The organism is Streptomyces sp. NPDC079020 (assembly GCF_044542225.1).
In the GTDB taxonomy this organism is placed as follows: Bacteria; Actinomycetota; Actinomycetes; order Streptomycetales; family Streptomycetaceae; genus Streptomyces.
The window spans coordinates 275,780-333,450 of the sequence record NZ_JBITUB010000009.1; the positions used below are offsets into that span (position 1 = coordinate 275,780).

The 57,671-nt window shown below is 69.6% G+C and carries 47 protein-coding genes and 3 pseudogenes (2 of these 50 running past the window's edge); 12 read left to right on the top strand and 38 right to left on the bottom strand.

Going from position 1 to position 57,671, the window contains the following annotated elements:
* The 3 genes from ACIGJO_RS21035 to ACIGJO_RS21045 form a co-directional block, all read left to right on the top strand.
* Window positions 1-1,994: the 3' portion of a thiamine pyrophosphate-dependent enzyme gene (locus ACIGJO_RS21035; RefSeq protein WP_399960151.1), read on the top strand. It extends 211 nt beyond the left edge of the window; 1,994 of the gene's 2,205 nt are visible here — the last part of the coding sequence; its start codon lies off the left edge, out of view; its stop codon occupies window positions 1,992-1,994.
* 37 nt (window positions 1,995-2,031) lie between these two features.
* Window positions 2,032-3,438: a 2-oxo acid dehydrogenase subunit E2 gene (locus ACIGJO_RS21040; protein ID WP_399960153.1), complete on the top strand. Its 1,407-nt coding sequence runs from the start codon at window positions 2,032-2,034 to the stop codon at window positions 3,436-3,438.
* Window positions 3,439-3,548: 110 nt separating this feature from the next.
* Window positions 3,549-4,880 (top strand): MFS transporter, encoded by a 1,332-nt coding sequence (locus ACIGJO_RS21045; protein WP_399960155.1) that lies wholly within the window; start codon window positions 3,549-3,551, stop codon window positions 4,878-4,880.
* Between the two features lie 155 nt (window positions 4,881-5,035).
* On the opposite strand, the gene ACIGJO_RS21050 is transcribed toward ACIGJO_RS21045, so the two are convergent.
* Together ACIGJO_RS21050 and ACIGJO_RS21055 are read right to left on the bottom strand one after the other, a co-directional pair.
* On the bottom strand, window positions 5,036-5,974 hold the full coding sequence (locus ACIGJO_RS21050; protein ID WP_399960157.1) for a MerR family transcriptional regulator: 939 nt from the start codon (window positions 5,972-5,974) through the stop codon (window positions 5,036-5,038).
* Between the two features lie 55 nt (window positions 5,975-6,029).
* On the bottom strand, window positions 6,030-6,503 hold the full coding sequence (locus tag ACIGJO_RS21055) for a hypothetical protein (RefSeq protein ID WP_399960159.1): 474 nt from the start codon (window positions 6,501-6,503) through the stop codon (window positions 6,030-6,032).
* Between the two features lie 317 nt (window positions 6,504-6,820).
* Here ACIGJO_RS21055 and ACIGJO_RS21060 point away from each other — a divergent pair, with 317 nt between their 5' ends.
* Window positions 6,821-7,585, top strand: coding sequence for an ATP-grasp domain-containing protein (locus ACIGJO_RS21060; protein WP_399960161.1), 765 nt, complete (start codon window positions 6,821-6,823; stop codon window positions 7,583-7,585).
* 555 nt (window positions 7,586-8,140) lie between these two features.
* Here ACIGJO_RS21060 and ACIGJO_RS21065 read toward each other — a convergent pair.
* From ACIGJO_RS21065 to ACIGJO_RS21110, 10 genes are all read right to left on the bottom strand, one after another.
* Window positions 8,141-8,680 (bottom strand): 2OG-Fe(II) oxygenase, encoded by a 540-nt coding sequence (locus ACIGJO_RS21065; RefSeq protein WP_399960163.1) that lies wholly within the window; start codon window positions 8,678-8,680, stop codon window positions 8,141-8,143.
* A complete protein-coding gene (locus ACIGJO_RS21070) occupies window positions 8,668-9,174 on the bottom strand; it encodes a hypothetical protein (RefSeq protein WP_399960165.1) in 507 nt (168 codons plus the stop codon). The genes ACIGJO_RS21065 and ACIGJO_RS21070 overlap by 13 nt, the downstream gene beginning before the upstream one ends.
* Before the next feature lie 151 nt (window positions 9,175-9,325).
* Window positions 9,326-10,213 (bottom strand): GNAT family N-acetyltransferase, encoded by an 888-nt coding sequence (locus ACIGJO_RS21075; protein WP_399960167.1) that lies wholly within the window; start codon window positions 10,211-10,213, stop codon window positions 9,326-9,328.
* Window positions 10,210-11,433 (bottom strand): arginase family protein, encoded by a 1,224-nt coding sequence (locus ACIGJO_RS21080; RefSeq protein WP_399960170.1) that lies wholly within the window; start codon window positions 11,431-11,433, stop codon window positions 10,210-10,212. Before ACIGJO_RS21080 ends, ACIGJO_RS21075 begins: the two co-directional genes overlap by 4 nt.
* A complete protein-coding gene (locus tag ACIGJO_RS21085; protein WP_399960172.1) occupies window positions 11,430-13,202 on the bottom strand; it encodes an ABC transporter ATP-binding protein in 1,773 nt (590 codons plus the stop codon). The genes ACIGJO_RS21080 and ACIGJO_RS21085 overlap by 4 nt, the downstream gene beginning before the upstream one ends.
* On the bottom strand, window positions 13,195-14,799 hold the full coding sequence (locus tag ACIGJO_RS21090; RefSeq protein ID WP_399960174.1) for an ABC transporter transmembrane domain-containing protein: 1,605 nt from the start codon (window positions 14,797-14,799) through the stop codon (window positions 13,195-13,197). The genes ACIGJO_RS21085 and ACIGJO_RS21090 overlap by 8 nt, the downstream gene beginning before the upstream one ends.
* Window positions 14,796-16,268 (bottom strand): hypothetical protein, encoded by a 1,473-nt coding sequence (locus ACIGJO_RS21095; protein WP_399960176.1) that lies wholly within the window; start codon window positions 16,266-16,268, stop codon window positions 14,796-14,798. Before ACIGJO_RS21095 ends, ACIGJO_RS21090 begins: the two co-directional genes overlap by 4 nt.
* Window positions 16,268-17,449 (bottom strand): diaminopimelate decarboxylase family protein, encoded by a 1,182-nt coding sequence (locus ACIGJO_RS21100; protein WP_399960178.1) that lies wholly within the window; start codon window positions 17,447-17,449, stop codon window positions 16,268-16,270. Before ACIGJO_RS21100 ends, ACIGJO_RS21095 begins: the two co-directional genes overlap by 1 nt.
* Window positions 17,450-17,516: 67 nt before the next feature.
* A complete protein-coding gene (locus ACIGJO_RS21105; RefSeq protein WP_266926585.1) occupies window positions 17,517-17,687 on the bottom strand; it encodes a hypothetical protein in 171 nt (56 codons plus the stop codon).
* Window positions 17,688-17,726: 39 nt separating this feature from the next.
* Complete coding sequence (locus tag ACIGJO_RS21110; RefSeq protein ID WP_399960181.1) at window positions 17,727-18,884, bottom strand: aKG-HExxH-type peptide beta-hydroxylase; 1,158 nt, start codon at window positions 18,882-18,884, stop codon at window positions 17,727-17,729.
* A gap of 640 nt (window positions 18,885-19,524) precedes the next feature.
* Between ACIGJO_RS21110 and ACIGJO_RS21115 the strand changes: the two genes are divergently transcribed.
* Complete coding sequence (locus ACIGJO_RS21115; protein ID WP_399960183.1) at window positions 19,525-19,677, top strand: helix-turn-helix domain-containing protein; 153 nt, start codon at window positions 19,525-19,527, stop codon at window positions 19,675-19,677.
* A gap of 29 nt (window positions 19,678-19,706) precedes the next feature.
* Window positions 19,707-20,027 (top strand): annotated as a pseudogene (locus tag ACIGJO_RS21120) (ankyrin repeat domain-containing protein); the annotation flags it as partial.
* Here ACIGJO_RS21120 and ACIGJO_RS21125 read toward each other — a convergent pair.
* A pseudogene (locus tag ACIGJO_RS21125) lies at window positions 20,020-20,590 on the bottom strand (aldehyde dehydrogenase family protein); the annotation flags it as partial. The pseudogenes ACIGJO_RS21120 and ACIGJO_RS21125 sit on opposite strands and share 8 nt — an antisense overlap.
* Between ACIGJO_RS21125 and ACIGJO_RS21130 the strand changes: the two are divergent.
* Together ACIGJO_RS21130 and ACIGJO_RS21135 are read left to right on the top strand one after the other, a co-directional pair.
* Entirely contained in the window at window positions 20,540-20,962 is a 423-nt protein-coding gene (locus ACIGJO_RS21130) for a hypothetical protein (RefSeq protein ID WP_399960185.1), read from the top strand. The pseudogene ACIGJO_RS21125 and the gene ACIGJO_RS21130 overlap by 51 nt on opposite strands.
* 36 nt (window positions 20,963-20,998) lie before the next feature.
* A complete protein-coding gene (locus ACIGJO_RS21135) occupies window positions 20,999-21,343 on the top strand; it encodes a hypothetical protein (protein WP_399960278.1) in 345 nt (114 codons plus the stop codon).
* 27 nt (window positions 21,344-21,370) lie between these two features.
* On the opposite strand, the gene ACIGJO_RS21140 is transcribed toward ACIGJO_RS21135, so the two are convergent.
* A complete protein-coding gene (locus tag ACIGJO_RS21140) occupies window positions 21,371-22,933 on the bottom strand; it encodes an ABC transporter ATP-binding protein (protein ID WP_399960187.1) in 1,563 nt (520 codons plus the stop codon).
* A complete protein-coding gene (locus ACIGJO_RS21145; protein ID WP_399960190.1) occupies window positions 22,930-24,549 on the bottom strand; it encodes an ATP-binding cassette domain-containing protein in 1,620 nt (539 codons plus the stop codon). The genes ACIGJO_RS21140 and ACIGJO_RS21145 overlap by 4 nt, the downstream gene beginning before the upstream one ends.
* Before the next feature lie 182 nt (window positions 24,550-24,731).
* Here ACIGJO_RS21145 and ACIGJO_RS21150 point away from each other — a divergent pair, with 182 nt between their 5' ends.
* Genes ACIGJO_RS21150 through ACIGJO_RS21165 form a run of 4 tightly spaced genes read left to right on the top strand, consistent with a single transcriptional unit; the run spans window position 24,732 to window position 27,860 of the window.
* Window positions 24,732-25,067, top strand: coding sequence for a hypothetical protein (locus tag ACIGJO_RS21150; RefSeq protein WP_399960192.1), 336 nt, complete (start codon window positions 24,732-24,734; stop codon window positions 25,065-25,067).
* A complete protein-coding gene (locus tag ACIGJO_RS21155; RefSeq protein ID WP_399960194.1) occupies window positions 25,064-25,756 on the top strand; it encodes an ABC transporter substrate-binding protein in 693 nt (230 codons plus the stop codon). Before ACIGJO_RS21150 ends, ACIGJO_RS21155 begins: the two co-directional genes overlap by 4 nt.
* Window positions 25,753-26,775 (top strand): FecCD family ABC transporter permease, encoded by a 1,023-nt coding sequence (locus tag ACIGJO_RS21160; protein WP_399960196.1) that lies wholly within the window; start codon window positions 25,753-25,755, stop codon window positions 26,773-26,775. The genes ACIGJO_RS21155 and ACIGJO_RS21160 overlap by 4 nt, the downstream gene beginning before the upstream one ends.
* Window positions 26,772-27,860 carry a FecCD family ABC transporter permease gene (locus ACIGJO_RS21165; protein WP_399960198.1) on the top strand — a complete coding sequence of 363 codons (1,089 nt, stop codon included), beginning with the start codon at window positions 26,772-26,774 and terminating at the stop codon, window positions 27,858-27,860. The genes ACIGJO_RS21160 and ACIGJO_RS21165 overlap by 4 nt, the downstream gene beginning before the upstream one ends.
* 224 nt (window positions 27,861-28,084) lie before the next feature.
* Here the strand turns inward: ACIGJO_RS21165 and ACIGJO_RS21170 are convergent, their stop codons facing one another.
* The 23 genes and pseudogenes from ACIGJO_RS21170 to ACIGJO_RS21280 all read right to left on the bottom strand — a co-directional run.
* Window positions 28,085-30,016 carry a hypothetical protein gene (locus ACIGJO_RS21170; protein ID WP_399960200.1) on the bottom strand — a complete coding sequence of 644 codons (1,932 nt, stop codon included), beginning with the start codon at window positions 30,014-30,016 and terminating at the stop codon, window positions 28,085-28,087.
* Window positions 30,013-33,825 (bottom strand): DUF5682 family protein, encoded by a 3,813-nt coding sequence (locus ACIGJO_RS21175; protein WP_399960202.1) that lies wholly within the window; start codon window positions 33,823-33,825, stop codon window positions 30,013-30,015. Before ACIGJO_RS21175 ends, ACIGJO_RS21170 begins: the two co-directional genes overlap by 4 nt.
* Before the next feature lie 3 nt (window positions 33,826-33,828).
* Window positions 33,829-35,046 carry an AAA family ATPase gene (locus tag ACIGJO_RS21180; protein ID WP_399960204.1) on the bottom strand — a complete coding sequence of 406 codons (1,218 nt, stop codon included), beginning with the start codon at window positions 35,044-35,046 and terminating at the stop codon, window positions 33,829-33,831.
* Window positions 35,043-40,217 carry a hypothetical protein gene (locus tag ACIGJO_RS21185; RefSeq protein ID WP_399960206.1) on the bottom strand — a complete coding sequence of 1,725 codons (5,175 nt, stop codon included), beginning with the start codon at window positions 40,215-40,217 and terminating at the stop codon, window positions 35,043-35,045. The genes ACIGJO_RS21180 and ACIGJO_RS21185 overlap by 4 nt, the downstream gene beginning before the upstream one ends.
* Window positions 40,214-41,074 carry a DUF4132 domain-containing protein gene (locus ACIGJO_RS21190; RefSeq protein ID WP_399960208.1) on the bottom strand — a complete coding sequence of 287 codons (861 nt, stop codon included), beginning with the start codon at window positions 41,072-41,074 and terminating at the stop codon, window positions 40,214-40,216. Before ACIGJO_RS21190 ends, ACIGJO_RS21185 begins: the two co-directional genes overlap by 4 nt.
* 447 nt (window positions 41,075-41,521) lie before the next feature.
* On the bottom strand, window positions 41,522-41,809 hold the full coding sequence (locus ACIGJO_RS21195; protein WP_399960280.1) for a transposase: 288 nt from the start codon (window positions 41,807-41,809) through the stop codon (window positions 41,522-41,524).
* A 668-nt stretch (window positions 41,810-42,477) separates the two neighbouring features.
* Complete coding sequence (locus ACIGJO_RS21200; RefSeq protein ID WP_399960210.1) at window positions 42,478-43,302, bottom strand: hypothetical protein; 825 nt, start codon at window positions 43,300-43,302, stop codon at window positions 42,478-42,480.
* 282 nt (window positions 43,303-43,584) lie between these two features.
* Entirely contained in the window at window positions 43,585-43,926 is a 342-nt protein-coding gene (locus ACIGJO_RS21205; protein WP_399960212.1) for a hypothetical protein, read from the bottom strand.
* Complete coding sequence (locus tag ACIGJO_RS21210; RefSeq protein ID WP_399960214.1) at window positions 43,896-44,729, bottom strand: acyl-CoA dehydrogenase family protein; 834 nt, start codon at window positions 44,727-44,729, stop codon at window positions 43,896-43,898. Before ACIGJO_RS21210 ends, ACIGJO_RS21205 begins: the two co-directional genes overlap by 31 nt.
* A 40-nt stretch (window positions 44,730-44,769) precedes the next feature.
* Window positions 44,770-45,243 carry a WbqC family protein gene (locus ACIGJO_RS21215; RefSeq protein WP_399960216.1) on the bottom strand — a complete coding sequence of 158 codons (474 nt, stop codon included), beginning with the start codon at window positions 45,241-45,243 and terminating at the stop codon, window positions 44,770-44,772.
* Entirely contained in the window at window positions 45,240-46,349 is a 1,110-nt protein-coding gene (locus ACIGJO_RS21220; protein ID WP_399960219.1) for a glycosyltransferase family 2 protein, read from the bottom strand. Before ACIGJO_RS21220 ends, ACIGJO_RS21215 begins: the two co-directional genes overlap by 4 nt.
* Window positions 46,346-46,618: a DegT/DnrJ/EryC1/StrS family aminotransferase gene (locus tag ACIGJO_RS21225; protein WP_399960221.1), complete on the bottom strand. Its 273-nt coding sequence runs from the start codon at window positions 46,616-46,618 to the stop codon at window positions 46,346-46,348. The genes ACIGJO_RS21220 and ACIGJO_RS21225 overlap by 4 nt, the downstream gene beginning before the upstream one ends.
* Before the next feature lie 32 nt (window positions 46,619-46,650).
* Window positions 46,651-46,872, bottom strand: a complete 222-nt coding sequence (locus ACIGJO_RS21230; protein WP_399960224.1) for a DegT/DnrJ/EryC1/StrS family aminotransferase — start codon at window positions 46,870-46,872, stop codon at window positions 46,651-46,653.
* On the bottom strand, window positions 46,823-47,305 hold the full coding sequence (locus ACIGJO_RS21235; RefSeq protein ID WP_399960225.1) for a DegT/DnrJ/EryC1/StrS family aminotransferase: 483 nt from the start codon (window positions 47,303-47,305) through the stop codon (window positions 46,823-46,825). Before ACIGJO_RS21235 ends, ACIGJO_RS21230 begins: the two co-directional genes overlap by 50 nt.
* 74 nt (window positions 47,306-47,379) lie before the next feature.
* Window positions 47,380-48,534 carry a glycosyltransferase family 2 protein gene (locus tag ACIGJO_RS21240; RefSeq protein WP_399960226.1) on the bottom strand — a complete coding sequence of 385 codons (1,155 nt, stop codon included), beginning with the start codon at window positions 48,532-48,534 and terminating at the stop codon, window positions 47,380-47,382.
* A complete protein-coding gene (locus ACIGJO_RS21245) occupies window positions 48,531-49,304 on the bottom strand; it encodes a phytanoyl-CoA dioxygenase family protein (RefSeq protein WP_399960228.1) in 774 nt (257 codons plus the stop codon). Before ACIGJO_RS21245 ends, ACIGJO_RS21240 begins: the two co-directional genes overlap by 4 nt.
* A gap of 313 nt (window positions 49,305-49,617) precedes the next feature.
* Window positions 49,618-51,420, bottom strand: a complete 1,803-nt coding sequence (locus tag ACIGJO_RS21250; RefSeq protein ID WP_399960230.1) for an ABC transporter ATP-binding protein — start codon at window positions 51,418-51,420, stop codon at window positions 49,618-49,620.
* Window positions 51,417-53,858 carry an ATP-binding cassette domain-containing protein gene (locus ACIGJO_RS21255; RefSeq protein WP_399960232.1) on the bottom strand — a complete coding sequence of 814 codons (2,442 nt, stop codon included), beginning with the start codon at window positions 53,856-53,858 and terminating at the stop codon, window positions 51,417-51,419. The genes ACIGJO_RS21250 and ACIGJO_RS21255 overlap by 4 nt, the downstream gene beginning before the upstream one ends.
* A gap of 39 nt (window positions 53,859-53,897) precedes the next feature.
* Window positions 53,898-54,719, bottom strand: a complete 822-nt coding sequence (locus tag ACIGJO_RS21260; RefSeq protein WP_399960282.1) for a phytanoyl-CoA dioxygenase family protein — start codon at window positions 54,717-54,719, stop codon at window positions 53,898-53,900.
* 3 nt (window positions 54,720-54,722) lie between these two features.
* Window positions 54,723-54,933: pseudogene (locus ACIGJO_RS21265) on the bottom strand (hypothetical protein); the annotation flags it as partial.
* A 192-nt stretch (window positions 54,934-55,125) separates the two neighbouring features.
* A complete protein-coding gene (locus tag ACIGJO_RS21270; protein WP_399960234.1) occupies window positions 55,126-55,509 on the bottom strand; it encodes a hypothetical protein in 384 nt (127 codons plus the stop codon).
* A gap of 268 nt (window positions 55,510-55,777) precedes the next feature.
* Window positions 55,778-56,734 (bottom strand): phosphotransferase family protein, encoded by a 957-nt coding sequence (locus tag ACIGJO_RS21275; RefSeq protein WP_399960236.1) that lies wholly within the window; start codon window positions 56,732-56,734, stop codon window positions 55,778-55,780.
* 200 nt (window positions 56,735-56,934) lie between these two features.
* Window positions 56,935-57,671, bottom strand: partial view of an ISL3 family transposase gene (locus ACIGJO_RS21280; RefSeq protein ID WP_399960238.1) — the 3' portion only. 442 nt of this gene lie beyond the right edge of the window; only the last 737 of its 1,179 coding nucleotides appear in the window; its start codon lies beyond the right edge, outside the window; it ends in the stop codon at window positions 56,935-56,937.

The following is a 57,671-nucleotide window of genomic DNA, read 5'->3' on the forward strand; positions in this document are numbered from 1 at the left end:
CCGTCGGCTCCGTGCTCCCGCTGACCGGTGCCGACTTCGTCGGCGGCTCGCACCGCGGACACCACCAGTTCCTGGCCAAGGCGCTGGGGTATGTCGCGCCCGGCGGCATCGACCTGCGCCGGCCCGTCGACGACGGGGTGCGCACCGTCCTGTCGCGCAGCCTGGCCGAGATCTGCGGCCTGGCCAAGGGGTTCTGCCGGGGCCGGGGCGGATCCATGCATCTGCAGTGGCGCGAGGCCGGGGCCATGGGTACCAACGCGATCGTCGGCGGCGGCGTACCGCAGGCGGCCGGGTTCGCCTGGTCGGCGCGGCAGGCCGGCACCGATGCCGTCTCGGTCAGCTACTTCGGCGACGGCGCGGTCAACATCGGCTCCGTACTGGAGACGATGAACCTCGCCGCGGCCTGGAAGCTGCCGGTCTGCTTCTTCATCGAGAACAACAAGTACGCCGTCTCCACCCACGTGGACGAGGCGACGGCCGAACCCCGGCTCTCGGCGCGCGGCCTGGGCTTCAACATCCCCAGCTGGCGCGTGGACGGCATGGATCCGCTCTCCGTGTACCTCGCCATGAGCGAAGCCGTGGACCACATGCGCGCCGGCCATGGTCCGACCATCGTCGAGGCCGAGGTCTACCGCTACTTCCACCAGAACGGCCCGTTCCCCGGCAGCGCCTTCGGCTACCGCACCAAGGACGAGGAGAAGGAGTGGCGGGCCCGCGACCCGCTGGCCCTCGTCTCCCGGCGGCTCGTCGAGAGCGGCATCCTGAGCGCCGGCGAGATCGAGGAGTGCACCGCCCTCGCCAAGTCCGTCATGGCCGCCATCGGCGACGAACTGCTGGAACCCGACCCCGAGGGCAAGCCGGGCACCCGCCGTATCAGGCCCGCCGAATGGCCCGACCCGTCCTTCCGCGATGTCGGCGTGCGGGGCGACCTCAGCGAGTTCGACGGCGTGCGCTTCGCCGACACCTCCCCCGGCGCCGGGCCGGACGCCTTCCAGGGGCGGCTGGAGCAGCGGAAGTTCATCGACGTGGTGGCCGAGGTGATGAGCCGCCGCATGGCGCGGGACTCATCGGTCGTCGTCATGGGCGAGGACGTGCACCGCCTCAAGGGCGGTACCAACGGTGCGACCAAGGGGCTGGCCGAAGCCCACGCCGACCGGGTCCTGGGCACGCCCATCAGTGAGAACGCCTTCGCCGGGCTGGCCGGTGGCATCGCGCTCGACGGCCGGTTCAAGCCGGTGGTGGAGTTCATGTACGCCGACTTCATGTGGGTCGCGGCCGACCAGATCTTCAACCAGATCGGCAAGGCGCGGCACATGTTCGGAGGCGACGGTCAGGGATCCGGCGTCCCGCTCGTCCTGCGCAGCAAGGTCGCCATGGGCACCGGCTACGGCTCCCAGCACTCGATGGACCCGGCGGGAATCCTCGCCACGGCCCCCGGCTGGCGCATCGTCGCCCCGTCGACGCCCTTCGACTACGTGGGCCTGATGAACAGCGCGCTGACCTGCAAGGACCCGGTTGTCGTCCTGGAACACACCGACCTGTACAACGCGGTCGGCCCGGGGCCGGTCGACGACTTCGACTACTGCCTGCCCGTGGGCAGGGCCGCCGTGCGCCGCACCGGATCGCGGATCACCGTCGTCTCCTACCTCGCGATGACCGGCTACGTCCTGGACGCCGTCGAGCAGCTGGGGCTGGATGCCGAGGTCATCGATCTGCGCTGGCTGGACCGCGCCAGTCTCGACTGGGACACCCTCGGCGAGAGCATCCGCAAGACCAACAACGTGCTCATCGCCGAGCAGGGCCCCGTCGGCACCTCCTACGGCGGCTGGCTGGCCGACGAGATCCAGCGCCGCTACTTCGACTGGCTCGACCAGCCGGTCCAGCGCGTCCAGGCCGGTGAGTCCTCGCCGAGCATCAGCAAGGTGCTGGAGCGGGCGGCCATCGCACGGACCGAAGAGGTCGTGGCCGCGCTCCAGCGGGTCACCGGGAACTGACCCTCCCCGTACGGCAGAACACCCAGGAGGGTTGATCATGGCAGAACTGTTCCGAATGCCCGCTGTGGCCGCCGACGCGGCAACGGCGGTGCTGTCCGCCTGGCAGGTGGCGGAGGGCGCCTCGTTCACGAAGGACGACGCGCTGGTCTCCATCGAGACGGACAAGGCAGAGGTCGATGTCGCCGCCGAACGTGACGGCGTGCTGCTCAAGACGCTCCACGAGGCCGGTACGGAGGTCGAGGTCGGGGACCCGATAGCCGTACTCGGCGCCGCCGGGGAGCAGCCCGCTGACCTCGGCGCGCTGCTGGCGGAGCTGGGCGTCAGCGTTACGGGGCCCGGCGAGGCCCGGCAGGCGGTACGCAGGGACGTGCCGGAGAACGCGGCCACAGAACGCCAGGTGCCCCCGGCGCCCCAGGTGCCCCAGTCATCCCCCGAGCCCCAGGTGTCCCCGGTGGCGTCCGCGGTCCCCTCCGCCTTGCCGTCGGGCGGCGGGCCGGATCGCGGCGGGCGCGTCTTCAGCAGTCCGCTGGCCCGCAGACTGGCCCGGGAGGCCGGCCTGGACATCGCGCTGCTCACCGGCACGGGTCCCGGCGGCCGCGTCGTCCGGCGGGATGTCGAGGCCGCGGTCGCCGCTCGTCAGGCACCAGCGGCGGTGGAGCCCCCGGCCCCCCGGCCGGACGCACCCGCGCCGCAGCCTCCCGCCGCACCCGACAGCACCGATGCCTCCGGTGGCACCGATGCCTCTGGCGGCTCCGGTGGCTCCGGTGACCACGAGGACATCCCCCACAGCCGCATGCGCCGGGCCATCGCCAGGCGTCTGACCGAGAGCAAGCAGCACACCCCGCACTTCTACCTGCGGGCGACCTGCGCCGTGGACGAGCTGCTGGCCCTGCGGCAGCGGCTCAACGCCGTCAGCCCCGTCAAGGTCTCGGTCAACGATCTGCTGATCAAGGCCGTCGCCACGGCGCACGTCCAGGTGCCCGAGATGAACGCGATCTGGCGGCCCGAGGCCGTCCGCAGGTTCGGCACCGTCGATGTCTCGGTCGCCATCGCCACCGGCAAGGGCCTCGTGACCCCGGTGCTCCGCGGCATCGAGAACCTGTCGGTGTCGGCGATCGCCACGCGGACCCGCGCCTACGCGGAGCAGGCGCGCTCCGGGTCGCTCCGTCCCGCCGATCTCGAAGGCGGCTCGATCACCGTCTCGAACCTCGGCATGTACGGGGTAGAGCAGTTCGCCGCCATCATCAACCCGCCGCAGGCCGCGATCCTGGCCATCGGTGCCGCACGCGACGAGGCGGTGGTCCGCGACGGTGCGGTCACCGCGGCCAAGGTCCTCGGCGTGGTCCTGTCCGTGGACCACCGCCCGGTGGACGGAGCGGTGGCCGCACGCTGGCTCGCGGTATTCACCGAGGCCGTGGAGAACCCGGTCCGGCTCGTCGTCTGAACCCACTCCGGCCGGGCGGCCCGCGGCGTCACCGCCGTCCGCCGCCCGGCCCCGACCCCTCGGCCGCAGCCCGCGTCCGACGGCTGCCAGAGCACTCCATGAGGACACCGATGTCTTTGATCCGCGGTTCCCGCACCCCGCGTGCGGTCACACCACCCGCAACCCCGCGCGATGCGCTCGGCGAGCTGGACCACCGCAATATGCGGCGGCTGATGCCGCTGCTGCTGGCGGCCTACATCATGTCGTTCCTGGACCGGACCAACATCGGTCTGGCCAAGGAACGCCTGGAGGTCGACCTCGGCATCTCCGCCGCGGCCTACGGGCTTGGCGCGGGGCTGTTCTTCCTCACCTACGCGCTCTCGGAGATCCCCAGCAACCTGATCATGTACCGGGTCGGGGCCCGCTGGTGGATCACCCGGATCATGCTGACCTGGGGCATCATCTCCGCCTGTATGGCCTTCGTGCAGGGCGAGAAGTCCTTCTACGCCATGCGGCTGCTGCTCGGCGCGGCCGAGGCCGGGCTGCTCCCCGGCATCCTGCTCTACTTCACGTACTGGTTCCGCTCCGAGACCCGCGGCAAGGCCATCGGACTGCTCCTCCTCGGCGCCTCCATCGCCAGCGTCATCGGCAACCCGCTGGGCGGGCTGCTGATGGAGATGGACGGGATGGGCGGCTGGCACGGATGGCAGTGGATGTTCGTCATCGAGGGGATCCCCTGCGTGTTCCTGGCGTTCGTCATCTTCCGGCTGCTGCCCGACGGTCCGTCCCAGGCATCGTGGCTGAGCGCCGAGGAGGCCCGGATGGTGCAGGACGCGGTCACCCGGGAGCAGGCCGAGGGCGCCGCAGCGGCCGGCAACACCTCCGGCTCCCTGCTGACGGTCCTGCGCGACCGGCAGATGCTGCTGGCCATCTTCGCCAACTGGACGCACCAGGTCGCCCTGTACTCCGTCGTCTACTTCCTGCCCGGCATCATCGGCACCTGGGGCGATCTCTCACCGTTCACCATCGGCCTGCTGACCGGACTTCCCTGGATCACCGCGGCCGTGGGCGCCGTACTGGTCCCGTCCCGTGCGACCACGCCCCGGCACTCCCGCAACTTCGTGGTGACCGGTCTGCTGATGATGTTCACCGGTCTGATCGTCGCCGCGGTCGCCGGTCCCGTGATCGCCCTGCTCGGCTTCTGCTTCACCGGCCTGGCGTTCTTCGTCGTCCAGCCCCTGCTGTTCAACTTCCCCGCCACCCGGCTCGCCGGCAAGACCCTCGCGGGCGGACTGGCACTGCTCAACACCATCGGCATCACCGGCGGATTCGTCGGCCCTTACATCATGGGGTACGCCGAGGACGCCACCGGCAACCGCCTGTCCGGCCTGTGGGTGTCCGTCGCCCTGCTGGCCCTCGGCGCACTGGCGGCCACCCGGCTGCGTTTCTCCCCCAAGTCCTGAGCGCCGCTCCGGCGTACGGGCCAAGGACCACGCACCACGCACCACGCACCACGGCGATCCTGAGGTGCGGCACCGTCGCGAGGGTGTCCAATTCGGTTACCACCTACCGAAATAGGACACCCTCGTGCCATGTCCACAGGCCTCCACCTCGGTGACTAGGCGGCGCGGTCATTCCGCAGGGCCTGGATGAGCCAGGGATACACCGGGATCAGGTGCGGCACCACTTCCCAGCCGTTGATGATCCAGACCAGCCGCCAGTACCGGTCCGCCCCGGGATCGTGCGCTTCCTCGAACTGCTGGGCCATCCAGTTCCGGAACTCCGTGTCGGGCGTGCGCGCGAACACCTCGGCGAAGCGGTGCACAAGGCCGTCGACGACGGACGCGCCGCTCTCGCCGAGCGGGTCGATGCCCGATTCCATGGTCTCGGCCACCGTCCGGCGGGTGAACGCCATCAGTTCCTCGCCGGCCTTCCTCTCGATGTCGAGCGTGCGCCCACCGGCCCGGAACGCGGCCGTCCGGCGCAGCCGGGCCCGGAAGTCCTCGTCGCCGACGAGTTCGGCGAGTTCCACCCAGGCGGCGACCTGGTCGCTGGAGGGATCGTCGGGGAGTTCGGGAAGGGCGGCGCGCATCATGGCCGCCGGGGCCGGGTCGGCGTCCGCGGTGGGGAAGGTGGCGTCGATGAACGTGTCGATCAGGTGTCGGCGTTCTTCGCCCGACAGTTGTGCGAGCCGGTGCATGAGCTGGGTCTCCTCGGGATCGGCCCCGCGCCCGGCCACGACTCGCAGTACGGTCCGGCGCAGTTGCAGTACCCGGATCTGGGTGTCCAGGGCGTCGGCCCGCGCCGCGGCGACTTCCGCCACCGACAGCTCGCGGTCCAGCACCCGCCGGACCGTGGCCAGGTCCACGCCCAGCTCCCGGAGTGTGCGCAGGAGTTCCAGGCGGTGCAGTGCGTCGAGGTCGTAGAGCCGGTAGCCGGCGGGGCTTCGGGTGGTCGGCGCCACCACCCCCGAATCGGAGTAGAACCGGATGGTCCGCACCGACAGGCCGGTCCGTCGGGAAAGCTCCCCGATCGAGCAGAGGGTCGTGATGTCCATGTCCCCCACCCTGCTGTCTCCAGTCACTGGAGACTCAAGGCTAAGGGCTGTCCCGTCAGCTCAAGTGATGCTGTGTCCAATCGGAGACGCCGCTCAGCCGGGCGGCGGCTTTGGCGGGGTCACCGGTTCGGGTGGGCTGACACACCTCGAAGTCGTGGCCGGTCAGGCCGCTCTCGTCTTCGACGATGTGAGCGATGCGATAGGCCAGCTCCATCACTTCCGACGCCGCCGGACCCGAGTGGCGGTAGGCGACCTCGATGTGGGCCGTGTCGCCGCAGTAGTCGAGCTGTACGCGTCCTGGCGGACCCACGGTCTCAAGGGTGAGGCTGTACAGGTATTCCTCGGACTCCACACGGCCGATGTCCCGCGGAGCTCTTCTCAGGATCCGGTCCCACTCGGTCCGTTGCGCGTCGGTGAGCCGGAGCAGCGGCAGGTCGGCATCGGGATCGAAGCCGGCGTTGAGGCGGTCAAGCGTTTCCTGAAGCGTCAGGCCCGGTCGTACCCGCACGAGCATGATGTCGTAGGTCACCGGATGAATCTATGCAACCTTCCGCCACTCGGCGACAGCATTGATCCTGCCTCCGGAGCAGACCCGCTCATGGTGATCCAAAACGAAACGGCCTGGTAAGGCTTCGATACGTCGGGGGCATCGCCCGGCGGCAGGCACCTGCCCGGGATGAGGCAGGGGATGCGGAACGGCTCCGGGGTGAGTCGGCGGAGTTCATGAGCGATGTGCCAGGTTCGTTGCCGCGGCGGGAACAGCGGCGGTGGGCGATCGTTGTCCGCGGAGGCTGATGCTGAACAGGCGGCGAAGTCGCCGCTGTTCGTGGGCCATAATCCGTTTGCGTGACTCTCCTTCTGCCACCCCGCCTTACCGCCTCCGCCCAGGCTCTGCGAGACGCCGCTCGCCATTGCGGACTGCCGACCGTGCAACTGCCCACGTTCGCCGTACCGGCCGAATTGCGCGCCGATCATCTGCATGCCGGGCCCAGCTTCGCGGACGTCGTGGCACCCGCTCTGAACATCTCCCTGCTGCAGGCACCTGAGGACTGGCTGGCTCGTCTGCCCCGGATGTTCACCGGGCGCGAGATCGCCTTGGCGCCGATCCGCGAGGCCTACAGCCTGTGCCGGCCCGCTTTCATCAAGTCTCCCAACGACAAGGGGATACCGGCACTGATCTACAGCGACGGGTCACGGCTGCCCGGCCCGGACGCGGTGGATCCGCAGACACCGGTGCTGATCAGCGACGTGGTGGAGTTCGCCGCTGAGTACCGGCTGTATCTGCTCAATGGAGAGGTTCACACCGGCAGTCAGTACGCGCTGCGGGGGAGGCTGAGCCTCGGGCCACTGAACAAGGAAGCGGCCGCCTTCGGAGCGGAGTTGCTCGCCGAGTGCGGCGACACGTTGCCCTCCGCCATCGTCGTGGATGTGGGAACGGTGAACGGGACCTGGTCGGTGATCGAAGCCAACGCCGCCTGGGCGAGCGGCATGTACAGAGCCGACCCGCAGCGGGCCTTGGATGTCGTCCTCCAAGCCGCTGGGCCGGCCGACGCCGTCACGCCACGCGATCAGCGGTTCCTCCGCGTGCCCGGCCTCCTCGCCGAGGAATGAGATCGCGCGTCGGCCGGCACACTCCAGCGGGCGGCGACGTCCAGCGGAGTACTGAGCCCATTTGCACGTTCAGTTCTCCTTGTCTGTGCCCTTCCAGATGTAGGCCGGCCTCACGACCGAGGCCGGCCTCACGACCGCGCACTCCGCAAGCACCGGGTCCTGCCCGTCATCTCCCGCAAGAGAGCCCCGACATCAGCCGCTCACCTTCGCGGTGCCGGACGACGCCCTCGCACTGATCCCCGGCGTTCACCGGCGCGGCACCCGGACCCCGGACCGCGCCGACACCGCCGGGGACAAGTCGCCGTCCACGGTCCACGGTCGGGCAAGGCTGTCCCGCAGTCGCTGATGGCGCGACGACGGCCACGGCATTTCGCGGCGTGGCCGGAACGCCCGCATACATCCAGTATTGCGGGCGTCCCTCCGCCTTGCGATGCACCGCATCCGACGCCGCGCGCTGATCCGCCAGGGATTACGGGACAGCCTTGACCCACACCTTCACGAACGGCCGACTCGTCACGCCGGTATCGCCCATCAGCGCACATCAGCAAGATCGCGCTACGAGCTCTTACGGGGTGGCCGCGGGGGAATTGTCACCAAGGTATACCGAGGTCCATCCTGGACCGGATCAACCCAATGCCATGCTGCCGCGTCGTGCAGGACCAAGGTGCCGGCCTGGTCATCGATGAAGTTCATCCGCCCATCGCTGCTCTGGGCGACGAGCCCGTCCTTTGTGGAAGTGGTGAGCATGTACAGGCCCTGCTGAACCTTGTCCCGATGCGGCAGGACGTAGTCACCTCGATCGTAACGGTTGATCTGAACGTAGAATCGACTGAGATCGGAGTCGGCGTCAGCGATCCCCCGGATGACCGCTTCCAGCAGATCGGCCGGCATGTGGTTGGCCTGCAATACGTGGTAGCGATCATCGTCCTCGTACTCCGAGTCCCGGTACGGGTCGAACGGATCACGATCCGGCGTCCGCGCCGCCACCGCAGCACTCGACGGGTAGTCCTCGAAGAGATCTCGATGCAACTCCGCAATGCTGACGATCTCAGAACTGTTGCGCACCAGGTTGCGAACGAGTTTCAGCTCTTCCATCGCTGCTCTCCTCCGATGGCTAGGGTGTACCGCATCTCTCCTCGCACCGGACTGGTCCAGCACCAAGAATCCTGCGCGAGGTAAAGCCCACTGCCGGCACGGTCGAAGTGCCGAGAAAACTTTTCTCCCGACCCGTAGGTGATCGCGTCGACCTCCGAGTCCTGAAGTGCACACAGGACCGTCCAGCTGTCGGGACCGGAATTACTTGGCAGCTCCTCGTGAAACTTGTGCGGTGGCGAACAGGAGCCTCGGCCATACCTACGGACCACGATCCGGGTGGGCGGCCCAGGAAGCAGTGCTTCATCAAGAGCGGACATTATTCGATTCCGAATGTCGCCAGATATTTCGGTGAAATCGAGGGTATCGAACCCGCCATCTGCCACGCCCGAAAGAATATCGCCCCCACCGCCCCCCTTCAGCTCCACCCCGCCACCATTGCCGTCAAGGAGCGAAAGAATCTTCGCATCATTTTCTTTGAATGCTTGAATAATCATTCGGGCGACCTTCCTGGATTCGGTGATTCCATGGGCGGGGAAACTCCGGTTCCCGCAACACGGACCTGCCTTCACTGAGAGACACCGCAACCGGTCACCCCACCTGCAGCACTCCAGCGGACACCACTTCCCCTTTCACACCCCGCCGTCATCAACTCGCCATCACCAACAGCGAGTTGCGGGTCCACGTGTATTCTGCGGCGAATCCCAGGCCGACGAGCTCACTCAGTACGGCATCGGAGGCACCCATGCTTACGGTTGTGAAATGACCCTCGGCGCGCCGCAGCAGGTCCACGACCATCTGTCGGAGCAAACGGGCGTCCGACGGCTCCGTGCAGAGGGTCTCTATCCACAGGTCCTCTGCGTCGTCCGGCCAGACCATGGTAAGAGCCGCTCCGAGGGCCGGGCCGCCACCGGGGCCGAACGCAATGAGGCAGTGATCTCTCCGCAGGTACGGGTGGCGAAGTGCGGAATGCATGGAGATTTCACCGCCGCGCGCAAGGGGTTCCGTCTTCGAAATACGCTTGGACAGGTCCTCGACAAGAAGGGCGTCCTCCGCGCGTATCGTGCGGATCTCGAAGGGGCGCAGCACTGCGACATCACGCTGGACAGCCTTTGCCGAGACCTGCGTAAAGTGCGAGGAGCTGAACCTTCGAGATTCCAGTAGCGAACTCAGTCCGCCCTCTTCCGCGACGGCATCAATCACAATTTCCAGCATGCTTGAGTGACTTCTCGCTGCGGCTTGCTGGATTGCCCAGTCGACGAGTTGCCCGCCAAAGCCTTGACGTCGCCACGGAGGCAGGACCTCGCCGAAACATTCGACGAGCTCGAAGCCGTTTCCCCTGTCGTGCAGGTTGGCCACATAGCCGACGAACTCGCCATCGACCCGAATAAATGCGGCAGAGGAATCTCCCATCGCCCGGGTCACCCGCGACATTCGCATATGGTCGATGCCGTCGACACCGTCACTGCTGTTCCGCTTCAGCGCTTCAGTAAAATCCGGCAGGATCTCCGGTGTGAGTATCTGAACGCTTGTCACAGCGGCTCCTTCCGCGCGGCGGCTATATGGTGCAAGGTCCGCAGGAGAAGCGCGGACGTGGTGACGCCAGGCGCTTCGTCGGCTCCAGGCAGATACTCCACGAAGTCAACGCCGACGACGGGCAGGGCGTCGCAGAGTGCGCTGACGATCGTCTCGGCCTGACGATAGGTGTAGCCGCCCGGCAGTACGGTCCCGGTGGAGGGCATCACTGATGGGTCGAGCACATCCACATCAAATGTCAGATGCCAGACCAGGTCACTGGGCAGTTGACGGACCATGTCGGCCGGATCCGCCGCTACCGCGGTCAGGCCAGGCCACCGCCGCACTTTTTCTGACTCCTGCGGGATATTCTGGGTGAGCTGGCGGATACCGAACTGAGCCACGCATTCCACGGCTGGATTTCCTACGACCCAGTCGAGGAAATTTCCGTGGTGCATTCCGACACGTCGGCCCGTGCGGATCTTTCCGAAGTCGTGGTGTGCATCGAAATGGAGCAACCCGAGTCTCTGATGATGGCGGGTCAGGCCGTCCACCACCCGGAGTGTTATGGAGTGGTCTCCGCCCAGCACGACAGGCACCTTCTTGCTGTGTGCCGTCAATGCGACGATCTCCTCAAGGCCCTCCAGCAGGTCCTCTCCCAGCCCTCCCGGCGCCGCCGACACATCCCCGATGTCCGCTATGCCGACCCCGGCGAGCAGTCGGCTGTCCGTCTCGACGTCGTACACTCCGCGTCGGCCGGCTTCGGCTCGATACACGGTGGTGCTCACGCGGCGCAGTACTTCAGGACCGAAGCGAGCCCCAGGACGATAAGTGACTCCGTGGTCATAGGGCGCCCCGATGACCACGAAATCATCGGTCCCGTTCATCGCGTCGTCGATCTTCACCACGGGCGTGCCGAAGAGGCCGGAGCCACGTCCGGAAGGCGTCGGGTGCAGGACCTCGCGCTCGCAGAGAGCGCCCGCTTCCACCAGCGTGGCGACAGCCTTGTTGACCACTTCCATGCTTCCCGGTGCAGATCGCTCCATACGATCCGCAACGGATGACGCTGTGGCAGGAACGGCAAACTGCATGAGGATGTGCAGCGATGTCCGGCCCAGGGCGATCCTTCGGCCATCCTGCGGCCAGATCAGATCAGCGCCACCCTGAGGGGTGTCCTGCCGGGTCGCACCCGGCGCGATCATGAGGACCGTTCCGGCGTGCCGCCTGCTTGCCGCGGTCATCTCGGCTGCTCCGGTGAGAGGGACGCCGAGCGCCAGGAATTCCACAAACGTGTGTAAGCGCCCTCCGAGGAGAGGAGGTCCGCATGACTTCCCTGCTCGACGATCTTGCCGCCCTCCATGACAACGACCTGGTCGCTGTTCTGTGCAGCCCACAGGTCGTGGGCGATCTGGATGACGGTGGTGTCCTGCAGGACGGTGGGAAGGAGTGTCGCGAACCGCTTCGACTCCTCCTCGGACAGACCAGCGGTGGCCTCGTCCAGAATGAGGACCCTCGGCTTCATCAGGACCAGCCGAGCCAGGGAGAGCTGGCGTGCCTGAGCGGGAGTGAGGGTATGTGCGTCTGCTCCCAATGTGGTCCGCAGGACATCGCTCATGGACTTGACCCAGCCGTCGGCTCCCACAGCCTCCAGCGCGTGCCAGATGGCGGCCTCGGAAGCGTCGGCCCGAACCAGGGTCAGGTTGTCGGCGACCGTGCCCCCGAAGACGTGGTCCTCCTGCGTCATCAGGACGATGTCCAGGCGGCTGTCGTCGGAACGACCGGGGTCCGCCACGCGGATGCTCCCGGACGCGGGGGTGAGGATGCCGGCCAGGAGTAGGGCCAGCGTGGTCTTGCCCGCCCCCGATGCGCCCACCACACAGACCCGTTCACCGGTGTGCACCGTGAGGTCGATGTCGTGCAGCACGCTCGTGCCGTCGACGTAGCCGAAGGAGAGCCGCTGAACACTCAACGCTTCCTGCTGCCTCAGTGGAGCGTGCTCCTTCGGGACAGCGCGCTGAGCGGCAACAGGGTCCGTGGCAACGCCAAGGATCCGGGCGAGCGCCGCCCTGGCCGGCTGTGCCTCACCGAACCAGTAGATGAGGTCGTCCAGCGGGGACAGGATCGCCCGCATGTACAGCGCGATAGCCGCGACTTGCCCCACGTCGGCGCTGCCGTCACGTACCAGCCATGCACCCCAGCCCACCACGACAAGCAGTGGGAGATGGTATCCGACCTGGATCACGGGGAAGGCGCGCTGTTCGAGCCGGATCGGCTCGCTCGCCGTCTCGACCGCTCGCGCGACAGCGCGTGAGGCGGAAGTCTTCCGGACCGCCTCCAGCCCCAGCGTCTCGACGACCTCGTGGCCACGTACGGACTCAGTGACCTGACTCGATACCGCCGCACGCGCCTCGAGCTCGTCGCCGTACGCCTTCTCCGCACGGCGGACGTACCACCGGGTCGCGAGAATGATGGGGGGAAATCCGACGAGGCATCCCAGGGCGAGCAGAGGGTTGATGACAAAGGCGCAGCCAAGGGTCATGGCCGTCGTCACCGAGCCCACGATGGTCTCCGGGAGACCGGTGCGCGTCACTTCCTGCAACGCGTCCATGTCGGAGGTGGACCGGGACAGGATCTCGCCCGCGTCCGCTCTTTCCACATGGCGCAGCGGCATGGCGAGCAGGCCGGTCAGGAACTGCATGCGGAGAATGGAGAAGACGCGCTCACCCAGAATGAATGACCACTTCGCCGCGGTGAATTCCAGCACTGCTCCGACGAGCAGCGCCACCGCGATCACAGAGGCCGACTGGAGAAGTGAGAGCTGTTGGTGGGACGAGACTCTGTCGATGATCTCGCCGAGCACCAGAGGGGGAATGAGCCCGCAGGCTGTTGCCGCCGCGTGGACGGCAACGATCGCGGTCAGCCGTCCCCTGAATCGGGTGAGCAGATCGCGGACCCTGCGTCCGACGCTGTGGGCGTCGGCTACCGGCAGGGTGTGGGTGAGGTCAGACACAGGTTCCCTCCTGGGTACGGAGCACCTGGTCGGCCACGGCACGGAATGCCCCGCTGCGGGATATCACCAGGGTGGTGCGTCCTTGGCGATGCTCGGCGATACGTCGGGCGACTTCGACCTCGGTCACCGCGTCGAGAGCTGTTGTCGGCTCGACGAGCACGAGTATCGAGGGCTCGCCGAGGAGCGAACGTGCCAGCACCAGCCGCTGCCGTTGTCCGCCTGACACACTGCGCCCGTCGGCGTCGATGTGCGTGTGCAGTCCTTCGGGGAGCCGGTCGATCACATCGGTGGCGCCGGCTGCCCACAGCGCCGCCTGGAGGGCTTCGTCATCATGTCGGCCGGTGGGGTCCAGGACCTGGAGGGCGCTACCGGAGAGCATCGTTGTGCGCGAACCGTGGTATCGCACGGTATCCCGCAGCGCATTGAGGTCGTAGTCCCGCAGAGGACGTCCACCGAGGAGAACCGGTACGTCCGCGTCCTGCGCCAACCCGGCGAGCCGGCGGCCCAGTTCCTCCGTATCGGCATCGGGTACCAGCACGCTCAGCTTGCCGGCGGGCACGCGCACCCCCGTCACCTGGTCGAGGAGGTCCGCATCCGTCGGAATGGGGCTGAGCCGGCCGGGCCAGTCGTCTTCCGGGATGTCGAGAATCTCCACGATGTTCTTTGCGGCGACCCGCGCGCTGCTGCGCAGACCGCTGTAGCCGGCCGCGGTGGAGACGGGCAGAACCAGATAGGCCGAAGCAGCGTAGAAGGTGACCAGGTCGGTGGCCGCGATGGCGCCGGACGCCGCGAGGTGACCTCCGAGTGCCACAACACCGGTGAGAAGGATGCCGGGCAGCAGATTGCCCGAGACAAACAGAAGCGCCTCGGTCTGAGCGACCCTCACCCCGGCCCGCTCGGTGTCCAGCGACGCCTTCTCGAACCGTGACCGCATGACGTTCTGCGCGCCGAGGCCGCGCAGGATGCGCAGCCCCAGGGCGATGTCCGAGCTCAGCTCGGCCACTTTGCCCAGCAGTTCGCGATGCCTTTCCTGTCGTTCCTCAAGAGGCTCCGCGATCTTTGTCGTGAGCCACATGAAGGTCGGCACGCCCACGAGGATGAGCAGGGTCACCCAGGGGGAGATCCACAGCAAGTACGCGGAGACGACAGCCATGCCGATGATCGAGGCAACGAGCTTGATCCGCGCGATGGGGAAGCTGGTCACTCGCTCGACGTCGTAGGAAACGACCGTGGCGACCTGTGCCTGGTGTGCGGATGCCGCCACTTCGCGTGGGGCTCGCGCCGCTTTCTCAGCGATCGAGGTACGCACCTGTGCCGCGTTGCGCACCTTGATCCGTGAAGCGATGACATTCCGGGTGACGTTGGTGATGATTCCGACGGCGAGAACTGCGCCCAGTCCCATCACCGTTGCGGCCAGCTGTCCCGGACCCGCGTCCAGTGCGGCGCTCAGTGATGCTCCGACGAGCAGAGGTACGGTCGCTTCCGCTGCCGCCCCCGCGAGTGCTAGCGCCGTGAAGAATGCGAGGGGCCTGCGCTCTCTGCGGCTGAGTTCGCGGACAAGATTGCTGAGCGGATTCTGAGAGATTTTGCTGCTCATTTCCATTTTACCGCGTCCATATTGTAAGTTTCACGCAACTTGGCTATCGATGGGTAGGAGGCGATTTCGCTGAGAATTTCACAGAAGTGGTCCAGGGACGGACCGCCAAGTGCGCCCGCGGCAACCTTGAACAGAGCATTTCCTTCGGTCTTGCGCGGCACGATGAGATCGAATCTCGTGGTTCTAAATCCAAAGCTGTTTCCGTAAACAATGTTGAGACGGCGCTGCTCGATCTCTTTCCGAACTACAGCCAGCAGCACGGCATGGTTGTCCAGGGTATTCTCACGCAGCTCACACACGATGAAGGGAGCGTTGGCACGGCTGGACCCTTCGGACAGCGAGGGATGTGCGAAGGACCGGAACAGGCCGTCCGTACAGGTGGCCAAGCGTTCTGCCAGCCATGCGTTGTTGAGGAACAGGCGGCCGCTGTGTATCTGCGTCCACCGCTCATCGAGCAGGAAAGGTGCGTCGAGCGCGGCAACGGCAGCGGCTGACGGACAGGCCCCGGTGATACCTCTTGCCGCCTTGACCGTTTCCTCGACATGCTGCACGGTCAGGGCAGGATTCATAGCCTGATCGTGCTGGAAGATATCCACCACGCCAAGGTTCGATATCTCCATGCCTTGCTGATCGAGTTTCAGACCGGAGCGCACTTCCACCACCAGCGGGGCACCGGCCGGAGATACCAGCGCATCGAGGAATGCGGCAGTCGGCCAGGCCGGCGAGGCAAGCGTGGTGTCGAGGATGATGATGGGCGCACGTGCGGGTCCACGGCGCCATCCGTTCACCAATTGGCTCACATTGAGGGCATCAAGTGACCAGTTGTACCGAATCGGCTCGATCAGAAGAACGTCGGCAGCCTCCGGGCCGGACCACGCCATGGGGAGATCGTGAGGAGCGAGCTTACGCGTCCGCACGGTTGCACCGGAAAGGTATTGCAGAAGCCCACCGGTCTCGAAGTAGTCACCCCAGAAATCTATATGCATCGGACGCTTTTCCGATGGGCTCAGCATATAGGTGAGACTCTGGATCAGATTTGTTATCGCGGCCATTCCACTGCTGAACGCGACCGTTCTGCGGTGCCATCCGCTGGGTGGCACACGGCCGCTGTCGGCCAGCTTCCGTTCGAGTGCGTCAACGGGAAGGCTTCGCTCGTAGCCGAGCTGGAGCCTTTCTCCGCCCGGGAGCGTGCGATGCGTTGCGAGATCCGGCGACCGCTCGAACTGCTCTTCCATTCGGTGCCCACGCCGAAGGAGCAGCGTTCGCGCACGGGCAGCTTCCTGGACCAGGTGCCGTTCGGCCGAAAGATCATCTTGGTTCTTGAGGTCGATTTGGGTGACTGACTTTGCAAGTGAGGCCCATTGAGCAGAGTCGTCACCCCCCTGATCTGCAGCCAGGCCGGCCATTTCGGCAAGCAGATCACGTTCCAGGGAGAGTTTCCCCGAGCCGGTTCCCGCAACAGCGATCATCAGACTCTCTCGATCTGTCCTGACTGGAGGATGTATTCCTGCGGCAGGGGCAACCGGTTGAAGTTTCGCGAATTTGTCATGGTGTAGGCACCAGACGTTGTGATCACGATTCGCTCACCTGGATTCATCTCGGGCAGGGGAAGGGGATGCCTGTGGCCGAGCGAATCTGCACCGAAGAAATCGTGCTCGTACAAGGTGTCACCGGCAAGCAGCGTGGGACGCAACGACTCGTCCTCGCGGCGCGGGGACAATGGAATGAACTGAGGCTTGTGCCACGGCGAGAAATTCCATGCCGAAGAATCCACGGTCAGCACGTCGGCCTGGAAGAAGGGATGCCCGTACTCAGCAGACCGGACCGTCGTCACGAGGTAACCATGGAACGAGAGAATTGCCGCACCGGGCTCGACCAGAATGCGGATATTCCGACCCGTCTTCCGCGTAAAATTCTCCAGGTCGACGGCCACTGAATCCCAGGCCCGCTGAGCCTGCTCGCGATCTGAGTAGAGCGCGAAGAAGCCGCCGCCGAGATCGATCTCTTCAATGCTCTTATACGCTTCGGCGACAGCGAGCAGGTATCGCACTTTATAAATGACGTGCTGCGGGGACATCTGACCTGTATGCGTGTGCAATCGAGTCAGGCGGCACCCCGTGCGGTCAAGGACTTCCTGGATGCGAGGGTCGTTCGCAAGTACGCCGAACCGGCTGCCGGAGCCGAACGTGGCGATATTGTGCAACGACTTGGGAAGAGGAACTCTCAATCGCAGACCAACAGACTTCCCCGGCCGACTGGTGCAGATCTCATTGAACTGCTCCATGGAAGTTGCATCGACCATTACCTGGTGCTTGTCGAGCAGAGGGAGCTGCTCGGGCGAAAATGACGGACCGGTGGCGGTGATGCGTCGAAAACCGGCTCCTACTGCCAGTTCCAGCTCCCCCACGGAGGCGACGTCCGCTCCCAGGCCCAGGCCGGCAAGGAACGACAGGACACGCGGGGTGTGGCATGCCTTGAGCGCCAGGTTCACCTCGGCGCCCTCTACGCGAGCCAGATCTTCCTTGAGGATCTCGACCGACCGCTGCAGATTATCGAAATCGTATACCAGAGCAGGAGAGGGCAATTCCCCCAAATGCTCGAGCAGCCCCTCGCTCGGCGGGGTGACAAGTGGCGCTGGCGCGGAAAGCATCTACTGTCCTCCAAAAGGGTAAAGAATGGGCCCGGTCACGATGGATACGTGACCGGGCCCGTTCTCATTAGTTGCCGGCTGCGCGTGTACCCATCGCGCCCACCAGGTCAATGCGAATCTCGCGGGCATCGATCTGGATGACATCGGTGGAGCCCTGAGCGCTTTCCTCTGCAACGTCCACATCGAACGATGCGAAGAGGTCCGACAGGTTCGACTCGAGCTCAGTGATGTTGCTCATGACTTACCCTTCCCTTTTCTCCCCCGCGGCTCGGGGAGTTCAGTTGTCTGCCGCAGTCTTGGGTTTGGCGAACGCGTCCGCATGCGAGCTCAGAATCGTTCCGTCAGGGAGACGGAACTTTCCGATTTCACAGAGTGCGTGGCTCAGCCATTCAACGAACCGGTACCCGTCGGGTCCCCATTCGTCACGGATCGGGCCGGTGCTGAATTCTCGGTCGAAGTGCGCAGCACGGGCCCAGGAAAGAACGAGGTTGTCAGCTGCCAGCGCAGCATCGCTGTCGCTGTTCGACGTCGCCAGCATCCCTAGGTAGAGAAGGGACTGGTGAGCGTACACATGAAAAGCGGCGAAGGAACGGTCTGCACTGAAGCGACGAATTCGATCGCTGCCGAAGGACCATGGGACAGCGATTGTGGCGCTCTCCGAATCAATATAATCCGGGCGGAGCAGTGAGCGGATCACGCTGATGTCACTGAGCTTCTGATGCAGACATTCATGGATCAGGAGCTCGGCGGCCACCTCATCCCGATCGAATGTCTGCTCAGCAACAAAGATAAAGAGGGGCGCCGAAATAGTGTAACCACTATAGGGCTGCGCTGCCTGATAGAGAACGACATGGTGTACGGAGCTGAAGAGTTCACGTGCCAACCGGGGCAGACTTCGTTGCGCCAGTGCGATGGCTCGGGTGCGGGCTGCTGCGATGCGGTCCGTAACCGGCCGCAGTGTGATCTCGACATTTTTACCATTGATTATTGCGGTGTCACTGAATCGCTTCAGAAAGAGGCGACCGAGCCAGTGTTCCGTACCACCGTGCGGAAAAGCGGGCTCGCTGAACCGGCCGCTTGAGTACGTATCGCGTGCAACCCAAGGATCGGCAATGGCACGAGTGCGCAGCGCGAGGTGCTCAGTCAGGACTCCGCGCGCCTGATCGGGCTCTCCAGCCATGAGATGATGCAGAGCCTCGTCAATAGCGAAACGTCGTAGGCTTTCCAGTTGAGGAAACGATTCTTCACTCAATGAGTCAGGGTCGAACCCACAGGCCTGTTCGCACGCCCAGGCCGCTCCCCGATAATAGGCGACTACGGTATCAGAGATGTTGGCCGCATCTCCGAAAATTCCCGTAGTGAGGTATTCCTCGGTCGATGCGGTCAGCTCTGCAGCCCTTTCACACAAAGCGACCTGCACGGTTTTACTACTCATACGGAAACCTCCAGCAAGCCGCGATCACGCAAGACCTGCAACCGATCTTTCACTATCTGCCGGGCTCGGTCGGATGTGTTCGCGTTACCGAGAGCAGCGACCTTTGCGATGATGTCGGCTTCCGTGCGGTTTTCGCAGAGCTCCAGCACGTACCAAGTGAGTCGATCGAGTACCGTAATTCGCACTGGGCTCACGAAGAAGACGAATGCCGCAGACAAGTCGGAGAAGGGCTCTACCCTCCACCCTTCTGTGCGAGTCAGTATCATTTCCCCCCCGGGTTCCTCTTGCTGACGCGTTCTCTCGAGGCAAGATCAGATCGAAGACAATCATCGATTGATGGATGCGTCAACGGTTTTGAGTCAGCGCGCCCGATGGCATATCGGACGTTTCGTGTCTGACCGTGCGAGATTCCCCCGAGAGGCCAAGGCCGGCGAAAAGAGGAACAGATGATTCCTGTGCGAGGACTTCGGCTATGGCCCGTACTGAACTTGATCGGGTGATGTCGGGCTGTTCGCCGGACGGCGTGCGGGTGGCTTCGGTAGTCCTGGTGAGGTGAGATATCCGCAGGGTGGTGGCTTGACCGACGATGAGAGGGCCGCACGGGAGCAGGTCCGGCTCCAGGCCGTGTCTCGCTTCGCGGATGGGAAAGGAACTGGGGATCGCTGCCGCGTTGCGTGTCTCGGAGCGGTCGGTGGAACGCTGGCGGCGCCAGTGGCGTGAGGTCGGCCACGCTGGGCTGGCCTCTCAGAGGTCATCTCATTTGGCTGCCGACAGTGGGAAATATCGCTGGTAGGGGCGTCTCGATCGCTGTTGAATGCCCCGATGAGCGACTACTGGACACCAGCCCATCATGCGGTTGAGCACGAGGATGCGGAAACCCTGGCCCGCCTGCTCGCCAACGGAGCCGATCCTGATGAGGTCTTCAGCAGCATGACGCTGCTGACTCACGCGATCGATACCGAGGGGGATGGCGCCCTCCAGAGTGGCCAGCCGTTGACGGTGCACACCACTGCCGTGCTGCTGGCGTTCGGTGCGGATCCTGAACTCGCAGACCCAGACGGTCGTACCCCCTTGGGGATCGCCACCTACTACGCGCATGACCTGGCGGTTCAGCTGCTGCGCACCCACATCAGCCGTCGGAGCGGCCGATCCGGAACGCGGCGGCGCATTCCGTCAGCGCGGCCACGAGCCGGTCGCGGCTTCCTCCCCCACGGGCACGGCCCCTCGGAGATCGCGTGCGGCGCTCTCCGGGGGATCCGTATCCGGCGCCGATAAGCGCGTCGACGGCCTGCGCATCGACGGCTTGGTCCAGTTCGGCGTCCGGCATCACGATCATGTGGTTCCCGGCCCGCCGAAGCACTGGGCGCGCTCGCCGTGCGCGGCCCCGGTGGCGTAGACGTGTGCGGCGATGGGGTGGTGCCGACGAAACCGAGCGCGCCGTCCCTGGGGTTCTCCAGGAGGGTGTTCCCCACCTTCCGTGAATTCGCCCCTGCGCAGATGCGGAAATGCCTGCGGCGAACTCGACTTCCCCCAGGCTTCGTTGGAGGTCTCCGCATGCTTCGGCGGCGGTCACTCCGTGTTCCGAGGACAGCATGCGCGCCAGGGATTCCGTTTCATCTCCCCACGATTTGCGGGAAGCGTGACAGGAAACGGGCGTGCCGCTGCCGATCAACCCGCCCCTGCGCGAAGGATGCCTGCTCCGGCACGCGGTGGTGTCGAGCATGGACGAGCACGCGCGGTTCGACGGAATGGTTCCGGAGGCCGAGGCAGTGGGCTGCACTCCTTCACGCCCGTCGCGCGGGAGGTCCCTCGGCCGGGCAGGACTGCGGACGAGGGACATCGGCGCCGTGACCGTCACCAACTGCCCCCGGCCGTCGGGCGCGTTCACGGTGGGTCCGGCCGGGGCGAAGACCCTGTCGTACTCGCTCGGGGTGCCGTCGTCGGGCGTGCATCACCTGGCCGGGCACATCGCCGCCGACACCCTGGAGCACGGTCCGCCGCCCGACGCCTGCATGGTCCTGATCGCCTCGGGCGGACACACCTCGCCGCTGCTCGTAGGGACTTGGCCGGGGTCCTGATCGTGTGCCTGGGCGACACCATCGGCGACGCGGCCACTGTCCGGACCGTCGGAATCGCGCCACGCCTTCTCCTTCTCCGGGCCGAAGACCTCCGCCGTCCGGTCCGCCGAGCGGCCCCGGCCGCAGAGCGCGGAGCTGCCGCTCGCGGATGGGGCCTCCTCGCTCCGGGAGGCGGTGGCCGATGCACTGACGCGCATGGCGGTGGCCGCCTGTCGTGAGCGCGGTGTACGGACGCTGGTCCCGGTGTGCGGAGTGGCCGCCGACTCCTGTGTGTACGGGGCCCCGCGGAGGGACCTGCCCGGCCGCCGAAGTCGTGCTGCGGGTCCGGCGGCCGGCCGTTCGGCCGCGAGGCCGTGCGGTGGACGCGGCGCCGCGCGGTGACCGCAGCGCCGCGCGGTGCGCGTGAGATCAGCTTTCCGGGTCGGTGATGCGACCGTCGACGAGACTGACGGTCCGGTCCGGACGCCAGCGTTCGGGGTCGTGGTGGGTGACCACGACTCGCGTGCACTGGAGAGCGTTGACCGTGGCCGTGACATGGGCACTGGTGGCGGGGTCGAGAGCGGCGGTCGGTTCGTCGAGGAGCAGGACGGGGGCGTTCCTGAGCAGGGCGCGGGCGAGGGCGACGCGCTGGCGTTCACCGCCGGAGAGCGCGGTTCCGCGGGCTCCGACCTGGAGGTCCAGGCCGTCCGGATGGGTGTCGAGCAGAGAGCTGAGGCCCGCGCGCAGCGCCGCGGTGTCGGCGTCCGGGTCGCCGACACGGATGTTGTCGGCGACCGTCCCGTCGAAGAGCGTGGGTTCCTGGGGCAGGACGGCGAAGCGGCGGAGCCGGTCCGCCGTGGAGAGGTGGCGCAGATCGGTGCCGCCCAGGGTGACGCGTCCGCTGTCCGGGTCCTCGCCGCGCAGCAGGAGCTGCAGCAGGGTGGACTTGCCGCTGCCGGTCGGGCCGGTGATCACGGTGGTCGATCCGGCGGGCATGGTCAGGGACACCTCGCGCAGTGCCGGGGCGAACGCGACGCGGTCGATGCCGAGGCCGGTGTCGTCGGGCAGCGGGCGCGGGTGCGGCGATTCGGGCAGCGGGGGCACGGTCACGAGCGAGGCGTAACGGTCGATCCCGGCACGGGTGTCGCCGAGGGTCACTCCGAGGAGCGCGAGTTCGTCGACCGGGGCGGCGGCGCGCAGGGTCAGCAGGAGCACGGCGAACGCTGTGGGGGCAGAGGTGTCGAGCGCGACGCAGAGGGCGAGCATCCCGACCATGGGCAGGGCCGTGGCCAGTGCCGAGACGAAGGTCACCGGGGCGCTGACGGCGTTGAGCCGTCGCAGTGCGGCGTACTCGCGGTCCCAGGCGTCCGTGAGCCGGCTGACCGCTCCGGCGGTTCCGGCCACGCTGCGGTAGAGCTCCTGGTGCTCGGAGAATTCCAGCAGCGCCTCGGTCGAGGCCGCGCGGGCGGTCCGGCGGTGCGCGTCCGTGCGGGCGAGGGCCCGTTGGGCGAAGGTCTGTGCCGTGCCCGAGACCGCGAGGAGGCCGAGCAGCACGGCGGCGTGGGTCCCGCCGACGACGATGCCGAGGCCGAGGCCGACGAGCGGCGGGGTCAGTGTGCCGCGGACGAGGAGTTCCACGAGGTGCGCGGGAATGCCCATCAGCCGGGGCACGCCCTCGCCCGCGATCCGGTTGGCGAGCGCCCGGTGATCATGGGTGAACCAGCCCAGCGGCAGCCGGACCAGGGCACGGCCGAGCCGACGGTACAGATCGGTGGCGAGGGCGGCCCCGGCGAGGTAGCCGCCTCGGGATACCAGCACGGTGGCGGCGAGCACGAGGATCACGGTGCCCACCGCCCAGCCCAGGGGAGTTCCGCGTACGACGGTGGCCGCGAGCAGCGCGGCCGCGGTGGCTTCGAGGGCGGTGGCGCAGATCCAGGCGAGTGCCACGACGCGTACGCGCCGCACGGCCGCGGCGCCGAGTGCGGTCCTCACGCGACCACCTCCCCGTGCTCCAGGACGATGCGGTGGTCGGCCCGTGCCGCGAGGGCGTGGTCGTGGGTGGCCAGCACGATGGTGCGGCCGGGGAGGGCGAGCAGGGTGTTCATGACGGCCTCCGCCGTGTCGGGATCGAGGGCGCTGGTGGGTTCGTCGAGCACGAGCACCGGGGCCTCGGTGAGCAACGCGCGGGCGAGGGCGAGGCGTTGGCGCTCCCCGCCGGACAGCGGTCCGGCCGGGACGTCGAGCGGGACGTCCAGGGACGCGGCCGCCAGGGCCGCTCGCAGTTCCGGATCGGTGGCGTGGGGGTGGGCGAGCAACAGATTCTCGCGGACGCTCCGGGGAAGGACTCCGGGCGACTGGGGAACGGTGGCTACGCGACGTGCCATCGATTCCAGCGGCAGGTCCCGGTAGGACGTGTCCCCGAGGCCGATCGTGCCGTCGTCGGGGTCGGTGCCCCGGCCGAGCAGGCGCAGCAGGGTGGTCTTGCCGGAACCGCTGGGACCGGTCACCGCGGTGACCGCGTTCGGTGTGATGGCCAGGTTCAGCGGGCCGACGAGCCGCCGTCCGGCCTCCCGTACGGTGACCGCTTCGAGGACGGGTGCCCGCTTCGGGTTCCCGGCCGCATGGGTGGCACCGGCGGTTTCGTCCTGGGCTGCCGGCCCGTCCCCCGAGGGACCGGGATGCAGCAGGGGTTCGGTGAGCAGGGTGCCGATGCGCCGGGCCGCGTCCCGGGCGGCGCCGAGGTAGTCCAGGCCGTGGCCGAGGCGCAGGACCGGCGCGAGGGCGGCGAGGGCGAAGACGCAGACGGCGGTGAGCTGCCAGGCCGGCATCCGGTGGCCGACGCAGAATGCCGCGGCCAGGGTCACGCTCGGCTGGAGCAGCGCGGTGGCCACCGCCGCCGGGGTCGCGACCCGTCCGACCCAGGTCCGGAACCCGTGCCCGAACTCCCGGGTCGCGGTGGCGTAGCGGGCCGAGGCGCCGGACTCGTCGCCGTGGACCTGGGTGATCACCGCGCCGCGGACCATGTCGTCGACGGCGGTGACGATGCGTCCGACGGTCCGGCCCCGGTCCGCCGCGAAGAGCCGTGACTGCCTCGGGATGACCACCAGGCGGAACACGGCCGCCAGGGCGGCGGGTACGAGCGCGACGAGTCCGGGCGGACCCGCGTATCCGGCCAGCAGGACGAGCGCGGCGAGCGGGGCGATCAGCACGGCCGCGATCTCGCCGGGCAGATGGGCCACCGCGTGGTGCAGTGCCGAGACGTCGTCGTCGAGCCGGGTGCGCAGGCCCTGGGCGCCGAGCCGGGCCAGTGCGGGCGTGGGCAGCCGGGAGACATGGGCCGCCAGGGTGCGGCGGAGCCGGTGTTCGAACTCCGCCTCCGCACCGTGCGCCAGCCAGGACGACAGGGAGTTCAGGGCCCCCGCCACGACGAGGGCCAGGGCGCTCCACCACACCCATCGGGGGTCCGGGGCGCGGACGAACTCGACGACTGCGGCCAGGAGCGCGACTCCCGCACCGGCGGCGAGCGCCGCGCAGCCGATCCCTGCGACGAGACGTACGGCCGAGCCGTGCAGCGCCCGTCCGACACCGGACCTCGAAGAAGTAAGCATTGCCTTACCGTACATGTAAAAATATCCGCAGACTAAGGCTAGGCTTACTTGATGCCGGGCCTGGTCATGAGCGCTGACGCATGACAGCGCCGCCGCATCACCGCCGCCGGCTCCTCCTACCGCCGCACCGGCGATCCGCACACCCTTTTGACGCGGACACACCCCCTGCGAAAGCGAGAACCATGTCCCGCCCCTTCCGCCCGTGGACACCGCTGCTCGGTGCTCTGCTCGCCGCCACCATCGCCCTGAGCGGCTGCTCCGCCAGGAGCACGGAGAGTTCCGCCGCCCCGGACGCCGCGAGCAGGCCGAGCAAGGGCTTCCCCGCCACCTTCACCAACGCCTGGGGAACGGCCACCGTCCCGGCCGCTCCCCGGCGCGTCGTCACCCTCGGCTACGCGGACACCGCCGTCGCGGGCGCCCTCTGCGCGCACATCGTCGGCGCGCGAGCTACGGCAGCCTCAGCGGGGAGACGAAGGACGAGAACCTCCCCTACACCGAGCCGCTCGACGACTCGGTGACCTGGTTCGACCCGATGAACATCAACACCGAGCGGATAGCGGGACTCAGGCCGGATCTCATCCTGGCGAGTACCGCGTTCACCCTCGACGAGCCCACCTACAAGCGCCTGTCCACCGTGGCGCCCGTCGTCACCTACGAGAAGCGGCTCTACGGAGCGGACGCCACCGAGGAGGCCCTGCGGATCGGGCGGGCCCTCGGCAACGAGCAGGGTGCGCGGAAGGTCCTCGACACCGCCGACCGGGCGGTGGAGAAGCTCAAGGCCGACCTGCCCGGCCTGGCCGGAAAGACGTACCTGTACGGCCAGGCCCGTGACGGGTTCACCGTGATGATCACCGAGGAGACCAACGCCACCGCCCGGTTCATGAACCGGCTCGGCCTGACCCCGCTGCCCGCCGTCGCGAACCTGGACGGGAAGGGCTCCGTACCGGGCGCCGTCGACGTCAGCCATGAACGGGCCGCCCTGTACGACCGCGCCGATGTGCTCTTCATGACCTACCAGAGCGGCGCGCTCCAGGAGAAGTTCGAGTCGGACCCCATCGTGTCCGGGCTCCGGATCGTCAAGTCCGACCGGTACCTGCCGCTCGGAGTCGAGGCGGCGACCGCGCTCCAGTCCCCGAACGCCGCCGCCGTGCCCTGGCTCATCGGCGAACTCCGCGCCACCCTCGCCACCGCCGCCTCCGCTCGATGACGGCTTCCACCCCGCCCGCGCCCCGGCCCCGCTCCCGCGTCCTCGCGTTCGCCGGGGCCGGGTGCGCCGTCCTGCTGCTCGTCGCCGCCGCCAGTGTCGCGCTCGGCTCACGGACCGTCGGAGTCCATCAGATCGTCCAGGGGCTCGCCCACACCGGACCGGCGGACATCGTCACCCTGGTCCGGGAGGTCCGGGTGCCGCGTACGGCGGCGGGTCTCGTCGCCGGGGCCGCGCTCGGCGCCGCGGGCATCCTGATCCAGGCCGTGACCCGCAACCCGCTCGGCGACCCCGGGCTGCTCGGTGTCAGCAGTGGTTCCGGCTTCGCCGTCACCCTCACCGTCGCCCTCACCGGGTCCACCGGCGTCACCGTCACCCTCTGGTCCGCCTTCGCGGGGGCAGCCGCCGTAACCCTGCTGATCGTCGTCGTCGCAGCGGCCACCGACAACCGCCACCCCGGCCAACTCGTCCTCGTCGGGGTCGCGCTCGGCGCCGTCCTCTCGGGAATCCAGGCCTCCCTGACCCTGCTCGACCCCCGCACTCTCGACACCATGCGCGCCTGGAGCGCCGGCACCCTCACCGGGATCCCGCCCGGCACGACCGCGTTCCTCGCGCTCTTCGTCGCCGCCGGCCTGATCGCGGCTCTGACCGTCGCCAGGGGCCTGGACATGGCGGCGATGGGCGAGGACCTGGCGGAGGGCCTCGGCACCCGCACCCACCTCACCCGGGCCGTCGCCATCGCCGCGATCACCCTGCTCGCCGGCTCGGCGACCGCACTGGCCGGCCCCCTGTCGTTCCTCGGACTGATGGTCCCCCATCTGCTGCGGCCCCTGATCGGCCCCGGCACCCGGCGCCTGCTGCTGGGTTCGCTGATCGCCGGTCCCGTACTGCTGCTGACCGCCGACGTGGCCGCCCGGCTCGTCACCCGGCCGGGCGAACTCCCCGTCGGAGTCGTCACCGCCTTCCTCGGGGCACCGCTGCTCCTCCTGCTGCTCCACTCCCGGAAGGGGCGGATCCGGTGACCGGCCCCCCAACCTCCGCGCCCACGACCGCTGTCCCCGGCCCCCGTCGCTCCCAGGACAGGCCCAGGCCCAGGCCCAGACACCGACACCGGCACCGGCACCGGGCGACCACCACACTGACGCTGACACTGCTGGGGGCGGCCGTACTCATCGCCTCCCTGTCAGCGGGCGACATCACCGTCCCCGTATCCGATGTCCTCCACGCCCTCGCCGGGCGGGGGGATCCGCTGACCACCACGGTCGTCCTCACCTGGCGCCTGCCGCGCGCCCTCCTCGCACTGGCCCTCGGGGCAGCCCTGGGGCTGTCCGGGGCGATCTTCCAGACCCTGACCCGCAACCCGCTCGGCAGCCCCGACGTGATCGGGTTCAACACCGGCGCCTCGACCGGTGCCCTGGCCGTGCTCCTCACGGGCGCCGGCGGTTACACCCGGACCGCACTCGGCGCTCTCATCGGCGGGTTCGCCACGGCGGCCCTGGTGTACGCGCTCGGCGGCAGGCGCTCCACGGCCACCACCCGGTTCGTCGTCACCGGCATTGCCGTGAGCGCGATCCTCACCTCGGTCAACACCTGGCTGATGTACGGCGCCGACACGGCCGTGGCTGCCCGTGCGGCCCAGTGGACCGCGGGCAGTCTCGACGCGCTCGGCTGGGAACACGCCGTCCCCGCCCTGATGGCCCTCGCGCCGCTCGCCCTGGTCACCCCGTTCCTCGTCCGCACCCTGCGGGTCCTCGAACTCGGCGACGACGTGGCCACCGCGCTCGGTGCGCGGGTCGTGCGGGGGCGGCTGCTCCTCGTGACGGTGGGTGTGGCGCTCACCGCCGTCGCCACCTCGGTCGCCGGACCCCTCGCGTTCGTGGCCCTGGCGGCACCGCAGATCGCCCGGCTTCTGTACCGCCGCACCCCGGGCATCAGTCTGCCCGGTGCCGCCCTGGCCGGTGCCGTCCTGCTCGCCGGGGCCGACTGGGCCGCCGCGCACGCCTTCGCCCCGGTCCAGCTCCCGACCGGAGTCGTCACCGTCAGCGCCGGAGGCGCGTATCTGCTCTGGCTGCTGCTCGGTTCCCGGCGCGGAGGCCGCAAAAGGTGAGACGCGGGGCGCGGCCGGGCGAGCGGCGCCCGGTGGCGGCCCTCGGAAGGGCCGTCGCACCGTCCAGCGCCGCATGCGGCACCCCGGACTGCCACCGCTCGTGCGGCACCAGAAGGCCGCAGCAACTGGCGCTTCACGACCGGGATCAGGGGCGGGAAGTCCTCCCTCGCCCACGCGACACCGTCCTACGAGGCGTACACGGGGATCACCGGACCGAGCAGCGCCTATCGGGACTGCGTCGAGGGGTACGACGGACAGGACGGGAACCGGGCCCGGGCCCACCGGTGCTGAGCGGTTCGCGTCACGGCCGGTCCCGGCTCATGGTCCGGGTCGGACGGCGCCTCGGCCGGGCCCTCGTGCGCCGGGTCCCAGGCTGCCACGCAGAGGGCTTCGGCCACGGCGGCCGTGTAGCGGGCGGCGGCCAGCCAGTAGGTGGCGAAGCCGTCGGTGTCGGCGGGGAGGAGACGGCCGAAGAGGTCGCGCTCGCGTTGGGCCGCCGAGGCGCACAGGGCGGTGAGGAGTCCGGCGGCCGTGGGGAGGCCCGCGCGGCGGATACGACGGGTCTCGGCGGTGACGTCGCCGAGCATGCCGAGGGCTGCGCGGCCCGCCGCAACCGTCTGCTCGACCCGGCGCTCCAGGAGATACAGGGGCGAGTGCGCGCCGGACTCTCCGGGCTGCGACGGGGCGGTGTGCACGGGGGCAGCCGGGTCCGGGAGGTCGGCGCGGCGCAGGCGGTCGAGGCCGAGGTCGATCCTGCCCTCGCCGGTGGGGTGCGAGCAGGCGAGGAGGGTGAGCCGGGGGTGGAGGGCGGGCACCAGACGGCCGATGATCCTCAGTCGTGTCCCCGGCGCCGTGGCCAGCAGCATCAGGTTGTCGCGGTGGGCCAGTGCGGGGTCGTCGTCGGCGACGGTGAGCCGGACGGGAATGCCTCCCTCGCACAGCGCGAGCAGGCAGGTGCCGCCCGGCTCCCGTACCGCGCCGAGCAGTTCGACGTCCAGGAAGAGCAGATCGCTGCCGCCGCCGTCCGGGTCCGCGTAGCGGGAGGTGGACCGCAGGGCGCGGGCGGACTGTTCGGACAGCGGCGTCTCCCACAGAGCCGCGAGCGGCGGCTCCGTCCACGCCGCGCCCCCGGCGGTGACGGCCTTGACGCCCTTCCCGGCGCCCAGTCTGCCGTCCGGCGAGACCGTCGCCCCCGAGACCGCGAGGCCGGCCCGGCCCAGCTCCCGGTGGGTGAGCGCGCTGTCCCCCAGACGCACGGCCCGGTCGGCCACGCCCAGGGCGCGGCCGACGCCGCCGGGTGCCACATCGCCGACCGTGCAGAGGCGGCCGTCGGATCCGGCGACCCAGGTTCGGACGCCGCCGTGCCCCGAGTCGGTGACCACGGGTTCGGTGAACAGGCCGTACAGCCGCAGCGAGCCGTCCGGGCTGTACGGGCGGCGCACGCGGCCTCTGACGGCGGCCAGCTCCGCCCCGGACGCCGTCCCCACCCGGTGTGCGGTGCCCAGGAGTTCGGCCAGGGCCGTGACGAGGTCGGCGGTGCGGTACGACGGGTCCCCGGCGCGGGCCGCGCGCAGCAGTGTGACAACGGACAGCGCGGCGCCCGCGGCGCGGGGCAGGTGCCGGATCCGGGCGGTGTGCGCGGCGCGGAGGAGCGCCGACTGGGTGACGGCGCCGGCCCCGTCGACGCCGGCCTCCAGCACGGCGGCGCCCGCCGACCACAGGGCGTCGGCCGCGGCACGCTGGTCCGGGCCCGCCACCTCGGGCGAGGAGTCGGCGGTGGGGGCGGGGTCCGTTCCGGAGGCGGGTTCGGGGAAGGGTTCGGATACCGCCCGGGTGGGCCGGTCAGCGAGCTCCGGCGGCGCAGGGTCCGCCGTGGGAGCGGCACAGGCGGCGGCCGCGCGGTGGACGCAAGCCGGGGCGAGGAGGCAACCGCAGGTGATGGCGTCCGCCGTCGCCACCACGCCGCCCGGGGCGTGCAGGCGCAACTCGGTCTCGTCGTCGACCGCGATCGTCAGCGTGTCCCCGTCGCGGTGCGTCGGGCGGGCGCCGAGCTTGGTGACCGCCGCGTCCAGCCGCTTGCGCAGCCGGGGCGAGAGGTCCTCCACGAGCGTGGCCGTGACCTCCGGCGCGACGGGTGGCAACTGGGCGGCGTTCATGCGGTCTTCTCCCCTATCCAGCGGGCCAGTTCGAGTGGGCTGAGGGCCGCCACGGGCATCCCGGCGGCCACGAGCTGCCCGGCGACGCCCGTCGAGTAGCGGGGCCGGCCGGCGTCGTCGAGGCTCGCGCACCCCAGGACGTGGCAGCCGGTGGTCACCAGAGCCCGCACCTCGGCCAGCAGTCCGCCGAGCGGAGCGCCCTCCTCGAAGTCGCTGATGACGACGACGAGGGTGCGGGCGGGCACCGCGATCAGGCTGCGGGCGTGCCGCAGCCCGGCGGCGATGTGCGTGCCCCCGCCCACGCTCACCTCCAGCAGGAGGGAAAGGGGATCGTGCACATGGCCGGTGAGGTCGACGACATCCGTGGAGAAAGCCAGGAAATGGGTGCTCAGGGTTGGCACCCCGGCGAGCACGGAGGCGGTCAGCGCGGACCAGATCGTGGACGCCTCCATGGATCCGGAGACGTCGGTGACCAGGATCAGGCGCCAGTCGGCCGACCGGCGGCCGCGACTGCGGAACACCGGCTTCTCGGGGATCACCCGGACCGTTCCGTCGGCCGTCCGGCGGGCGGTGGCCAGGTTGGCGCGCAGCGTGCGCGGCAGGTCCAGCCGGCCGCCGGGCCGGCGGGTGGGCCGGGCGAGCATCGTGCCGGTGAGGGCGGGGCGCAGCCGGGTGGCGAGCTGCCGGGTCAGTTCGTCGACCAGGTGGCGGACCAGGGGCCGGAGCGCCGCGAGACGGGCTTCGGGGAGGCCGCCGGCGTACCGGAGGATCGTCCGGAGCAGGTCCACGGAGGGGGTGACGGCCGCCGGATCGAGTTCGGCGAGGACGTCCTGGCGCCCTGTCACGGCTGCGGCGGCGAGGACCTCCTCGCGGACTCCGGGGCCGAACAGCGCGGCCAGCTCCTCGGACCACTCGCGGACCCCGGGGAACGACGGTTCACGGCCACCGCGCGGTCCGGTGCCGTCACCGTGGCCGGTGCCGGGCAGGCCGCCGCGGGACCCCTCGCCGTGTCCCGCGCCGTAGAGCTCGTCCAGAGCGGTCGCCAGGCGGGCGGCGCCGGACGGCAGTTGGTCGGGACGCCGGCCGAGCACGAGCCGCCACCGGTCGGCGGGCGCGAGGGTCCGGGCGGGAGCGGCCCCGGTGAAGGTGGTGGCCGGAGCAGCCCCGGTGAAGGTGGTGGCCGGAGCGGCCCCGGCGGTGTCGGCGTCGGTGTCGGGTATGACGGTGGAGCACGTTACAGCGGGGCGGCCGGACGGCGACGGGAAGCCGTCGTCGTGGGCGGGTGGCGGGACGGGCAGGCCGAGGCCGGCCAGGAGCTCGCGGGCCGCGAGGTCGGCGGCCGTTCGGCGGGCCAGCTCGGCCGGACCGTCCGCGTCGAGGGTGTCCACCCGTTCGCCCAGCCGCTCCCCGACGGTGTCCAGCAGCCGGTCCCGGGCCGCCGGGCTCAGGGTGTCGAATCCGCCGCGCAGGGCCGGCAGCCGGGACAGGAACGCGGTGTCGTCCAGCTCGACGACCCGGTGCAGCAAAGGGTCCAGGGCCCCGGTGCCGACGGTCAGGAGCGGGCCCGCCACCGTCAGGACGCCGGTGAGGCGGGCGGTGAGCGCGGCCCGGGAGGTGCTGCCCACGGCTCCGTCCACCCAGGAGGCGACGCGCCCGCCGAAGGTCTCGGCCTCTTCGTGGCCCGTGAGCACCCTGACTGCCCCGGCGGCCGCGGCGATCAACGGGCTGCCGTCGGCGGCCAGCCGGGCGAGGGCGTCGGTGAGCCGGATGCCGCCGACCCGGTCGGCCCGCTGGGACAGTTCGAGCAGGGCCCTGGCGTCCTCGGGCTCCTCGGAGCCGGTCAGGCCGTCGACCTGGCGGACCGCGGCCGAGGTCAGGAGTTCGGCCGCGCGCGCGGTGCGGGCGGCACGGACGGAGACGATGGCGTCCGGGGCCGAGGGGCCGTCGGGCGCGGCCAGGCCCGGCAGCTGGCCGGCGTCGATGCGATCCAGCAGGTCGAGCCCGGCGAGGAGTTCGGGAAGGGTACCGCTCGCGGGGAGTACGGCCGCCAGTTCCGTCAGGCGTTCGTCGGCCAGGGCGGGAAGCCCGCATTCGGCTGCCTCACCGAGGCCGCGGACGACCTGTGCGGCCGTCGGGCCGCCCTCGGCGCGCTCGGCCGCGTGCCGCTGGCGCAGCACGCCCTCGGCCGCCTGGGCCGGGGTGACGCCGCGGGCACCGGCCGCGGTGAGCATCGCGGCCGTCGCCGGGGTCCACCGCACCTGCCAGCGCGTCGTGAGTCCTTCCGTGCCCGCCGCGCCGGTCACCCCCTGCTCCTGCGCGTAAGGGATGCCGCACACCGTCAGCCTGCGCAGCAGCAGTTCACGGCGCCGGTCCAGGGTGGAGCGCGCCGGGTCGAGCCGAAGGTCGCGCGGTGCCTTCTCGTGCGCGTCGTCCGGGCCGGGGAGGGAGAGGGCCGCGGTCTCGGCCTCGACGGCGGGGCCCAGTCCGCCGCGCGGAGCGGCGGGCGCGGGCCGTCCGGTGCGGGCTCCGACGAGTACGCGTTCGAGGGCCCGGGCGACGGCGCGGCCCGTGCCGTAGGTCTCGCCGCGCCCCAGCACCGTCTGTACGGCTTCCAGGAGTTCACCGCGGCCGGGGGCGGGCAGGTCGCGCAGGCGGGCCAGGTCACCGGCCACCCGGACGACCTCACGGCCGTCCGCCGGGCCGTAGGGGTGGCCCTGTTCGCGCAGGTCGGCGCAGACGCGGACCGCGGTGCGGATCAGCGCCTCGTGCAGCGCGGCCGGGTCCCCGGCGGCGTCCAGGACGGTGTGCTGCCACTCCGGGTCCCGGATGCCGGCCGGGTAGCCGGACCGTGAGTCGAGCAGCGGGTACGTGTACGGGACCAGGGAGACTGTGCACGCCGCCGGCCCGGCAGCGCCGCTCACATGGCCGTCCGCGTCCGGTGCGGGGTCCTCGCCGGCCCCTGCGGCGGACGGCAGCAGCGCCGGGGTGTGGAAGGCCCCCACCACCACGGCGGGCCGCCGCCCGCTCGCCAGGGCCTCGGCGACATGTCGGCGCATGCATGCCTCGCGCACCACGTCCGTGCCGTGCACCCCGCCCTGTGCCTCGGCCTCGTAGCGCAGTGCCCAGCCGGTGAGCAGGGCGGCACGGCGGAGGGCCTCGGGTGTCGAACCGGGCGCCAGGGCCTCCACCAGCCGGTCCCACAGGTCGTCGCCGTCCCGGCCTGTGAGACGGGACCGGAGCGCGGCGGACAGCCCGTGCCCCTCCCCCGGCACGGGTGCGGAGCCGGTGCCCGGGACAGGGGCGGGAATCTCCCGGCCGCCCCCCGCCCAGGCCCGGTCGGCCAGCGGCAGATCGCAGGCCACGGCCGGGACCCCGTTCCGTGCCGCCCAGCGCAGAGCGACCAGTTCGGGCGAGAAGTCCGCGAACGGGTAGAAGGCCGGCCCCCGTTCGCCCGCGGAGCCGGGTCCGGGCCCGTCGGCGGGCACGGCGGCCAGCGCCACCGGGGCCTCGGTCTCCTCGTGGGCGAGCCAGCCCAGCCAGGGCTGGAACTCGGCGGGCAGTTCGACGAGGAGGACGTCGGGCGCCGCCGCGTCCAGCAGTGCCGGGAGGGCGGCCGCCAGCGAGGGCGCGTGGTGGCGCACCCCGATCAGGAACGGCAGCCCGGGTCCGGTCGCCGCGAGGGCGGCTACCGCCGCTTCCCCGGCGCGGGGCCCGGCGGCCGGGCCCCGCTCCGGGGAAGCGGCCGGCGCGCCGGCGGTGGGCGGCACCTCGGCGGTGTACCGCGTCCGGGGGGTGGTCGACTCGCTCATCCGTCAGTTCTCCAGCACCGCGCGCAGGTCCCACAGGGCACGCCAGGTGGCAGACCCCTGCTCCGCGCGCCTGCGCACGGGCCCGTCCCAGTACCCCAGCAGCCGTGCCGCGTCGGCGGGGTCGTCCTTTCGGACGACGCCGAGCAGATGGCCGGGCAGGAGGGAGAGCACGTCCCGGTCGCCGGGGAAGTAGGCGGCGGACAGGCCCAGGGAGCCCGCGACGGAGACCGCCTCCGCCGTGCTCATCACCGTGGAGGGGCGCTCGACCTCCCAGCCCTCCGCGGAGCGACCCTCGCGCAGGTCCCGGAAGGCGGTGACAAGGGCTTCGAGGACCGCGTCGTCCACCTGGTAGGCGGCGCCCACGCGTTCGACGGCCGCCCGCGACTGGCGCCGGACGAGCGCGGTCTCGGCGTCCACGTCCCCGATGGGCCCCACGGTCTCGAAGTTGAAGCGCCGCTTCAGCGCGGCGGACATCTCCGAGACGCCCTTGTCCCGCAGGTTGGCGGTGGCGATGAGGGTGAACCCGGGGGCCGCGTGCACCTGGGAGCCCTCGCCGCCCGCGAGTTCGGGGACCGCGATCCGCCGCTCGGAGAGCAGTGACACGAGGGCGTCCTGGACCTCCGGCAGGCAGCGGGTGACCTCCTCGACGCGGGCGACGGCCCCCCGGGTCATGGCGGCGAGCACCGGGGAGGGCACCAGGGCCTGCTCGGTCGGGCCCTGGGCGAGCAGCAGCGCGTAGTTCCAGCCGTACTTGAGCTGGTCCTCGGTGGTGCCCGCGGTGCCCTGCACGGTGAGCGCGCTGGTCCCGCAGACGGCCGCCGACAGCAGCTCGGAGAGCATGGACTTGGCGGTACCGGGTTCGCCCACGAGGAGGAGTCCGCGCTCTCCGGCAAGGGTGACCACGCACCGTTCGACCAGGGCGCGCTCGCCGACGAACTTCTGCTCGATCACCAGGCGGCGCGGCACCCCGGTCTCGGGCCGGGCGCCCTTCGGCAGGCTCAGCGCCTCGCCCGCGCTGCCCATCACGAAGGTGACGACGGCGCGCGGGGTGAGCCGCCAGCCGGGTGGGCGGGGCCCGGAGTCGTGGACGGCGAGGAAGGCCAGCTCGGTGGCGTACCGGTCCTCGGGCGGCGTGACCTGGCGGTGCTCCCGGCCGGGCGCCTTCGCCTGGTCCGGGACGCCGCCCGCGGTGCTGTCCATGGTGGTGGTGTCGTTCGTCATCGGCGGCGGCCCTTCCGGGTTGCGCGGGTGTCCAGTTCTTCGAAGGCGGGGGCGTCGCCGCCGCCGATCCGTGCCCATGCGGCCGCGAACAGCGCGGGCACGGGGAGGTGGGGCAGGATCCGGAAGGACCCTGCCACGGGGTAAAGGTGTTCCTTCCAGGTCTCCAGCGGCAGGCCGGGGGCGCCGCGTTCGAGCCAGCCGCAGGGGAGGAACAGGGTGCGGCCCGCGCGGGAGCGCTTCGCCTCCACGACGAGGTCGGTGGCGACGAGTTCCGCCCGGGCCTTCTTGACCCGGGCCGGCTTCCACTCGGTCCAGCGGACGCAGTTGCGGTCCGTCGGGTCGGGCAGGGCGAGCAGCATCAGGTAAAGGGCGGCGGCGTCCGCGCTCAGGCAGAGGGCGTCGGCCGCCTCGGCCACCAGCTCCGGAACCGCACGCGTCGGGTCCTGGGCCGGGTGGTGCGGGGAGCCGCCGGGGGCGCCCGCCGAGAGCAATACGTCGGTCTCCTCGCCCAGCAGTGCGCGCAGGGCGAGCAGATCTCCGGTGCTGTGACGGCCGACGGTGCCCTCGACGAAGCCGAACGCCGGGTCGTCGGGTCCGGCCAGACCGGCCGGGCGTATCAGCAGCTTCTCGTTGCTGCCATGGCCGAGGGCGAGGAGCAGCGCCGTGCCGGCCCGGACGAGTCCGTCGGCGCCGGCGCCGCCGGACTCGGGGAGCCCGTGGGCGGCGCGGACCGCGGGGCCGATCGAGCCACCCGCATCGGTCCAGTCCAGACCGAGTTCCAGCACCAGATTCGGGTCGGCGAGGCGGCTGCGCAGGGCCGCGAGCCCGACGGGCAGGTGCGCCCGCAGGGGGTGCCCGTAGGGCAGTGTGTAGGCGAGGGTGCGCAGGGCGGTCAGGGCCGAGGAGACCGCACCGCGTGCACCCACCCGGCGCAGGGACGGGCGACCGGTGCCGTCCTGGACATCGGTGCCGTGGGCGAGCCAGGTCCGGGAGCCCGCGTTGAGGACGAGGTCGACGGCGCCCGGAGGGGCGCCCGACAGGTCGAGGTCCAGTTCCTCGGGAACGCGGACGAGGGAGGCCAGTCGCTCCTGCCAGACCGCGGCGGCGGCCCGGACGTCGGGACCCGTGGACCACAGGTCGGCCGGGTCCGCGGGCAGCAGTGCCCGGAGCAGGGCGTGCCGGTCGTCCCGCGGCAGGGCGTCCAGCCTGGCCTGAGCCGTCTCGAGGGCACGTGTCTTCGCCCCGAGCAGCGCGAGCGCCTCGGCGCCGGGCTCCTCGATGGCCGCCGACAGCAGGGCGGCGGACTGGAGGGGACCGATTCCGGTGGCCGTATGGAACGCCTCGGCGGCCTCCGGACGCCAGGGTGCCGGGCCCTTCTCCCCTACCAGGGCGGTGAGCCGGGTGAGCCGGTCCCGGTCGATGCCCTGCCGGTGAACGTGCTCGTGGTCCAGGGTGAAGCCGGGGACGGGGCCGAAGGCGCCGGTCGGGTCGTGGTCCAGGGCAAGCCAGCGTACCGCGTCGTTCGACGCGTTCCGGCCGCGGTCGGCCAGGACCACGACGGTGCGGGCGCCCTTGCGCAGCACCTGGCCGAGGCGGTGCACGGCTTCGGGGCGTCCCTGCGCGGGTGCCCCTCCGCCGAACGGCTCGACGAGCTCCACCTGCCGGACCGTGCCCGCCGGGTCGGCCAGCGGGCCCGCGGCGAGGGTTTCCAGCAGCACGAGGAGCCCGGTGCGGTGCTCCGGGGACGTGGTCGCCGAGGCGGCCCGATAGGCCAGTTCGGGCAGCTTGTCGAGGAGGGAGGTCCAGGTCGGCGAGTAGCCCGGAACGGTGCACTCGTCCCGCTGCCATCCGTCCGTGGGGGTGAACGGGACCTTGGACGGCGTGGGTGGACCGAACGCCGGCTCGCCGCCGAGGACATGGTTGACGGCGAGGATCTGCCGGATCACGGTCCACCGGTTCTCGCCTCCCCACCCGCCGTGCATGCGCTCGGAGCCCCAGACGGTGGAGTCCCGCAGGGTCGCGTCGTCGCCGTGCTCGGGCTCGTGATCGAAGAACATGCCCTGGACGCGCGCGGTGTTCTGGGGAGTGGCCGGCTGCACGGGCTTGGGCGGTTCCAGGTACCGGGCGACGTCGACAGCCCGGTCCACCGCGTTCTGGACGAACGCGGTGACACCCGCGAGGAGCCGTGCGTCCGACACCTCGGGCAGCACCCGGGCGACGGCCTCCTGGCTCAGCTCCCGCGACGAGGGCCCGGTGTACTCCTTGACAGCCCGGAAGGCCTCCAGGTGCCGGGCGACCGCGGCGGCGACTTCCGCAAACAGCTCCTCCGTCCGGGAGTCCGTCAGGTTCCGCAGGGCGATGGAGCCCCGCTCGTCCCTCGGGCGCATGGCGTGCCAGTAGGCGACGGGAGGCACATAGGGGGTGCCCGCCGCGTCCTTCCCGCCGGAGGAGTCGAGGGTGACGGACCACAGGCTGCCACCGGTGCCGTCCGTGTCCGCCGGGTGCGCTTCGACGGACCGGTGGTGCAGGGCCGCGACCGGCCGTGACCCGCCGGGCAGGGTGAGGGCGCCGATCGGCACCGGGGAGTCGCCGCCCGGCAGCGGGTGCGGCAGGGCAACCATGTGGCCGTCGGGGGTGCCGGCGACGATCCGGTGCCCGTCGGCGGGGGCGGCCGTGCCGGGCTCGGTCGCCGTTCGGCGGACCCAGCGGCCGAGGACCGTGCCGTCCGTGCCGAAGGGAGTGGTCTCCAGACCGGGCTGGAGGGGCAGCACCTGGCAGTGCTCGGTGAGCAGCCGGGTGCCGTCCCGCACCCCGGAGCGGATGAAGGCGGGGAGGGATGCGCGGCCGTGCGTGCCGCTGACCGGGTCGTACTCCAGCCACACCCGCTGCGTGCCCTGGTGGCCTTCCCGCCAGTGGCCGGTGCCGTCGGAGATGACGGCGCGCTGAGGCGGGAGGGAGGTGTCGCCCGCGTGCAGGGCCTTGGCGCCGGTGGCGCGGCCGCCGCCGGGCAGCGGCAGGCAGACCTCGTCCGAGGGGCCGGAGCCGCCCCAGCGGGCGTTCTGCTCGCCACCGACGGTGAACACCTCGGCGGGGCGGTGCGACCAGTAGCCGCGCTGCTTGCCGTCCTCCCACCAGATGACCAGCAACTCGCCGTCGACGTAACGGAGGGCGATCGTCCGCCAGTGGTCGACGGCGACGGGAAGCCGCAGGGTGTGCCGCAGCAGAACGCCTTCCGGACCGATGACGACGGCCCGTTCGAGGGTGTTCAGGATCAGCGCGGGCCAGGCGCCGGTGACATCGACGCTCTCCCGTCGGTGGCGTTGCTGACGCGCGGCGGTGGCAGCCTCGGCGGCCAGTTCGGCGTAGGTCTCGTCGAGCGCGGGCCAGCCCAGTTCGTCGAGGACGCCGGTACGCAGGGTGGAAGCGAGCAGCGGCACGACAGTGTGGCTCTCCAGGAGTCGCACGACCTCCGGGGCGACGTCCGCGACCACATGGCGGAACGCCGAGAGCCTGGTGAGAGCGATGTGCAGCCCGGAGAACCCGCGCGCGGCCGTGTACTCCGCGGCGCAGGCGTTCAGCCACTCCCGCAGGATGGTGGAGAGCACCGGGTGCGCCACGAGCTTCGCCATACCGGCGTCGCCCAGCCACCTACCGTGTCCGTCGCCGAGGCCGTCGACGCTCCGGCGCAGAAGGGCGCGGAAGACCGGCCGTTCGGCGATGACGGTGAGATCCCGCGCGCCGGGCGCCGTGTCTGTGAGCCATGGGCCGACCATGACACGGGGCGAGTTGGCGGTGCCCGCGCCCTGGTCGTCCGGCTCGGCGACGGGGACGCCGGAGGCCAGGCAGAGGTCGAGAAGGTCCAGATCGGCGGTGCGCTGCCAGCGGCCGTGGAACAGCTCGACGGAGCGCCCGTCGGCGCGCAGCCGGTCCGCCATCCGGCCGGCCAGGTCGAGGGTCTGCGGGCTGCGGCCCGAGGCGTCCCGGTTGCCGCGGCGGTGTGCCTCCCAGCGGCCGAGCCAGTCCGCCGGGGAGACGGACGCGGCGGAGTCGGAGGGGGCGTCGCCGGTGTCCGGGAGGGCGGTCAGCAGGTCCTCGGCGCCGGCCTCGGCCAGCAACGCGAGCCAGCCGGATTCGCCGTCCGTGTCCCGGTCGCTCTCGCTGAAGGTCTCCGGGAAGAAGCCGAGGAGCCGGGCGCGTACGGCCGCATCCCGTTGTGCGAGGGCGATGAGTGCGGAGCGGTAGGTCGTCCAGAACGAGGCGGGGGCGCGGACGACTCCCGGGGAGCCGATCAGATCGGACACCAGATCGCGTTCGGCGGCCTCGCGGTCCAGCCCGGCGGCCTTGACCAGCGCGCGCACGTCCTGCGGCAGCGCCGCGTACGGCGGCATGCCGGCCGCGCAGCGCTCGACCAGCAGACGGCGGAACTGCGCCCAGGCGTCTGCCGGTGCGAGCCGGGCCACCAGGTCCCGTACGTACTGCCGCAGCGCCTTGACGGTCAGCGCGCCGGAGAAGGCGAACTCCAGGAAGACCGCCCGCTGCCGGTCCTCGTCCACGACCAGCCCGTGCACCCGCTCGGCCTCGCGGGCCTTGCCGAAGAAGGAGGCGGCGTAGGTGGTGTTCTCGGCCTGGAGGAAGAGGCGTGCGACCTGCTCGAAGTAGGTGGGGAGGAAGTGGGGCACGGCCCGGCCGAGCCGGGTGCCGAGTGCGTCGAAGCCTTCCTTGGCCGCTCCGGCGCGGGTCCTGGCCTGCCGGCCCAGCCGCTCGATGTCTTTGACCAGCGCCAGGGCGTGGTGCCCGTTGGCCGGGTCGTTGACCAACGCCCAGGCCGGGAAGCCCAGCGTCTCGCGGCGCACCTGGCCCACGACGGGGGCCTCGGCGGTCCGGGCCAGCCCGAGGAACTCCAGGGCCAAGTCCTCGGCTTCACCGAGAGTGCCGGGCACGAGCCGGACCACGGGGCGGTCACCGAGGGCGGTGTGCGTGTAGGTACGGGCGGTCAGCGTGTCGGCGTCGTCCCGGTCGGTGGTGCCGGCCGGGAGGATCGTGCCCGCGTCCAGCAGGGCCGCCGCGCGGGCCTCGTCGGCGCGGGTGGAGGTGCTCTCGCCCCGGGCGGTGAGGGAAGCCGCGCCCTCTGCCGTCGTGTTCGCGTTGGTGTTCGTCGTCGTGGTGCTCATGCCGCCCGCTCCTCGTCCTCCACGTCGCGGCCGGCGTAGAGCGCCGCCGCCATGCGCATGCCCTCGGACCACGCCACAGGGCCGATCTCGGCGGCCGTCAGCGCGCGCCCCGCAGGTTCGGTCCAGCCCAAGGAGCCCGTCTCCGTGCCGTACTCGTCGTATCCGTCGTGCTCGCCGATCCAGACGCGGGCCTCGGCGGTGACGCCGTCCTCGACGACCGGGCAGACCGCGTATCCGCCGCGCGACCGGTACCCGAGCTGAGTGACGCGGCCGTGCAGGAAACGCACCTCCTTGAACACACCGCCGGCGTAGGTGTCCACGGAGGTGGTGTCCGGGACGAGGCCCGGCGGGCGGCGCCACACCTCGCGGAACAACTGCTCCACGTTCTGGCGCACCCCCAGTTCGACCGCGAACTCCCGCAGCTCGTCGAGGTCGTCGAGGAGGACGGGGTGGGGCACGCTGACGACGTCCGGGGTGAGGCGGACCGTGTCGCCGTCCAGGTCGACGAGTCCGAGACCCCGGTCGGGGTCGACATCGCGCAGGAATCCGGCGACCCCACCGTCCACTCCGGTGACCACCACGTCCCGCAGGGCCGCCTGCCACGCCGGGTCGGGCCAGACCTGCGCGAGCACGGCCGTGGGGACGGGCAGCGAGCGCACCATCCACTGCTCGACGTCGGTCAGGCACTGGCGTTCGTGCCGCTCCAGCCACTCGGTCAACTGCCGGAGCCCGACGACCGCCGGGTCATCCTTCAAGCCGGCCGGTACGGACTTCAGCCGTCGGCCCTTCCCGTTGCGGCAGACCACCTTGCCCGCCTCCAGAGCGACTTCGTAGTCGCCCGCAGGAACCCACCCCATGCGCTGTTCTCCCGTTGTTCCGGACGGCCGCGCAACCGGCGGCACGCTGATGAAACCCGTCGACGGCAACGCACCGTGACGAGTGGAAGAGACTCTAGGCGCCCCCACTGACAACGAGGCCTGGCCCTCCGCTTCGCGGTACGGGCCCGCACCCCGCGAGGACCACCCGGCCGTGCCCACCGGCCCGACCGGGCCCGCGACGCCACGGAACCGGCCGGCGCAACCGACGGAACGTCAGGAGTGGGAAGGTCGCGCCGGCGAGCGGGGTCCCGCGCGGCATCGGGCGGGCCGTCATGGCGGTCTGTGCCGAGGCGGGCGAGCGGGTGGCCACGCATGACGCGACACCTCGTGCCTGGCGATTCCCCGGCACACCTGTGCAGGGGAATCCCGCCGTGCGGCCTGGTGCCTGCCGGCACGACCTTGCGCGGCATCTGTCGTCGGGCTCGTTCAAACGCCCACGTCCCGTCGGCCCACCGGTCGCGATCCCGGAAGATGCCCCCGAGTCGGCGTTCGACGGCATCCCTCGGCCGGACGGACCCGACCGCGAAGCCGGTTGTGGAACTCCTTGGCCGGGCCGCTCCTGCGCCACCTCCGGAGGAAGGCGTACACGCGGTCCCAGGCAGGGAAGCCGCACAGCATCGCGCGCCACTCGATCCCCTTGTCGGAGACGTACCGGATCGCGTCGAGCGTCTGCCGGTGGCAGCAGCTCCACGGCTGCCCGCCCCGACCCTCCAGCTACGCCGGAACCGGCACCGCCTCCCGTACCACCGCCCACTCCGCGTCCGTCATGTCCGACGGATACCGCCACACCCTCCGGCCGGCCGGCCGCGTTCCCGAACCGATGAGCGAGGCAATCGCACACCGACGGCGCCGAGTTGAAACCCGAGGACGAAACCGCGTAAACCCGCATTAACAGGGCCTCCGGTCTCACGAGGCGGTATCGCAACCCTCGTGCCGCACCAGAGGCCCTGCCTTCGGGCACCCACCCGTGAAGATCTCGCGACCAGGCACCCCGTCCGATCAGAAACGACCTCATGATCGACAGGAATACGGCTTCTCACATCACGGTCAAGCCATCGCGTACGGACCGAACAACGCCTGGCTCCCACCCATCGAGGCACCAACCAACTGAGATGACTTCCAGGCCGCGCGTTCTCCGCCCGCAGCCGGGCCAACTCGGCCTCGGTGTCCCGTGACCCGCCGATGGATTACGGGACACCCTCTACCGGACGACTGTCGCCATCACGCACCCAGGCCCCCAGCGCCTCGGGGCTGATGACCAACAACCTTGACCGGCCGTCATCCGCCCGCGACGAGCTCCGGCATCCCGAACCACCCCCCGCACACCAGCCCCCTTGAGCCGCAAACTTCACGATGCACACGAATCAGTCGGAGCTTTCTCTTCAGAAGGGGTTCGTGCGAGCATCGCCGCGCCCGGATCCAGAATCAAGAAGGCGCCCACCATTTCCCCCTGCAAGATACACGTCATACCAGGTCGGCGCAGATCCGTTCGGGAACGAATGCAACCTTTCGACAATTCCGGCGTGGACACAGCCGGCGGTAATTGTTTCATTTTCGACGTAAAAACTGCAATTAGTTTTCGAATCCCCTCCGCCATCCTCATCAATCGCAAGCGATGCCTGCTCCACCCCCGAGATCCCTTCCAGCAGATTCCGACTGGAACGAAGGTCGACATAGGTGCGGTCTCGGTATATCCATTCATCGGGGCGAACAATCGGGGAAATATTGCAAATATCAACGATCTCGGAAAATTCGATATCCCGGGTAGTGGCTTCGGCGCAAATCCCCTCCACCCTCCGGAGAACAAGTTCCACGTCAGCCCTGTTCAGGTACACATCGTCGACTTCAATTGCCAATTGGACCACCGAGCTCGCGGACAGAACATCGAACCTCATCGGGGGGGCAGTCCATCGAGAGCGAGAACTCAACCATTTGACCTGCCCCAGAGACTCGGTTTCCGCCGCCGGAAAGTCACTGGTAATGTTGATGTAATTGAACATGCAGGAATCGCGCGTCACGTGCATTCCGCGCTCGCTGCGAACCTCACGGATCAACTCATCCTCCATGCCGGGGTCGCACCTCCCATGCCGGTACGCCCGCAGCGCCGCGCCGCCGACTCGTTTTGCCAGCGTGTCGAATGTCGCCCCGCTGCAGTCGACCAGCGCGATTGCCGTGCGAGTCGGTTCGCAATGCGGCCGTTCCCGCATCCGAGGTCGATGATCCGCATTCGCCTGCCGATCCCCAATAGGCTCCTAATGACCGGAATTTCCTGCTCCGTCAGTTCACCACCGACCTGGTATTCATGGAAATGCAGGTAATCCGCTCCGAAAAAATCTTGCGAGTCGAACAGGTGCGGCCCCTCTGGCTGGCTGGTCGCGGTCGGTCGGAGACCGGAATGGCTATCTGGATGCCGACTGGATCTCAAAGGTCACCTGAGGCCGGCCGACCCCTGCGAGCCGATATGAAGCACATTCCGGGCATGATGGAGATCACAGAAGCGTTACGGAAGGATCTGCCAGTGACAGAAGGCCATTGGCCTTGAGGAGACGGTCATTGGAGTAATTCAGTGATGCAGATCCCAGGTCCCGCAGTGTACGTTCCAACGAAGTATTCGAATTCCTCAAATACCCCTGCCCCAACCCTGCGAGCTGAACGCACCGATCTGCGGCGTCGAAGGTGAGCTCAGCTGCCATGACCTTCAGGGTGTTCAAGTGCACCTGTACGCGCGGCGCTTCCATGTCGCCGTCGCTTTCCCTCAGAGATGTCACCTCATCCGCCGCTCCGCGCAGATAGGAACCGGTCAGCTCCAAGCCGTGGCGAATGCGGGCCACCCGCTCGTGCAGCAGATCGGACGAGAGGTCCAGGCTCCTCGGGGGCGAGGCGAACGAAGCAGAGCGATGAGTTCACGCAGAGACTGCTGCGCCGCGCCCAGCCAGCAGGCGGACCAGCCGATGTGAGCCAGTGGCATGAAGCTGTGCAGGGCGACAGCCCGGAACTCTCCTTCGGTTCCCACGATCTGCTCGGGTGGAACGACCGCCTCCAGCTTCAGTCCGACGCTGTGCGTGCCTCGCATGCCCATGGGATCCCAGTCACCATGGAATTCGAGATCGGCTTGACGGCGATCGACGTAGACGAGTGACACCGCGTGGGCGGGCGCCTCCGGACCCGACCTCATGGTGACCAGATATCCATCCGCATGAGCCCCTCCGGTAACGACGGGAGCCACACGTGAGACTCGAAGTCCGCCATCGACCGACCTCGACGGAGCGGCGCTGGTCAACAGGTGGCCGCCCTTGTCCTCCTCCGAAGTGATGGAGGCCAGGTACAGGCTGCCGTCCGCGATCCGCGGCAGCAAACGTTCCTTCAGCTCATGGCGCGCAAATCTGACCAGGGCATCCGCCTGCTGGCAGTGCATCACGAAGATCATCGCGGTCGACAGGCATCCCCCGGCGAGGACCTGCGAGAACTCGGCCAGGTCCTGCGGAGTCCCGTTCAGTCCGCCGTACTCACTGGGCACCATCAGCCCCATGAGCCCTGATTCCCTGAGCGCGCGAAGGCTCGCGGTCGGGAACTCCGCCCGGACATCGACCTCGTGGGCATGCTCACGCAGGGTGGGAACCAGATCTCCCGCCACATCCCGCGGGCGTGAATCACCCTCACCGCGCCGTGCGGGATCAGCACATCTGGGCCAGCAGTTCGGTCTTGCGCCCGGTCAACTGCATCGGGCTGGACAGCAGGAGCGGCGTCTCGATGGCAAAGCACGCCGCGAGATACCGGATGATCGCCAGGTTGACGTCGACCAGGCGATCCCAGGTCTGCTGGTACAACGCCTCGAAGAACGGGCCATGGCGGGCGAAGTGCGGTGCGGATCCGTAGCAGCCGAGCATCGACTGCCAGTGCTTGTCCCGCCATCGTCCTCGGGGCTCAGCCACCTCGACCTGTGAACACGCCTGATGGAAGCGGCCCTTGGTGCGGACCGGTACCGACAGGAGCACCACTCCGTAGGGGCCTGCGATGCGGTTGCGGCTCTGCCAGCTCTTCTTCTCGAACTGAACGTGCTCGACGACGAGGAACTCATCCGCTTCGAGCATCCGCGCGAAGAACCCTGTGTAGGGCAGACAGTCCGGCTGATGGCCCGTGATCCTCATACCGGGACCCGCTGTGGCGGGGCCGCCGCTGACCACCATGGGTCCGCTGCCGCCACATGCTCCTCGTACGCACCGATGGTCAAGCCGATCTGGTCGAGATAATGCGGCAGCAGGAGCACCTCGGGGGCCGGATGCTTGGCAAGCATGTGAACCAGGCCGGTGGACTTGGCGGTTGCCGCGCCGCGCGCGCCACCGTGGAAGAGGTCCAGCGTCACCGCTCCCGGCACAAAACCGAACCGTGTGCCCGCCCGGTGCAGCCGCAGTCCGAGATCCAGGTCGGCGTACCATCCGCGGTGTTCGTCGAGTCCGTCGTCCAGCCCACCGAGCTCGTCCCACAGCGCCCGGGGCAACGAGTGATTGCCCACCCGCATCACGAGCCAGCCACAGCGCCGGTCGTGCGCGCCGGCCGAGAGGACCGCGTCGATATCGGCGTACTCAGGGGTACGGGCGGCCAGATACTCCAGTTTGGTGAAGTTGCCACGCGCGTCGTCGAGAGTGATGGGCTTACGGTCCGGATTGAGGTGTCGTACACCCTGGGGCAGCCACCCCAGTCCTTCCCTCCGTCCGAGCGCGGCCAGATGCGCGGGGTCGACCGAGGGCTGCGTCGGGTCCCGGAACAGGACGCTGTGGAACAGTTGCAGCTGCCGCCCGCAGCCCACCCACGGTGCCTCTCCCGGTGCGTCCGTGTGACCTCGGTAGGCATCGACATGACTCCGAAGCGTCCCGGGGGCGAAGATCGCGTGATCCAAGCCCAGGAATACCAGCTCGCCCCGCGCCTGACTCACCCCGTGGTTGAAAGCGTGGCAGAAGCCGGCATGCGGCCTGCGAATCACACGCAGAGGCAGGTCGAGGTCCCATCCGGCCACCTCCGCGGCCAGATCGTACTCACTGCCGTCATCGACGAGCACCACCTCGAACCGGTCCCGGCCGATGGTCTGCCGCTCCAACGAGACCAGGGAGAGCTGGAGTCTGCGCAGCCCCGGGTCCCCCTCGTGACCGGACGTCTCGAGCCCTGTCCACGAACGGAGGGTTCCGTGGTAGGTGCCATCGCCGCGCCGGGTCCGGTAGGCCGGGATGACGACGCTGATCTGCGGCTCGCCACTCACGCGGTCGCCTCCAGCGCTTCGGCCAGGCGCTCGACCACGTAGTCGGTATCGTCGTCGGTCAGCTGCGGATACATCGGCAGCGACAGCATCTCCTTCGCCAGCCGCTCGCTGACGGGGAGCTGGCCGGCGAGATCCAGATGAGCGAAGGCCGGGGTGAGGTGAATGGGCAGGGGGTAGTGGATTCCGGCGCCCACACCCGCTTCGCGCAACTGCCGTAGCACCCGCTCCCGCCGGCCGGCCGCCACCCCGGTCACAAAGACATGGTGCACGTGGCCGGGGTGAGCGGAATCGGGCAGGGTGATCAGATCGTCGAGACCACGTGCGGCTCCGCGTAGGTCACCGCATGGCGCTGCCGCATGGTGTTCCAGGCGTCCAGGTGAGGCAACTTCACGCTGAGGACCGCTGCCTGAATCGCATCCATCCGACTGTTCTGGGCCACCATCTGGTGCTCATCGGCCGACACGCCGCCATGATCACGCAACTTCCGTGCCAGATCGGCGAGTTCTGGATCGCTGGTGACCACGGCACCGGCATCTCCGAATGCACCCAGATTCTTGGTCGGGTAGAAGCTGAAGCACCCGAGGGGCCCCGATGCTTCCCGCCCTGCGGCCGTCGTGCTGGGCACCGTGGCCCTGGGCGGCGTCCTCGATAGCGGTGAATCCGTGCTGTTCGGCGAGCGCGAGGAGAGGGGTGAGGTCCACGGGGCGCCCGTACAGATAAACCGGGATGACCGCGGCGGTACGCTCGGTGACGGCCCCGGCAACGAGCTCGTGATCGATGTTGAAGGTGATGGGGTCGACATCGACCAGCACGGGAGTCGCGCCGGCGAGCACAATGGCCTCTGCCGTGGCGATGAACGAATTGGCCGCGGTGATCACTTCGTCACCAGGACCTACTCCGGCCGCCTTCAGGGCGACGACCAGAGCATCGGTGCCATTGCCCACGCCGGATGACATGGCGGGCCCCGAGAAAGCGGGCGAACTCTTCCTCGAACCGGTCGCAGTGCTCCCTCAGGATGAACGAGGTCGTGTCAAGGATGCGGCCGATGCGTTCCTAGGTCTCGGCGCGGACTGTGGGCATCTGCGCGGACAGATCGATGAACGGGACAGATTTGCGCACGGGCATGGGGCGGTGCTCCTTGATAGGGGTACGGGAGGTCAGGACGCGGAACGGGCCGGCCGCGGCGCCATGGGCGGAGCCCACCAGCGCTCGGCGGACCGCAGCAGACGCGCGTACTCGGCGATGCCCAGGTTGCGCTGGAAGTAGAGGGGGACAGCGTGACGTCCATCCGAGGGTGTTTGGACAGCACGTAGGCCATCCCCGAGACGACGCCGAGCATTCCCCCGGCGCCGCGCGGGTGTGTGAGGTTCGTCGATACCGCGGCCGGCGCGTAACCGAACCGCAGGCCGGCGTCCGCCAGCCGGATGCCGAGTTCCAGGTCCAGATACCAGCCGCCGTGCTCATCCGGCGTCTCGTCGAAACCGCCGATCTCCCGCAGGACCGTGACCGGCAGGGAGTGGTTCCCGACCCGCATGGCCAGCCAGCCCCCCGGAAGGCTGTGGCAGCGCCCCGAGGCGACGGTCCTCTCGATGTCGTCGAACTGAGGGGTGGTGCCCGCCAATGCCATGAGCTTGTCCCATGCGTGCATGACGTCATCGGCGGTCACGGGCTTGTCCGCGAGCCCCAGGCAGGCCACGGCCCCGGGCAGCCAGCCCGTCTCGCCCCGGGCAGCGGCGCGGTCCAGGGCCTTGGGTGCTGGTTCGGCGATGGTGACATCGTGGAACAGCTCGGTGTGGAAGAGGAAAGTGCAGTGACCGAACACCACGGAGGGTTCCGCTCGCGCATGCCCCTCCAGATGGCGGGCCAGCATTTCCGGAGCGGCGAGTTCATCGTCGGTGCCGAGCAGGATCAGGGGCGCCCTGGCCTCGGCGAGTCCCGCGTTGTATCCCGCCCCGAGCCCGGTCTCCTCGCGCCGCACCACCCGCACCCGGTCGGCCAGCCCCCATCCGGACACCAGCGAGGCGATCGGCGGCTCGCTCGCGTTGTCCACCACGATGACCTCGTAGTCCCCGGGGTCCAGGGTCTGCCGGGTCAGTGAGATCAGCGTCAGCCGGAGGCGTGAGGTGCCGTGCCGCGCTTCGGTGCAGTGCGCCGGAAGTACGACGCTGATCCGCGGCTGGGTCATCGGCCGGCCTCCGGCCGGGCTCCGGAACGTACCTGACGGGCTCTCAGACGGACGGCAGGATCGGGATTGCGGGCCTCGATGGTGGTGAGGAAGTCACGGGCGTGCTCGTCGCCGGCCGCCGCCCGGGTGAGGGCCTCCTCGTCGCGCTTGCGGTAGTAGGAACGGTCGTACGGCACCGTTCGAAGCCCCCACTTGCGCCAGCAGTACTGGAACTCCTCGCTCTGCCAGTCCGCGTAGATCTGCTCCCAGTCGAGCTCACCGCCACTGGGCTTGAGCATGTGCGGCGTAACGGGGTCGACCGCCCGCTGGTAGCAGAAGTCGGCGGAGATCCGCAGCCTGTCACCGCTCCGGTTGGGAAGCGCACCGTGCACGGTCAGGCTGTGGAACATCAGCACGTCCCCCATCCGGAAGTCGGCTGCCAACCAGGTCGGCGCGGGTGCGTTGCCCTCCGGCACTCCCAGCCCACCGACACCGGGCACGAAGCCGTGCTCCAGGACGCCTTGGCGGTGCGATCCCGGCCAGACCGCCACACCGCCCAGCTCCCTGGGCACGTCACCAAGTGGTACCCATGCCGTGAACGCCTCCTGGGCTCCCTGCTCGTGCGGGAAGTCCTGGTGCGGCGGGGTGGCACCGACCTCCGCCTTCTGGGGGAAGATCAGCCGGGCCGGCTTGGCCGGGCGAGGCAGGATCCGGTCGTCCTCCAGGAGCGCCTCCGCGGCCTCCATGAGTGCCGGGGCGTGGGCCAGCGCCTCGTACTCCTCCAGGCTCACCACCCGGCGGTAAGCGGGGGTCCGGGGGCTCGCACGCCGCTTCCGGGCGTACGGCGTCCTGAGGGGCGTCAGCGTCCCGGAGCCAGCCCTCCCGGGCGCACACCTCCAGAACGCGGTCACGCACGGCGGCCACTTGTTCGCGGGGCAACAGGCCCCGCAACAGGAGATATCCCTCCTCCCGCATCCGGGCACGCAGCTGTTCCGCTTCGGCGGTGCTCCACCGGGACTCCCGCAACTCCCCGTTGACAGTCCGGATCATGTCATCCTCCTTTGCTTTCCAGGTAGTTGTTCTCGATCAGATGGCCGGCAGGGTTCAGTCACCCGACCTGCCGTAGCCGTCGGCCTGCAGGCGGAAGAGTTCTGCGTAGGTCCCGCCGAGGTGCATCAGTTCGTCGTGACTGCCGCTCTCCGTGATGCGTCCGCCGTCCAGCACGACGATGCGGTCGGCCATCCGGACCGTGGAGAAGCGGTGCGAAACGAGCAGGGTCACCGTCCCGTTGAGGGCTCCCTCCCGGCTCGCACGGGTGTAGCGCTCGAAGATCGCGTGTTCGGTCACGGCGTCGATGCTGGCGCTGGGTTCGTCCAGTACGAGCAGGAGAGGGCTGGTGCGCATCGAGGCGCGAGCCAGTGCGAGCCGCTGCCACTGTCCGCCCGAGAGGCCCACGCCTCCGTCCCAGTGGGGGCCGAGCTGGGTATCCAGGCCCTGCGGCAGGCCGTCCAGCACGTCGGTGATGTCCGCCCGGAGCGCGGCCGCACGGACCCGTGACTCCTTTTCCACGTCGGCCAGTTGTCCTATGCCGATGGCCTCCCGGGCAAGGAGTTCGAAGCGTACGTAGTCCTGGAAGCAGGCCGACATGGCGCCGCGCCATTCATCAGCGGGCAGTTCCCGGATTTCCCGGCCATCGACGGTGATCTCGCCGCGGTCGGGTTCGTGCAGGCGGCAGAGCAGTTTGACGAGGGTGGTCTTGCCCGCTCCGGTCCCGCCCACGACCGCGACGGTGCTGCCCGGCTCCAGGCAGAGGTCGATCTCCCGCAGTACGTCGCGCTCCGCTCCTGGGTAGCGGAAACTCACTCCACGCAGCTCGATGCCGCGTGCCAGACGCGCGGGGACCTGCCCTGTCGCCGGCGGAGCGGGCGTCCCGGCGGCTTGATCGATGCCGTCCACCAGGCGAAGCAGGCGCCGCCCGTCGATCAGCGCACGCCGCGCACCGGCCACGGCCGTGGTGATGTCGTCCACCTGCTCGATGAGTCGCACCGCCAGACCCAGGATGATCAGTGCGGCGCCGATGCTGGCCCGGCCGTGTACGGCCTCCCGGACGAGCAGGACGAGTGCGGCCAGCAGACCGGTCGAGAACACCAGCCATCCGGCCGCGGTGATCCCCGCGGCCCGCCGCTCGGCGCGCCCCCGGACCGCGGCGATGTACGCGGAGCTCTCACGGAACCGCTCGCGCAGCAGCGGTCCGCTGCCGGAAAGCCGGATCTCGGCCGTCGCCTGCGGCCGGGTGGCCAGTTCGAAGATGCGGTCGGTGTGCCGCAGGGACTCGGCCAGCTGCTCCTCGGCGCGCATCCGCACGGACTCCGCGCGTCCGGTGGCAGCGACGGCGGGTATCGCCACGATCATCAGCAGGGCCAGCGCCGCATGCACGGTGACCAGGGCGGCCACGGTGATCGCCACCATGATCAGAACCTGCACCAGGGCGACCAGCCGGACCACCAACGCGCCCAGCGAGGACGACTGGTCCCTGGCCCTTTCGACCTGGTCCAGGTAGGCGGGGAGTTCCAGGTGACCGGTGGTCACCGGCTCGCTCACGGCTCTGACGACCCGGCGTTCAAGGAGGAAGTCGGTCTTCTCCCTGAGGGTCAGTTCCCATTTTCCCGCCGGGTGGTTGAGCGCCGAGCTCCCCGCGTCGCACACCGCGAACATGACGGCATAGCCGAGCGATGCCGTGGTGCTCCCGCTCAGGGCCGCGTCGACGAGGAGCCCGAGAGCGACGGCGTCGAGCGGGGCCAGGACGCCCGCGGCGATCCTCAGGGCGATGACCCCGGCCGTGAGCCGTGGGTCGGCGCGCAGGGAGTCGGACAGGACCAGCCGGATCAACCGGAGGTTCTCGGTCATGGTGTCCTCACGTCCGCGAGATCCGCTCCTGCGGCATCAACGTCTCCGGCGTCCGGGTCGGGGACATCAGGATCTGGCGCGTCCGGGTCGGGGGCGTCCGGGCGCGCTGCGGCGGGATCCATGGCCTCATCGGTGAAGTGCGCGGCCTGGAGACGGAACATCTGTGCGTACCGGCCGTTCAACCGCATCAGCTCGTCGTGGGTTCCCTCTTCGGTGACGGAGCCGCGATCCAGGACGACGATGCGGTCGGCGCGCCGGACGTTGGCGAAGCGATGGGAGACCAGCACCGTGGTCAAACCGGTGTCCGCGCCGATGATCCTGTCGAAGAGCTCCGCCTCGGCGCGTACGTCCAGACTCGCTGTCGGCTCGTCGAGCACCAGCAGGTGGGCGCCCGTCGCGATGCCGGCCAGTGCACGGGCCACCGCGATGGACTGCCACTGCCCGCCCGAGAGTTCGGTGCCTCCCGTGAAGTCGCGGGACAGGACGGTGTCCAGTCCTCGGGGCAGTCGCCCGATCAGCTCCGCCGCCCCTGCCTGCCCGGCCGCGCGCAGTACCGCCGCGTCATCGACCGGACCGGCCCCTCCGACGGCGATGTTGTCGCGGACCGAGAAGGGGTAGCGCACCTGGTCCTGGAAGACTGCGGCGACCCCGGTCTGCCACTCACCGGACGCGAGGTCCACGAGATCCGTGCCATCCGCTGTCACCCGGCCACCGGTGGGCCGGACAAGACCGCACAGCAGGTTGATCAGAGTGCTCTTGCCCGCACCGTTGGCCCCGACCACTGCCAGGGTTCCGCCCGCCGGGACGGTCAGGTCGATGCCATGGAGAACCTCGTCGGCTGCCGCCGGATAGCGGTAGGTCACGTTCTCGAACCGGATGACGGGCCGGTGCGCGGATGTGGGTGGCCCGGCTCGGTGCGACGCGTGCACTACGGGCTCGGGCAGTCGCGCGGCCGCGGAGACGGCGCTGCCCCCGATGGCGAGCCGGGAAAGATCGTTGAAGCTCGGTACGATCCGCCAGATCTGACCGGCCGTCTGGACGTACAGCACCGCGGCGGTGAGCCCGAGCGTCCCGTGCGACAGCTCGCGGCCCATGGAGCCGTAGACCACGGCGTAACCGAGCGCCACCAGCGCCACACGGGGAAGGAAACGTCGCAGGTCGGTGCCGCGGCCGCGCCATACCGGGCTCATGGCCCGCCGGAAGTGCCTGGCGAACCGGTCGCCGACGAAGCCCGCGAGGCCGAAGATCCTGATCTCCTTGCCCGCCGCCGGGTCGAAGGCAAGGTCGCGGTAGTACATGGCCCGTTCCTGCTCCTCGGTGCGGGCCGCCCAGCCCTTCGCGACCTTGGCGTGTTCCTGGCGGAAGTAGCGGTCCCAGGGGAGGAAGGTGCCCAGCAGCACCAGCGGCGCCCACCACTGGAAGGTGGCCAGGACACCGGCCGCCGCCAGTCCGTGCAGGCGTCCCGCGACCAGCCCGGACAGTCCACCCACCGCAGCGGACGGTCCGAACGCGGCGGTCCTGATGTCCCGCGACCGCGCCACCGCCTCCCGCAGGCCTTGCCCGCCGCGCTCCTCGCTGTCCGCCGCCGCCATGACCCGCATCCGGGTGCGTTCCTCCAGCCGGGTACCGATGGCACGGCACAGCGACCTCTGGAGCGGAACGGCGGCCTGCGCGGCGAAGAACACCACGGTCAGCACGGCGAGCACCAGCACGAGGCGGGTGTGGGCCCCGGTGCCCGCACCCTGGCCCACGGCGTCGGGGAGCGAGCCGATCGCGATGCTGGTGAGCCCCATCTGGACCAGGGGCAGCAGACCGGTCAACAGCGTGACGGCCAGGAGCCCGGCCGAGAGGCCCCGGCCGGCCCGGGGCAGGGCGGCGGCCAGGTCACGGACGGTACCCGCAGCCCGCAGAACACCGTCCGCCCGTGGCCGTCGCCATCGTCCGTGCGGCCGTTCATCGCGCCCGGCTTGATCGTCGGCGCTCATTGTCGTGCTTTCCTTTCCCGCGGGGTCTCTCGGTGCTGTGATGCTGGGCGGCCCGCCCTCAGATCGGGGCCTGGGTGCGCGGGGCGTGTGCGGCCCGTTCGGTGTCGGACAGCCGGGCCAGGAAAACCCCAACTCACGGAGAATCTCCGCGAGTTCACGGATCAGCCCCTCGTTGCGCAGCTGGTTGGCGTGATGGACGTTGGCGAACAGTTCCTCGTACAGAAAGGAGGGTGTCGGCTTCAGCATGTCCGGGTGCAGCTGGTACCGCAGGAAGTTACGGGCCAGCAGGGGCAGCAGCCGGTGGCGGAAGGACTGGTCCACCACGTACGCCCAGTCCGGCTGGGCCTCCTGGCCGGCGAGTGATTCCCGGATTGCTGTGACCTCGTCGGCGTTCAGATCCGGCCGCGCCGCCGAGAGGATCAGTGCGTTCCCGGCCGTACGGTCGCGGGTCACGCGGCACCCCCCGGTGCGCGCGGGTGTACGTCCGCGCAGTCAGCACGGCCCGTATCCCTGCTGGGCCAGGTCGTGCCGGTGTTCCTCCTTGGGGTGCCCGGTCCCTTCGTCCCACTGCCATCGTTCGGTGTGCCGGACACGGCTGGTGACACCGAGCACCCGGCGTGCCTCGGGGGTGGCCCGGTCGAGCACCTCGGCGGGGAGCGAGCGGCTGAAGTCGATGTACTGCTTGATCCACGGCTTGGAGAAGTAGCAGGACATCGACGTACGGGTGGTGTCGGTCCGGTTGGCTCCCGAGGAGTGCCACACAGAGCCCGCCAACACGACGCACGAGCCTGCCGGCGTCTCGATACTGATCTCACCCTGATAGGTACGCGGCTCCGGGTAACGCGGGATCCAGTGGCTTCCGGGCACGATCCGGGTGCCGCCGTTCTCCGCGGTGAATTCGGTCAGGGTGTAGATCGTCACGACGGACAGCTGGGTGCCCGGGGTGCGGACGTCGTCATCGGCGTGCAGGCGGTAGGCCGGTCCGCCCGGCGGGATTCCGAACGACCAGACGTCCTGTGCGATGAAGTCGCTCCCCAGGGTGCGCTCGACGATCGGGAGCACCCTGGGGTTGAGGAAGCAGGTCTCGAAGAGCTCGCCCTTGGCCGGGAGGTTCTCCAGATGCATGGTGTCCAGCGGGCTGCTGCGCTTGGCCGCCACTTTGGGGTCATGGGCGTACAGATGCTCGACCCGTTGCTTGGCCGCAGCCACGGTCACCGGGTCGAGCACGTCGTCGACCACGGTGAATCCGTACAGTTCCAAGCGCTCGAAGTGCTCTTGCGGCGTGAGTCCGACGGGGACGGTTCTCCTGGTCATGTGCACCTTGGCGGTGCCGGTGACGGCAATCCTCCATCCCTCGCCATCCGTGCCGGGACGGCCACGCGGGAGGGTCATCCACGATCAGGTGGAAGTCGTCCGCGGAGAACTGGTCTGTCACGAGCGTCGGCTGTCCGGGGCCAAGCTGCCATTCGCGCAGCCGCAGGGCTTCGATGGTGGTGGAGAAACCAGGGCCGGCAGGAACTACGGTCACTGGCAATCACCTCTCTGACCTGGCGTTTCTTGCAAGGCCGTCTACGTTGACATGCCCTCGCACACCTTGGCCAGTCTTTCTGCGGCCTTTCCTGTCTGCCCCCGGCGAACTATTGTCCTTTGTCATCCAACCGAGGCGTTTGACAACGAACCCAGCCGCGAGCCAATGAGGGTAACCACCAAGGCCGGGTAGTTAGCGTTTCCGCAGGTCACGCAAGGGGTTCGTCGTCTGTGTGATGGCCGTGTAGCGGCCGGTGCGGACTCTCTTGATCATTCCTTTCTCGGTCCAGCGAGCGAGTTGTCGATAGGTGGCGACGAGGGTGATGTCGCCGAGGAGCTCGGCGATCTCCCTTGAGCGCCAAAGCCGTTCGGGTTCTGCCTGCAGAATGGCCAGAACGCGTGCCAAGCGGCTGCTGGTCTTGCCGTTGCCGGTGTTCTCCCGGACGGTCGTCGCGGGCAGTGCGGGCTCCGGTGATGGGGGCGGCAGGAGAGTGATCGTCGTCGAGGTCACGACCTTGCTGCCGTCGGTGCGGCCGTCCAGTTCCCTTTCCGCGTAACGGGAGATGGGGGACTTCACCTTGCGGGTGCTGACGCGGGTTCGCCGTGCGGGCGACAGTGCCGACAGGACTCGGCGGCCGATCTCTCCGATGCCCTGCTCGAAGACTCCCTCTGCGCATACCAGCAGGTCGCGGGCGGTTTGGAAGGCGATTGACTTTATCGAGCAGTAGCGGGTTCTGGCACGGATCTTGGGGAGTGGTCACGGCGGGCGATGCCGCTGTTCGAATCGAGCTAGGACACGGGCAACGGCGGTTCGCCGCCGTGCCCGCGCCCCGGGCTGCTTTGGCTCAGCCCAGCGCGTCCATCAGGGCAGTGACGTAGGCATCCAGCCGCTCCTCCACGGCTCGCGTCGTCAGCTCCGTCCTCCCAGCTTCCCGCCATGGCTGGGACACCGACCGCACTTCTTCCGAGGCGGCCAGCGCGTCCCGCACCCGCCAGTACAGCCGCTCGCTCGCGGTCGCGGCCAGTACCCCGCCGGCCTCCTCGTACGCCTCGGCGAACCGCATACCCCACGCCGGGCCGTGCAGCAGCGCGAGATTGACGGAGCAGTGCGCCACATCGAGATCCGCCGGACCCCAGGAGGGTGCCCAGTCGACGACGCCGGTGATCCGGGCATCTTCCGGGTTTGAAGGCGGTACGTCGAACAGCACGTTGCCGGGCTGGAAGTCCCGGTGCAGGAAGCGCCCTTCACAGGGCGGCGCGGGCTTGCGGATCACGTCGATCGCCGCGGTCCATACGGCCGCGTCGGCGCCCTTCGGGACGACGACGGTGTCGGCGGTCGTCAACGTCACATACTTTCGGGGCCGCTCGACGGGTCGTAACGCGTGGATCGCCACGAGTTGGCGGGCCAGCAGGCGAACACGTGTCTCCACTCCCTGATCGTCGAGGACCGTCCGGCCCGCCAGATGTGTCATCAAGAGCGACGGAAACTCGCACTGCGTGGCGGTCGGATCAACCGCGACCAGTGAAGGAGCCGGCACGCCGGTCCCCGTGAGCAGGGTCAGGGCGCCAGCCTCCGCATTCAGCCCGCCCTCGGCGTGCTCCACGTAGAACGGGTCGACGTAGGTCCGCAGAACCAGGTCACGGGTGCCTCCGTCCCGCGTCCCGATGGTCAGCCGCCGCATCTCGGCGGTGATGCCGCCGTGCAGCGCCACGGCCTTGACGATCCACTCGCCGGCCTCCAGGTGTCGGCTCACCCAAGCCAGTGTCAACGGCCGGGCAGTTGACGCCTCATCGTGGTTCATCACCGTGCCACCTCATCATCCGGACGGCGGCACGCGCGAAGGTTTTTACGGGTGGCGATGGCAACCCTGCTGTAATCTCCGTGCCCGCTCAACGGCACATCCCGCAGCTGCCGCAGACACCGTTCAGACACCCGCATCGAGCCATGGCCACAGCTTGGAAGACCCCTTTCAGCGGGCACTGGCAGTGATCCCGGGAGCCGTCACCGGCGGTCACGCAGGGTGGCGATGTAGGCGCGGACCATGCCGTAGGTGACCGGGGCGCCCTGGGCGACCAGCTCATGGTGGAGCTGGGTGACGCTCGTGCAGCCCTCGGTGAACCGGCGGTCCAGGTGGGGCTTATGGGGGTCCGGACGACTGGGGCGGGGCCGGTTGTCGCGGAGGGTGTCCTGCCAGCGCGCGGCGCTGGCGTAGCGCAGCACGGTGTTGAGGCCCCAGCCCAGGTGCCGGGCGATCGCCCGGCGGGAGCGGCCTTGGGCGAGGAGTTCGTGGACCAGGGCGTGCGCGGCCTTCTTGCGCTGGGCCCGTCGGCCGGCTGGTTCCGGGGAAATGGGCGTCGGGGCTGCCTGCGGGATGCTGGATGGCGGCTCATCCGACATCGAGGGGTGCAGGCACTCGCAGTGGGCGGCGACGCAGGTCTCCACGGCCCGGCCCAGGCCCTGCCACAGGTGGAACCGGTCGGCGACCTGGAGAGCGTAGGGGGCGCCGAGCCGGGCGCCTTCGGCGTAGGCGCCGGCCCGGTCCCGGCAGATGATCTCCACTCCGGGATGGGCGGTGAGCCAGGCGGCCAGCGGTCCGGCCGTGCGGGTCGGGAGCACATCGACCACGCGATGGGTTTCTCCGCAGGTCAAGACAGTGGAGTAGATCTGCCCTCGGCGGGTCGCGAAGTCGTCCACGCCCAGCACGCGGGGCGTGCTGAACAGCGGGTCCGGCAGCGCCA

What these genes read in the sequence shown, in the direction of transcription:
- ACIGJO_RS21040 (WP_399960153.1), top strand. Translation starts at nt 2,032, where the DNA reads ATGGCAGAACTGTTCCGAATGCCCGCTGTGGCCGCCGACGCGGCAACG.
- ACIGJO_RS21045 (WP_399960155.1), top strand. Translation starts at nt 3,549, where the DNA reads ATGTCTTTGATCCGCGGTTCCCGCACCCCGCGTGCGGTCACACCACCC.
- ACIGJO_RS21050 (WP_399960157.1), bottom strand. Translation starts at nt 5,974, where the DNA reads ATGGACATCACGACCCTCTGCTCGATCGGGGAGCTTTCCCGACGGACC.
- ACIGJO_RS21065 (WP_399960163.1), bottom strand. Translation starts at nt 8,680, where the DNA reads ATGGAAGAGCTGAAACTCGTTCGCAACCTGGTGCGCAACAGTTCTGAG.
- ACIGJO_RS21070 (WP_399960165.1), bottom strand. Translation starts at nt 9,174, where the DNA reads ATGATTATTCAAGCATTCAAAGAAAATGATGCGAAGATTCTTTCGCTC.
- ACIGJO_RS21080 (WP_399960170.1), bottom strand. Translation starts at nt 11,433, where the DNA reads ATGACCGCGGCAAGCAGGCGGCACGCCGGAACGGTCCTCATGATCGCG.
- ACIGJO_RS21090 (WP_399960174.1), bottom strand. Translation starts at nt 14,799, where the DNA reads ATGAGCAGCAAAATCTCTCAGAATCCGCTCAGCAATCTTGTCCGCGAA.
- ACIGJO_RS21095 (WP_399960176.1), bottom strand. Translation starts at nt 16,268, where the DNA reads ATGATCGCTGTTGCGGGAACCGGCTCGGGGAAACTCTCCCTGGAACGT.
- ACIGJO_RS21100 (WP_399960178.1), bottom strand. Translation starts at nt 17,449, where the DNA reads ATGCTTTCCGCGCCAGCGCCACTTGTCACCCCGCCGAGCGAGGGGCTG.
- ACIGJO_RS21105 (WP_266926585.1), bottom strand. Translation starts at nt 17,687, where the DNA reads ATGAGCAACATCACTGAGCTCGAGTCGAACCTGTCGGACCTCTTCGCA.
- ACIGJO_RS21110 (WP_399960181.1), bottom strand. Translation starts at nt 18,884, where the DNA reads ATGAGTAGTAAAACCGTGCAGGTCGCTTTGTGTGAAAGGGCTGCAGAG.
- ACIGJO_RS21115 (WP_399960183.1), top strand. Translation starts at nt 19,525, where the DNA reads ATGGGAAAGGAACTGGGGATCGCTGCCGCGTTGCGTGTCTCGGAGCGG.
- ACIGJO_RS21145 (WP_399960190.1), bottom strand. Translation starts at nt 24,549, where the DNA reads ATGCTTACTTCTTCGAGGTCCGGTGTCGGACGGGCGCTGCACGGCTCG.
- ACIGJO_RS21150 (WP_399960192.1), top strand. Translation starts at nt 24,732, where the DNA reads ATGTCCCGCCCCTTCCGCCCGTGGACACCGCTGCTCGGTGCTCTGCTC.
- ACIGJO_RS21160 (WP_399960196.1), top strand. Translation starts at nt 25,753, where the DNA reads ATGACGGCTTCCACCCCGCCCGCGCCCCGGCCCCGCTCCCGCGTCCTC.
- ACIGJO_RS21170 (WP_399960200.1), bottom strand. Translation starts at nt 30,016, where the DNA reads ATGAACGCCGCCCAGTTGCCACCCGTCGCGCCGGAGGTCACGGCCACG.
- ACIGJO_RS21175 (WP_399960202.1), bottom strand. Translation starts at nt 33,825, where the DNA reads ATGAGCGAGTCGACCACCCCCCGGACGCGGTACACCGCCGAGGTGCCG.
- ACIGJO_RS21180 (WP_399960204.1), bottom strand. Translation starts at nt 35,046, where the DNA reads ATGACGAACGACACCACCACCATGGACAGCACCGCGGGCGGCGTCCCG.
- ACIGJO_RS21185 (WP_399960206.1), bottom strand. Translation starts at nt 40,217, where the DNA reads ATGAGCACCACGACGACGAACACCAACGCGAACACGACGGCAGAGGGC.
- ACIGJO_RS21190 (WP_399960208.1), bottom strand. Translation starts at nt 41,074, where the DNA reads ATGGGGTGGGTTCCTGCGGGCGACTACGAAGTCGCTCTGGAGGCGGGC.
- ACIGJO_RS21200 (WP_399960210.1), bottom strand. Translation starts at nt 43,302, where the DNA reads ATGCGGGAACGGCCGCATTGCGAACCGACTCGCACGGCAATCGCGCTG.
- ACIGJO_RS21215 (WP_399960216.1), bottom strand. Translation starts at nt 45,243, where the DNA reads ATGAGGATCACGGGCCATCAGCCGGACTGTCTGCCCTACACAGGGTTC.
- ACIGJO_RS21235 (WP_399960225.1), bottom strand. Translation starts at nt 47,305, where the DNA reads ATGTCATCCGGCGTGGGCAATGGCACCGATGCTCTGGTCGTCGCCCTG.
- ACIGJO_RS21240 (WP_399960226.1), bottom strand. Translation starts at nt 48,534, where the DNA reads ATGACCCAGCCGCGGATCAGCGTCGTACTTCCGGCGCACTGCACCGAA.
- ACIGJO_RS21250 (WP_399960230.1), bottom strand. Translation starts at nt 51,420, where the DNA reads ATGACCGAGAACCTCCGGTTGATCCGGCTGGTCCTGTCCGACTCCCTG.
- ACIGJO_RS21260 (WP_399960282.1), bottom strand. Translation starts at nt 54,719, where the DNA reads ATGACCAGGAGAACCGTCCCCGTCGGACTCACGCCGCAAGAGCACTTC.
- ACIGJO_RS21275 (WP_399960236.1), bottom strand. Translation starts at nt 56,734, where the DNA reads ATGAACCACGATGAGGCGTCAACTGCCCGGCCGTTGACACTGGCTTGG.